Source organism: Pseudomonas sp. TWRC1-2 (assembly GCF_049896685.1).
Classification (GTDB): domain Bacteria; phylum Pseudomonadota; class Gammaproteobacteria; order Pseudomonadales; family Pseudomonadaceae; genus Aquipseudomonas.
Genome location: NZ_JAFCUU010000005.1, coordinates 402,086 through 458,327, shown reverse-complemented (window position 1 = coordinate 458,327; position 56,242 = coordinate 402,086). Strand labels below are relative to the sequence as shown.

50 protein-coding genes and 2 tRNA genes (2 of these 52 cut by a window edge) are annotated in these 56,242 nt (G+C 60.0%); 18 read left to right on the top strand and 34 right to left on the bottom strand.

The genetic code is table 11. The features are described 5' to 3' along the window. Positions 1 to 388: the start of a phosphatase PAP2 family protein gene (locus tag ACP7B3_RS17415; RefSeq protein WP_119738193.1), read on the bottom strand. Its footprint begins 416 nt before the window's first position; 388 of the gene's 804 nt are visible here — the first part of the coding sequence; its start codon is at positions 386 to 388; its stop codon lies beyond the left edge, outside the window. A gap of 125 nt (positions 389 to 513) precedes the next feature. Here ACP7B3_RS17415 and hslO point away from each other — a divergent pair, with 125 nt between their 5' ends. Together hslO and ACP7B3_RS17405 are read left to right on the top strand one after the other, a co-directional pair. Further along, a complete protein-coding gene (gene hslO / locus ACP7B3_RS17410) occupies positions 514 to 1,416 on the top strand; it encodes an Hsp33 family molecular chaperone HslO (protein WP_145159804.1) in 903 nt (300 codons plus the stop codon). A gap of 179 nt (positions 1,417 to 1,595) precedes the next feature. Continuing rightward, complete coding sequence (locus ACP7B3_RS17405) at positions 1,596 to 3,137, top strand: phosphoenolpyruvate carboxykinase (RefSeq protein ID WP_145159806.1); 1,542 nt, start codon at positions 1,596 to 1,598, stop codon at positions 3,135 to 3,137. Positions 3,138 to 3,191: 54 nt separating this feature from the next. Here the strand turns inward: ACP7B3_RS17405 and ACP7B3_RS17400 are convergent, their stop codons facing one another. The 6 genes from ACP7B3_RS17400 to ACP7B3_RS17375 all read right to left on the bottom strand — a co-directional run bounded on the left by ACP7B3_RS17400 (position 3,192) and on the right by ACP7B3_RS17375 (position 6,977). After that, positions 3,192 to 4,055 carry a DMT family transporter gene (locus ACP7B3_RS17400; RefSeq protein WP_426179850.1) on the bottom strand — a complete coding sequence of 288 codons (864 nt, stop codon included), beginning with the start codon at positions 4,053 to 4,055 and terminating at the stop codon, positions 3,192 to 3,194. A gap of 160 nt (positions 4,056 to 4,215) precedes the next feature. Then, positions 4,216 to 4,572: a DUF1493 family protein gene (locus ACP7B3_RS17395; protein WP_145159808.1), complete on the bottom strand. Its 357-nt coding sequence runs from the start codon at positions 4,570 to 4,572 to the stop codon at positions 4,216 to 4,218. A 277-nt stretch (positions 4,573 to 4,849) separates the two neighbouring features. After that, a complete protein-coding gene (locus tag ACP7B3_RS17390) occupies positions 4,850 to 5,320 on the bottom strand; it encodes a hypothetical protein (protein ID WP_426179848.1) in 471 nt (156 codons plus the stop codon). Positions 5,321 to 5,608: 288 nt separating this feature from the next. Beyond that, entirely contained in the window at positions 5,609 to 5,932 is a 324-nt protein-coding gene (locus ACP7B3_RS17385; protein WP_426179846.1) for a hypothetical protein, read from the bottom strand. Positions 5,933 to 6,213: 281 nt separating this feature from the next. After that, positions 6,214 to 6,807 (bottom strand): putative adenosine monophosphate-protein transferase Fic, encoded by a 594-nt coding sequence (locus tag ACP7B3_RS17380; protein ID WP_145159814.1) that lies wholly within the window; start codon positions 6,805 to 6,807, stop codon positions 6,214 to 6,216. Beyond that, entirely contained in the window at positions 6,807 to 6,977 is a 171-nt protein-coding gene (locus tag ACP7B3_RS17375) for a YhfG family protein (protein ID WP_096236773.1), read from the bottom strand. The genes ACP7B3_RS17380 and ACP7B3_RS17375 overlap by 1 nt, the downstream gene beginning before the upstream one ends. 260 nt (positions 6,978 to 7,237) lie before the next feature. Between ACP7B3_RS17375 and ACP7B3_RS17370 the strand changes: the two genes are divergently transcribed. After that, positions 7,238 to 9,175: a RecQ family ATP-dependent DNA helicase gene (locus ACP7B3_RS17370; RefSeq protein WP_426179844.1), complete on the top strand. Its 1,938-nt coding sequence runs from the start codon at positions 7,238 to 7,240 to the stop codon at positions 9,173 to 9,175. 21 nt (positions 9,176 to 9,196) lie between these two features. Further along, positions 9,197 to 9,628: an acyl-CoA thioesterase gene (locus tag ACP7B3_RS17365; RefSeq protein ID WP_426179842.1), complete on the top strand. Its 432-nt coding sequence runs from the start codon at positions 9,197 to 9,199 to the stop codon at positions 9,626 to 9,628. Between the two features lie 148 nt (positions 9,629 to 9,776). On the opposite strand, the gene ACP7B3_RS17360 is transcribed toward ACP7B3_RS17365, so the two are convergent. From ACP7B3_RS17360 to ACP7B3_RS17345, 4 genes are all read right to left on the bottom strand, one after another. Beyond that, entirely contained in the window at positions 9,777 to 10,256 is a 480-nt protein-coding gene (locus ACP7B3_RS17360) for a glycine zipper domain-containing protein (protein ID WP_145159820.1), read from the bottom strand. 372 nt (positions 10,257 to 10,628) lie between these two features. Further along, positions 10,629 to 12,977, bottom strand: a complete 2,349-nt coding sequence (locus ACP7B3_RS17355) for an FdhF/YdeP family oxidoreductase (RefSeq protein WP_124416183.1) — start codon at positions 12,975 to 12,977, stop codon at positions 10,629 to 10,631. After that, entirely contained in the window at positions 12,974 to 13,813 is an 840-nt protein-coding gene (gene fdhD, locus ACP7B3_RS17350) for a formate dehydrogenase accessory sulfurtransferase FdhD (protein ID WP_404486352.1), read from the bottom strand. Before fdhD ends, ACP7B3_RS17355 begins: the two co-directional genes overlap by 4 nt. A gap of 97 nt (positions 13,814 to 13,910) precedes the next feature. Continuing rightward, entirely contained in the window at positions 13,911 to 14,798 is an 888-nt protein-coding gene (locus ACP7B3_RS17345) for a LysR family transcriptional regulator (protein WP_145159824.1), read from the bottom strand. 131 nt (positions 14,799 to 14,929) lie between these two features. Between ACP7B3_RS17345 and lysM the strand changes: the two genes are divergently transcribed. Then, positions 14,930 to 15,370 (top strand): peptidoglycan-binding protein LysM, encoded by a 441-nt coding sequence (lysM, locus tag ACP7B3_RS17340; protein WP_242198684.1) that lies wholly within the window; start codon positions 14,930 to 14,932, stop codon positions 15,368 to 15,370. A gap of 139 nt (positions 15,371 to 15,509) precedes the next feature. On the opposite strand, the gene yrfG is transcribed toward lysM, so the two are convergent. Continuing rightward, complete coding sequence (gene yrfG, locus ACP7B3_RS17335; RefSeq protein WP_426179838.1) at positions 15,510 to 16,172, bottom strand: GMP/IMP nucleotidase; 663 nt, start codon at positions 16,170 to 16,172, stop codon at positions 15,510 to 15,512. 87 nt (positions 16,173 to 16,259) lie between these two features. On the opposite strand from yrfG, the gene nudE reads away from it, so the two are divergent. Further along, a complete protein-coding gene (nudE, locus tag ACP7B3_RS17330) occupies positions 16,260 to 16,826 on the top strand; it encodes an ADP compounds hydrolase NudE (protein WP_106577427.1) in 567 nt (188 codons plus the stop codon). Beyond that, the gene (gene cysQ / locus ACP7B3_RS17325) at positions 16,823 to 17,659 is read left to right on the top strand and encodes a 3'(2'),5'-bisphosphate nucleotidase CysQ (RefSeq protein WP_426179836.1); all 837 of its coding nucleotides are present in this window, start codon (positions 16,823 to 16,825) and stop codon (positions 17,657 to 17,659) included. The genes nudE and cysQ overlap by 4 nt, the downstream gene beginning before the upstream one ends. Positions 17,660 to 18,007: 348 nt before the next feature. On the opposite strand, the gene ACP7B3_RS17320 is transcribed toward cysQ, so the two are convergent. From ACP7B3_RS17320 to rfbB, 4 genes are all read right to left on the bottom strand, one after another. Further along, positions 18,008 to 18,463: a YiiD C-terminal domain-containing protein gene (locus tag ACP7B3_RS17320; protein ID WP_145159832.1), complete on the bottom strand. Its 456-nt coding sequence runs from the start codon at positions 18,461 to 18,463 to the stop codon at positions 18,008 to 18,010. 26 nt (positions 18,464 to 18,489) lie between these two features. After that, the gene (locus ACP7B3_RS17315) at positions 18,490 to 19,875 is read right to left on the bottom strand and encodes a sigma-54-dependent transcriptional regulator (RefSeq protein ID WP_179678388.1); all 1,386 of its coding nucleotides are present in this window, start codon (positions 19,873 to 19,875) and stop codon (positions 18,490 to 18,492) included. Then, a complete protein-coding gene (locus tag ACP7B3_RS17310) occupies positions 19,872 to 21,680 on the bottom strand; it encodes a sensor histidine kinase (protein WP_426179833.1) in 1,809 nt (602 codons plus the stop codon). The genes ACP7B3_RS17315 and ACP7B3_RS17310 overlap by 4 nt, the downstream gene beginning before the upstream one ends. 61 nt (positions 21,681 to 21,741) lie before the next feature. Continuing rightward, entirely contained in the window at positions 21,742 to 22,824 is a 1,083-nt protein-coding gene (rfbB, locus tag ACP7B3_RS17305; RefSeq protein ID WP_145159837.1) for a dTDP-glucose 4,6-dehydratase, read from the bottom strand. A 151-nt stretch (positions 22,825 to 22,975) separates the two neighbouring features. Between rfbB and ACP7B3_RS17300 the strand changes: the two genes are divergently transcribed. The 3 genes from ACP7B3_RS17300 (at position 22,976) to ACP7B3_RS17290 (ending at position 27,553) form a co-directional block, all read left to right on the top strand. Continuing rightward, a complete protein-coding gene (locus ACP7B3_RS17300; protein WP_426179831.1) occupies positions 22,976 to 25,879 on the top strand; it encodes an aminotransferase in 2,904 nt (967 codons plus the stop codon). Between the two features lie 120 nt (positions 25,880 to 25,999). Then, positions 26,000 to 27,106, top strand: a complete 1,107-nt coding sequence (aguA, locus tag ACP7B3_RS17295; protein ID WP_145159841.1) for an agmatine deiminase — start codon at positions 26,000 to 26,002, stop codon at positions 27,104 to 27,106. A gap of 234 nt (positions 27,107 to 27,340) precedes the next feature. After that, a complete protein-coding gene (locus ACP7B3_RS17290) occupies positions 27,341 to 27,553 on the top strand; it encodes a hypothetical protein (protein WP_145159843.1) in 213 nt (70 codons plus the stop codon). A gap of 82 nt (positions 27,554 to 27,635) precedes the next feature. Here the strand turns inward: ACP7B3_RS17290 and ACP7B3_RS17285 are convergent, their stop codons facing one another. Beyond that, the gene (locus ACP7B3_RS17285; protein WP_426179828.1) at positions 27,636 to 29,723 is read right to left on the bottom strand and encodes a TonB-dependent receptor; all 2,088 of its coding nucleotides are present in this window, start codon (positions 29,721 to 29,723) and stop codon (positions 27,636 to 27,638) included. Positions 29,724 to 30,133: 410 nt separating this feature from the next. Between ACP7B3_RS17285 and ACP7B3_RS17280 the strand changes: the two genes are divergently transcribed. Then, a complete protein-coding gene (locus tag ACP7B3_RS17280) occupies positions 30,134 to 31,450 on the top strand; it encodes an OprD family porin (RefSeq protein WP_106577437.1) in 1,317 nt (438 codons plus the stop codon). A 73-nt stretch (positions 31,451 to 31,523) separates the two neighbouring features. On the opposite strand, the gene ACP7B3_RS17275 is transcribed toward ACP7B3_RS17280, so the two are convergent. Beyond that, positions 31,524 to 33,653, bottom strand: a complete 2,130-nt coding sequence (locus tag ACP7B3_RS17275; RefSeq protein ID WP_426179825.1) for a M48 family metallopeptidase — start codon at positions 33,651 to 33,653, stop codon at positions 31,524 to 31,526. Positions 33,654 to 33,855: 202 nt separating this feature from the next. Between ACP7B3_RS17275 and ACP7B3_RS17270 the strand changes: the two genes are divergently transcribed. Continuing rightward, positions 33,856 to 33,978: a hypothetical protein gene (locus tag ACP7B3_RS17270; RefSeq protein ID WP_426179824.1), complete on the top strand. Its 123-nt coding sequence runs from the start codon at positions 33,856 to 33,858 to the stop codon at positions 33,976 to 33,978. A 222-nt stretch (positions 33,979 to 34,200) separates the two neighbouring features. Here ACP7B3_RS17270 and ACP7B3_RS17265 read toward each other — a convergent pair whose 3' ends face one another. The 3 genes from ACP7B3_RS17265 to ACP7B3_RS17255 all read right to left on the bottom strand — a co-directional run bounded on the left by ACP7B3_RS17265 (position 34,201) and on the right by ACP7B3_RS17255 (position 35,392). After that, positions 34,201 to 34,764, bottom strand: a complete 564-nt coding sequence (locus ACP7B3_RS17265) for an acyltransferase family protein (RefSeq protein ID WP_145159849.1) — start codon at positions 34,762 to 34,764, stop codon at positions 34,201 to 34,203. A gap of 191 nt (positions 34,765 to 34,955) precedes the next feature. Further along, positions 34,956 to 35,031 (bottom strand) — tRNA-Thr (locus ACP7B3_RS17260). Between the two features lie 127 nt (positions 35,032 to 35,158). Next, entirely contained in the window at positions 35,159 to 35,392 is a 234-nt protein-coding gene (locus ACP7B3_RS17255; protein ID WP_426179822.1) for a DUF2790 domain-containing protein, read from the bottom strand. Positions 35,393 to 35,959: 567 nt separating this feature from the next. Here ACP7B3_RS17255 and ACP7B3_RS17250 point away from each other — a divergent pair. Together ACP7B3_RS17250 and bcsQ are read left to right on the top strand one after the other, a co-directional pair. Continuing rightward, the gene (locus tag ACP7B3_RS17250; protein WP_426179820.1) at positions 35,960 to 36,694 is read left to right on the top strand and encodes a cellulose synthase operon protein YhjQ/BcsQ; all 735 of its coding nucleotides are present in this window, start codon (positions 35,960 to 35,962) and stop codon (positions 36,692 to 36,694) included. Positions 36,695 to 36,879: 185 nt separating this feature from the next. Then, entirely contained in the window at positions 36,880 to 37,785 is a 906-nt protein-coding gene (bcsQ, locus tag ACP7B3_RS17245) for a cellulose biosynthesis protein BcsQ (protein WP_242198717.1), read from the top strand. Positions 37,786 to 38,024: 239 nt separating this feature from the next. On the opposite strand, the gene ACP7B3_RS17240 is transcribed toward bcsQ, so the two are convergent. The 5 genes from ACP7B3_RS17240 to ACP7B3_RS17220 form a co-directional block, all read right to left on the bottom strand. Then, positions 38,025 to 39,212, bottom strand: a complete 1,188-nt coding sequence (locus ACP7B3_RS17240; protein WP_426179817.1) for a methyltransferase — start codon at positions 39,210 to 39,212, stop codon at positions 38,025 to 38,027. Further along, the gene (locus tag ACP7B3_RS17235; protein ID WP_106577455.1) at positions 39,193 to 39,882 is read right to left on the bottom strand and encodes an ABC transporter permease; all 690 of its coding nucleotides are present in this window, start codon (positions 39,880 to 39,882) and stop codon (positions 39,193 to 39,195) included. The genes ACP7B3_RS17240 and ACP7B3_RS17235 overlap by 20 nt, the downstream gene beginning before the upstream one ends. Continuing rightward, on the bottom strand, positions 39,882 to 40,574 hold the full coding sequence (locus ACP7B3_RS17230) for an ABC transporter permease (RefSeq protein WP_119738133.1): 693 nt from the start codon (positions 40,572 to 40,574) through the stop codon (positions 39,882 to 39,884). The genes ACP7B3_RS17235 and ACP7B3_RS17230 overlap by 1 nt, the downstream gene beginning before the upstream one ends. A gap of 73 nt (positions 40,575 to 40,647) precedes the next feature. Then, positions 40,648 to 41,400, bottom strand: a complete 753-nt coding sequence (locus tag ACP7B3_RS17225) for an ABC transporter substrate-binding protein (protein ID WP_426179814.1) — start codon at positions 41,398 to 41,400, stop codon at positions 40,648 to 40,650. Positions 41,401 to 41,413: 13 nt separating this feature from the next. Continuing rightward, the gene (locus ACP7B3_RS17220; protein ID WP_106577457.1) at positions 41,414 to 42,187 is read right to left on the bottom strand and encodes an ABC transporter ATP-binding protein; all 774 of its coding nucleotides are present in this window, start codon (positions 42,185 to 42,187) and stop codon (positions 41,414 to 41,416) included. A gap of 554 nt (positions 42,188 to 42,741) precedes the next feature. Here ACP7B3_RS17220 and gabP point away from each other — a divergent pair. Beyond that, positions 42,742 to 44,133, top strand: a complete 1,392-nt coding sequence (gene gabP, locus ACP7B3_RS17215; RefSeq protein WP_145159859.1) for a GABA permease — start codon at positions 42,742 to 42,744, stop codon at positions 44,131 to 44,133. A gap of 140 nt (positions 44,134 to 44,273) precedes the next feature. Here the strand turns inward: gabP and ACP7B3_RS17210 are convergent, their stop codons facing one another. Beyond that, the gene (locus ACP7B3_RS17210; protein ID WP_426179811.1) at positions 44,274 to 44,687 is read right to left on the bottom strand and encodes a hypothetical protein; all 414 of its coding nucleotides are present in this window, start codon (positions 44,685 to 44,687) and stop codon (positions 44,274 to 44,276) included. 72 nt (positions 44,688 to 44,759) lie between these two features. Then, positions 44,760 to 45,668 (bottom strand): alpha/beta fold hydrolase, encoded by a 909-nt coding sequence (locus ACP7B3_RS17205; protein WP_426179809.1) that lies wholly within the window; start codon positions 45,666 to 45,668, stop codon positions 44,760 to 44,762. 171 nt (positions 45,669 to 45,839) lie between these two features. Here ACP7B3_RS17205 and ACP7B3_RS17200 point away from each other — a divergent pair, with 171 nt between their 5' ends. Together ACP7B3_RS17200 and ACP7B3_RS17195 are read left to right on the top strand one after the other, a co-directional pair. Beyond that, positions 45,840 to 46,805, top strand: coding sequence for an arsenic resistance protein (locus tag ACP7B3_RS17200; protein WP_426179807.1), 966 nt, complete (start codon positions 45,840 to 45,842; stop codon positions 46,803 to 46,805). An 88-nt stretch (positions 46,806 to 46,893) separates the two neighbouring features. Next, positions 46,894 to 48,501, top strand: a complete 1,608-nt coding sequence (locus tag ACP7B3_RS17195; protein ID WP_426179805.1) for an ArnT family glycosyltransferase — start codon at positions 46,894 to 46,896, stop codon at positions 48,499 to 48,501. A gap of 146 nt (positions 48,502 to 48,647) precedes the next feature. Here ACP7B3_RS17195 and ACP7B3_RS17190 read toward each other — a convergent pair. The 4 genes from ACP7B3_RS17190 to ACP7B3_RS17175 all read right to left on the bottom strand — a co-directional run bounded on the left by ACP7B3_RS17190 (position 48,648) and on the right by ACP7B3_RS17175 (position 52,376). Continuing rightward, positions 48,648 to 48,723 (bottom strand) — tRNA-Phe (locus tag ACP7B3_RS17190). Positions 48,724 to 48,826: 103 nt separating this feature from the next. Beyond that, positions 48,827 to 49,099 (bottom strand): oxidative damage protection protein, encoded by a 273-nt coding sequence (locus ACP7B3_RS17185; RefSeq protein WP_106577463.1) that lies wholly within the window; start codon positions 49,097 to 49,099, stop codon positions 48,827 to 48,829. Further along, positions 49,096 to 50,163 (bottom strand): A/G-specific adenine glycosylase, encoded by a 1,068-nt coding sequence (gene mutY / locus ACP7B3_RS17180; protein ID WP_106577464.1) that lies wholly within the window; start codon positions 50,161 to 50,163, stop codon positions 49,096 to 49,098. The genes ACP7B3_RS17185 and mutY overlap by 4 nt, the downstream gene beginning before the upstream one ends. Then, positions 50,160 to 52,376: an AsmA family protein gene (locus ACP7B3_RS17175; RefSeq protein WP_426179802.1), complete on the bottom strand. Its 2,217-nt coding sequence runs from the start codon at positions 52,374 to 52,376 to the stop codon at positions 50,160 to 50,162. The genes mutY and ACP7B3_RS17175 overlap by 4 nt, the downstream gene beginning before the upstream one ends. Positions 52,377 to 52,702: 326 nt before the next feature. Here ACP7B3_RS17175 and ACP7B3_RS17170 point away from each other — a divergent pair, with 326 nt between their 5' ends. Continuing rightward, on the top strand, positions 52,703 to 54,364 hold the full coding sequence (locus ACP7B3_RS17170) for an OFA family MFS transporter (protein ID WP_145159872.1): 1,662 nt from the start codon (positions 52,703 to 52,705) through the stop codon (positions 54,362 to 54,364). A 60-nt stretch (positions 54,365 to 54,424) separates the two neighbouring features. Here ACP7B3_RS17170 and ACP7B3_RS17165 read toward each other — a convergent pair whose 3' ends face one another. Together ACP7B3_RS17165 and ACP7B3_RS17160 are read right to left on the bottom strand one after the other, a co-directional pair. Further along, positions 54,425 to 55,762 carry an HdeD family acid-resistance protein gene (locus ACP7B3_RS17165; protein WP_426179800.1) on the bottom strand — a complete coding sequence of 446 codons (1,338 nt, stop codon included), beginning with the start codon at positions 55,760 to 55,762 and terminating at the stop codon, positions 54,425 to 54,427. A gap of 38 nt (positions 55,763 to 55,800) precedes the next feature. After that, positions 55,801 to 56,242: the 3' end of an MASE1 domain-containing protein gene (locus ACP7B3_RS17160; protein ID WP_145159876.1), read on the bottom strand. 815 nt of this gene lie beyond the right edge of the window; 442 of the gene's 1,257 nt are visible here — the last part of the coding sequence; the start codon falls outside the window, past its right edge — the gene reads right to left on this strand; it ends in the stop codon at positions 55,801 to 55,803.

The following is a 56,242-nucleotide window of genomic DNA, read 5'->3' as shown; positions in this document are numbered from 1 at the left end:
TGCTGTGCTGCCAGCCCATCTGCGCCGCGAGTTTGGAAAACAGCATGCGGATGAACAGCAACAGCAGCAGAATCCCGAAAAAGCCGAAAAATGCCTGGCGCACTTCAATCGCCTTGAACACCCAATCTCCGCGAATCAGCAACGTCAGCAAAATCACGCCGACCACCGCGTCAAATGGTCGCAGACTGGCCACGGCCCACACATGCAGCCAGGTCGAATGACTCGCCAGCGGGTCATTGAGCAGGTGAAACAGCCATTCGTCGAAAATTACACACAGCATCTGGCCCGTGGGCCACAGCCAAAAACACAGCAGTCCGATAGCGAGTAGATTGCACAGTGCCCATCGCCGGAGGTTCCACTTGGCTTGGAACAAACCCGGATTGTTCATAAACTGTTCCTCTTCGCTCTATTTAGCTCTCCGTTTCCAGGAGAAAGCCGCACCAAGATGGTGCTAAAGCGTTTAATTTTATAAACCTTGTAATCATTTTGTCATCAATTCAGATACCCAGACCTATGACTGATCTACCGGATACCGACTTCACCCAACGCTTCATCTTCGACGAGAACGACGCCCGCGGCGAACTGGTCTCGCTGGAGCGCAGCTATGCCGAAGTCCTCGCCAAGCATCCCTATCCGGAGCCGGTTGCGCAGCTGCTTGGTGAGCTGATGGCGGCGGCATCGCTGCTGGTGGGCACCATGAAGTTCGACGGTTTGCTGATTTTGCAGGCGCGTTCCGAAGGCCCGGTGCCGATGCTGATGATCGAGTGCTCCAGCGAGCGCGAAATTCGCGGCCTGGCCCGTTACGACGCCGACCTGATCGCGCCGGACGCCACGCTGTCTGACCTGATGGCCAACGGCGTACTGGCAATCACCGTCGACCCGACGGAAGGCCAGCGCTACCAGGGCATCGTCGATCTCGACGGCGAAACCCTGTCGGACTGCTTCACCAACTATTTCGTGATGTCTCAGCAGGTGGGTACCAAGTTCTGGCTGAATGCCGACGGCAAGCGCGCCCGTGGCCTGCTGCTACAACAATTGCCGGCCGACCGCATCAAGGACGACGATGAGCGCACCGACAGCTGGCGCAAGCTGACCGCCCTGGCTGGCACTCTGACCGCTGAAGAGCTGCTGGGCCTGGACAACGAAACCATTCTGCATCGCCTGTACCACGAAGAGGCCGTGCGCCTGTTCGACCAGCAGGGCCTGCGCTTCCGTTGCAGCTGCTCGCGCGAGCGTTCGGCGAATGCCTTGGTCAGCCTGGGCCTGGAAGATGCGCAGAATCTGGTGGTGGAACACGGTGGCAATATCGAGATCGACTGCCAGTTCTGCAATCAGCGTTACCTGTTCGATGCCGCCGATGTAGCCCAATTATTCGCCGGCGCAGGCATCGACACCCCTTCCGACACCCGCCACTAAAACGTTTAAGCACAGGTAAATCACCTGACAAATGCCGGATTAGCGCAGTTCTGACGGGAGGGCCCTACTCTTTTTGGGCTTTTCTGGCATAATCCGGCCCACTTTTTTCGCGGTAGTAGTGCGCAACTTTCTACTACAAAACGTTTGGAGCACTCGGCCATAGGCCGACGGGGAACCTCATGACGCAAGCCAATAACGCCGTATACACCGATCTGAGTGTTGACGATCTGGTCAAAGAAGCCCTGCAGCGCGGTGAAGGCGTGCTTGCCGATACCGGCGCGCTGGTCGTAGAAACCGGTCACCGTACCGGCCGTTCTCCGGTCGACCGCTTCATCGTTGAAGAGCCTACCACCCAGGACGCCATTGCCTGGGGCCCGATCAACCGCAAGTTCCCAGCCGACAAGTTCGATGCGCTGTGGGCTCGCGTCGAGGCGTTCAACAACGCGCAAGAGCATTTCGTTTCCCACGTTCACGTAGGGGCTGCAGAAGACCACTACCTGCCCGTGAAAATGACCACCCAGACTGCCTGGCAGAACCTGTTCGGTCGTTGCCTGTTCATCAACCCGGCTCAGTACAACCCGGCCGGCCGTGATGAGTGGCAAGTGCTTAACGTGGCCAATTTCGAATGTGTGCCAGAGCGTGACGGCACTAACTCCGACGGTTGCGTGATCCTCAACTTCGCCCAGAAAAAAGTCCTGATCGCCGGCATGCGTTACGCCGGTGAAATGAAAAAAGCCATGTTCTCGGTGCAGAACTTCCTGCTGCCGGCTGCTGACGTGCTGCCAATGCACTGCGCCGCCAACATCGGCGAAGAAGGCGACGTGACCCTGTTCTTCGGTCTGTCGGGCACCGGTAAAACCACCCTGTCCGCCGACGAAAGCCGTTACCTGATCGGTGACGACGAGCACGGCTGGGGCGAAGGCGTGGTGTTCAACATCGAAGGCGGTTGCTATGCCAAGTGCATCGACCTCTCCGAGAAGAACGAGCCGGTTATCTGGAAAGCCATTAAGCACGGCACCGTGCTCGAAAACGTGGTGATCGACGATGCCAAGCACGCCGACTACACCAACGTCAGCCTGACCCAGAACAGCCGTGCCGCCTACCCGCTGGAGCACGTTGCCAAGCGTTCCGAGAAGAACCTGGGCGGTGAGCCAAACGCGGTGATCTTCCTGACCTGCGACCTGACCGGCGTACTGCCGCCCGTGTCGATCCTCAGCGAAGAACAAGCGGCTTACCACTTCCTGTCCGGCTACACCGCGCTGGTGGGCTCGACCGAAATGGGTTCGGGCAGCGGCATCAAGTCGACCTTCTCCACCTGCTTCGGCGCGCCGTTCTTCCCGCGCCCGGCCGGCGAGTACGCAGAGCTGCTGATCAAGCGCGTGCGCGGCTTCGGCTCCAAGGTCTACCTGGTCAACACCGGCTGGACCGGCGGCGGCTACGGCGTCGGCAAACGCTTCAACATCCCGACCACTCGCGGCGTGATCGCAGCGATCCAGAGCGGCGCGTTGATCGGCGCTGAGACCGAACACCTGGACACCATCAACCTCGACGTGCCATTGGCCGTACCGGGCGTTGAGACTGGCCTGTTGAACCCACGTAACACCTGGGCTGACAAGGCTGCCTACGACGAAGCGGCGAAAGCGCTGGCGGGTCTGTTCATCGAGAACTTCAAGAAGTTTGAAGTGAGCGATGCGATCAAGGCGGCCGGGCCTAAGTTGTAAGGTTCAAGCTGTTAAAAGCCGCCCCTAGTGGGCGGCTTTTTTATGCGCGAAAGGTTAGTCGGCGATGTGCAAAACCACTGCGCCGGCCAGCACTAATGCAACGCCCAACACTTGCACCGTCGACAACCGTTCCTTGAAAAACACAAATCCCAGCACCGCCGCAATCCCACCCGACAATGTACTGATCACCGTCACCACTGAAACCGACCCCGCCATCGCCCCCCACGAAAACGCGGAGAAACCCCCGAGGTTCATCAAGCTCGCACCGGTCAATGTCGCGCAGTTTTTCAGCGGTGGAATCTTCAGTCCATCCTTGATCTTCAGCACCATCACCACCAACACGCACAGGCCTACCAGGTAACCCAGCCACAACATGGTGATCGGTCCCAGTGCCGGCAGCGTGTAGCGACCTTGCAGCCAGAAGCTGGTGCCGTACAGCAAGGCGGCGAGCATGGCGTAGGCAATGGACGGGCGTGGGTGGTTGTGCGGGACGCCGTTGTCCTTGTGGATGCTGGACAGGATCACGCCGACCACGCACACGCCGATGCAGCCCAGTTGGACCAGGCTGATGTGTTCGCCGCTGGCCCAGGACAGCAGCGTCGTGACCACGCCGTACGACGTCACCAGCGGCGCGACGATGGCCGCTTTGCCCAAGGCGAACGCCTTGGACAGCGCGAGGGCGCCCGAGACGGTGAGCAGCGCGGCCGCGATGCCCAGGAGCCAGACGCTCAACGGGGCATTCAGGGATTTGAACAGGTAGGCCGGGAAGATGACCAGCAGCAAGGTCATGATCAGGAAACCGAGGGCTTGGCCGAAGTACACCGCGCGTTTAACGCCGACAGCCCGGGCATTGAGACCCACAAGAAAGTCCGTGCCACCCCAGAGCAGGGCGGCCAGCAGGCCCATTAATACGTCCATGTACGGTCCTTGGTATGTAGGCAATTCGCCAGGTTAGCGCATCGCCAATGTGGGAGCGGGCTTGCTCGCGAATGCGGTGGATCAGTGAGCGATACTCTACCTGACACACCGTATTCGCGAGCAAGCCCGCTCCCACATTTGAGCCTCAGTGTTGTTCAGATCAACTGAGGTTTTCCAGGGTCTGGGTGTCCCAGCTATGCGTTTTGATGGCCAGGTAGAGCATGCCAATGGTCAGCGGCACTTTATCGCCTCGGCCTTTGGCGCGGCGTTTGAGGAACACATCGAACACCGGCGGTTGGAAGTAACGGTAGGCATCGTAGTCGCCCAGATCGACTGCAAAATCCTGCTCCAGCGCTTCCATGAATTGCTTGGCCTCGGCGCGGTCGCAGCCAAGGTCGAAGTTGAGCGAGGTTTCAAGGCGAAGGGTCTTGTGCTTCGGCAGGCCGATTTCTTCGTGCAGCAATTGCAGGAGCTGCTGCATGACGGGGTCTTCGGGGAAGTTGGGGGCGAGGTTCATGGTGGGAGCACGCAGAAGTGGGTGAGGGGGATGGTTGCGTTGTCGGCGGAATTTGTTTCGGGTGATGAAGAGTAGCAACCCTAACAAGAATATGAAGACCGGTAGGAATGGCATTCTGAGGATCACCGCTATGTAGGGTAGCAGGAACGTCAAAGTGAGACCTGTGGTGAGACAGGTGATGGCGAAGCGCTTTCTAAGCGTGGGGTCGGTGATCTGGTAATGCACCACCATATAGATAAGGAGAAAAATCGCGGATTGAAGGTAAAGGTCCATGTGATCAAGACTCGTCTGAGTAGACATGCATTGAGAGTGTTGACCGCTGAGGCCCGATTCCTCCTCTCACATTTGCGTCCAATCCTATGATGATGTCACCTGCGTGATACCTGCGAAGCTTGCCGGAAATCGTATCGCCAACTAAGCCAGCCGTTACCGTTGATATAGCTATCCCCGGGGCTTTAATCGCACCGGAAATTATTTGTTTGATGAACACGTTCTGATCGTTTAACCGGTCGGCCTGGCTCCGTCTCAGCGGCTGGGAAATCGCGACTGCTATCTCGCATGGTAAATCTCGGGCCAACATTTTCTCATACAAGCTGCGTATCTGATCGCGCACTTGTCGCGCAGCTGTTTTTGCTTCAAGCAGGCACAGGTTAGCCAAGGCATGCCGACTTTCACGCACAACAGTGAAGCGAATCACTATGAAGGTGACGCCATAGTGGCCGATGTGTTGAGTCCTTTCGATGTTCACGGGTTTTCGCCTGGACAGTTGAGAAGGCGCTAGTTTCGGTCATGGGAAGGGGCGTTATGTAGAGGGGTTAGCAGGTGTTTTAAGTAGTTTGGGAATAGGGCTACGTGGTGTTCGCCTGTTTCTCACAGAGGTTTCCGGCATTTACGGTTTGACAGTGTTTTTTTCAGCTACATCTATCAAATGTGGGAGCTGGGCTTGGCCGCTATGGGGGGGGCAGGCGCTGAAATATAGCCTGATTTACCGCTATCGCCGCGGTGCCACGATTCGACAAGCCAGCTCCTACAGGGTTTAGCTCAGTGGCTGGCTTGGGTGTGGTAGCTCATCGACCGTCGGTTGCAGTTGCACATGTTGCGATGCTTCCAGCAGATCACAGCCATCCTGCACCAGCAGGTAAAGAGCATTGATGATGTGGGAGATGTCTTTGAGGTCGGCGTGTTCGTAGGTAAGGCAGGTGAAGGTTTCCAGTAAGTCGGTGGCAGCGCGGATGCGCTGGTGTGCGGCGGACTGGATGTCTTCGGCGGTGGCTTCAGTGTCGATGACGAGAGGGTGGGTGTTGGTGAAATTGGTGCGCAGAAGGCGATAGCGATTTTCGGACGGATTTATAGCGTTCATTTATTTGAATCTCTGTGTAGTTAGAGGACCGCCATCATCGTGACCAAGCGATGGGTGGCGGACTGTGTCCAGGTTGGTCAACCGGCAGAGATTCACCCGGCACGCCCGAAGGCGTCCCAAACACAGCCGCCATGAAGCGTGTGGGCACAGGAGTGCCTACGACATCTGAAGGTGCGTATGTGAACTCTGTATCGGGTGACCAAACCCGATCGCTGATTGTGCAGCGAGGGGCGAACTATAGGTGGGTGGGGTGGGATGGTGCAATACAGGCAAGAGGCTGTTTAGCGAGGTACGCTGATACACCGCTCAAAAATCGCCTCAAGCCCCCGATAATCACACGCCACCGCATCAATGTTCGCCGGTATCCACGCCGCTTGTTTCACCAGCCACCAATTCACTGAAAAACCGGCATTCACAATGATCTGTTCGAACAAAATCCGCTGCGCGCGGCCATTGCCTTCACGAAAGGGGTGGATGACGTTGAGGTCGCCATAAGCCTCGGCAATCAGCGGCACCAGTTCAGCCTGGGTCGCGCCTACATACCAATTGCCTTGTTCCATATGCCGAATGATTTTCGCCGCTTCCGGCGGAATGCGTTCCGGCGTGCAGAACAGGGTATCGCCTTTCTGGATGTTGACGCTGCGCAGCTCCCCGGCCCAGTCGTAGATATCGCCGAACAGGGTGCGGTGGATGTGTTGCAGTCGTTCGAGGCCGTAAGGCGGAGGATAGAGTGGGAGGCTGCCTACAGCAATTTCGGATAGTTCGCGCTCGGCTTGATGCAGGAGTATTTCATCGCGCAAATCGAGGCGGTTGCGCAGGACACCGCTATCGGGGTAGCAGTACGGATCCTGGCCCACCCCGTATTTGTCGAGCATCAGTGCGGAGTTTTGCGGTACTTGGCGAGGACGGCTTCGCGGGTCGGCAGGGGTTTGTCGACATCGGCCGGTTGGGTGTCGAACCCTTCCAGGCGCAGGCTTGCCAAGTAATTGGAACGACGGATCTTGTGGTAATGATCCTGTTTTTGCTCAAACGTCGGTTCGCTCATTGCAGCGTACTCCTGGGTCGCAAGGGTTGATTGTAGCGCAATGCGTCAAAGGGTAGGCGGGATAAAACCACATCAAACTGGATCGTCCCTACGCGCAGCACGAGGAGCGAGCTGTTGGGTAAAACCTCGCACTTCGGCCCAAGGCCATCCTCCAGGCTGTGTATCATCCTGTCTCTTTTTTCCTTGTGACCTTTCTCGATTCGCTGAGCGCGCTGGTCTATGTTTTGGGCTCGTTTCAGCGGTCAATGGAGTGACAGCTTATGCACAACACCCTCCAACAGGTCTTTGGTTATCCACAGTTTCGTTCGGGCCAGGAAGAGGCGGTCAGCGCCGTACTGGCCGGTCGTTCGGCCGCTGCTATTTTCCCCACCGGCTCGGGCAAGTCGTTGTGTTATCAGCTGTCGGCGGTGCTGTTGCCGCACCTGACGCTTGTGGTGTCGCCGTTGTTGGCGTTGATGCAGGACCAGCTGGGTTTCCTGCAACGCCATGGCATTTGCGCCGGCAGTATTGATTCGGCGCAGAGCCGCGAGGACGCCAATGATGTGATGGCCCGGGCGCGTTCGGGCGAGCTGAAAATTCTGATGATTTCCGTGGAGCGCCTGAAGAACGAGCGCTTCCGTAACTTTCTGCAAAGCGTGCAGATTTCGTTGCTGGTGGTGGACGAGGCGCACTGTATTTCCGAGTGGGGCCACAACTTCCGTCCGGACTATTTGAAGCTGCCGGACTACCAGCGTCAGTTCAATATCCCACAAGCGCTGCTGCTGACGGCTACAGCCACGCCCAAGGTGATTGCAGACATGCAGGCGAAGTTCGCCATTGCGCCGGACGATGTCATCACCACAGGCTTCTACCGGCCCAATCTCAACCTGCTGGTAGAGCCGGTGAGCGGGCATGACAAACGTCGGCGCCTGGTCGAATGGATGAGCGAGCGAGCCAATCAGCCAAGTATCGTCTACGTCACCTTGCAGAAAACTGCTGAGCAGATCGCCGAACATCTGAACCGCAACGGCATTCAGGCCGAGGCTTATCACGCCGGTTTGCCCCACGACAAACGCGAGGGTATCCAGCAGCGTTTTATGGGTGGGTGCTCCAATTGCATCGTCGCCACCATCGCATTCGGCATGGGCATCGATAAAAGTGACATCCGCAATGTGGTGCACTTTGACCTGCCTAAATCCATTGAGAACTACAGCCAGGAAATCGGCCGTGCAGGGCGTGACGGGCAGCCGTCCGATTGCCTGGTGCTGGCCAACCGCGACAGCCTCAATGTGCTGGAAAACTTCGTGTACGGCGACACGCCGGAGCAGGCGGGCATTCTCCGTGTGCTGGAGGAGTTGCAGGCGGCGCGCGGCGAGGGGCAGTGGGAGTTCTTGTTGAGGTCGCTGTCGGACCACAGCAACATCCGCGAGCTGCCACTGAAGACGCTGCTGGTGCAGTTGGAGCTCAAGGGCGTGATTGCGCCGCGTTATGCGTTTTACGCCGAGTACCGCTTCAAGTACCTGATCGAACCCGAGGCCTTGCTGGCGCGTTTCTCCGGCGAGCGACAGCAGTTTGTCGCGGCGATCATTCAGGTATGCAGTCGCGCCAGAACCTGGGCGACCGTGGATTTCGACGCGCTGTACCAACAGCACAATGCCGAGCGCAGCCGGGTGGTGAAAGCGCTGGATTACTTCCAGGAGCAGGGTCTGATCGAGCTGGAAAGCAAGCAGATGACGGAGGTTTACAGCTTGCTGCGCACCGAGTTCGACCCACAGGCGTTGAGCGAGGAGTTATACACAGGCTTCAAGCAGCACGAGGTGACGGAGGTGGCGCGGATCCATGCCATGCTCGATCTGTTTGCCACCGAAGAATGCCTGGGCCAGCGTTTGGCCCACTACTTTGGCGATGAAAATGCGCCGCTGCGCTGCGGGCATTGCTCGGTATGCCATGGCCAAGTGGCGCATTTACCGCCGCCGCCGAGTTTGCCAGCGCTTGTGGATAAAAACTTCATGGCGCTGTGCGGTGATTTTATCCACAGGCATCATGAGCACACCGGGCAGCTGCCGGGCGCGGAGCGGCTGACACGATTCCTCGGTGGTATCAGCGTGCCGCTGTTTACCAAGTTGAAGGCGCGGGGTATTCCGGGCTTCGCTGCGCTGGAGGCCTATCCCTACGCCGAGGTGCGTGAATGGGCCCAAGCCCATCTGAACGACCTGTAAATCCACTCATGAGAGCTGCACATGTCTGATTCGATGCCGCAACGCGCTGACTACCGTCACTTCCAACCGATCATCACGCGTTGGCACGATAACGATGTGTATGGTCACGTGAACAATGTCACCTACTACAGCTTCTTCGACACGGCGGTGAATACTTACCTGATTGAAGAGGGTGGGTTGGATATTCACGACGGTGAAGTGGTGGGGTTTGTGGTGAGTTCGGCGTGCGATTACTTTGCGTCGATCGCGTTTCCCGATCGCATAGAGATTGGCCTGCGCGTGGGCAAGTTGGGTAACAGCTCGGTGCAGTATGAGTTGGCGGTGTTCAAGTCAGGCGAAGACGATGCCTGTGCGGCGGGGCGCTTTGTGCATGTCTTTGTGGACCGCGCGTCGAACCAGCCGGTGACGATTCCGGGGCGATTGCGCGAGGCGTTGCAGCGACTGGTGGCGTGACGCAGCCATTGTGACTAATGAAGCTCAAATGTGGCAGCTGGCTTGCCTGCGATAGCGGTGGTTCAGGTTTAGTTGTGCTTCCTGACCCAACTCTATCGCGGGCAAGCCCGGCTCCCACAGGAGTTTCCGTGTGCCTTGGACCGTTGGCTTAACGGTGACGGTAGTGATGCTTGTTCTTGCGATGCCCGTACGCATGGCCACGGCCACGATGGTCATCACGGTCATAACGACGGTTATCCCGCCCACGATAGCGACGGTCGTCGTCATCGCTCTTGTTGCCCATGTAGTTGCCCAGCGCGCCACCCGCACCGCCGCCTGCGGCTGCGCCGATCAGGCTGCCGGTGTTGCCGCCCATGCTGCGGCCCACCACGTTGCCGCCTGCCGCGCCGAGTGCGCCGCCAATGGCTGCTTCACCCCGGCTGCGCTTGTCAGCGCCGACTGCACTGCCGCCCGCGCCGCCCAGCGCTGCGCCGATGGCCGAACCGGTGTTACCGCCGACCTGCTGGCCAACAACCGAACCTAGAACCCCGCCCAATGCGCCGCCCACACCGGCTTCGGTGGTGCCACCGGCCATGGCTGCGCCACTGACCAGGCCAAGGGACAACAAGAGAATCGAGGAAAACTTCATAGAGAGACCTCAAGAGGATGACGGCGCGATCCTGAGGTTGTATCGGGATGCTGACAATCGAAAACCGACCAGTGGTACAGGTTGTATACAATTCTCTAAGTTGCTGTTTTGTATGGGGAACTTAAGTGGTTTTTGCGAGTCTTTAACTACTTCGGAACGGCCGCTTTTATGCAAAAGCGGCCTTTTTTGTGCCTTGGATTTTTCGTAGTCGTGGCGAACGGCTTGTTGTGGCGAGCGGGCTTGCCCCGCGTTGGGCTGCGAAGCGGCCCCTAATAATGTCACCGCATTCTTTCAGTCAGAACGCAGTGCCTGGATCAGGGGCTGCTACGCAGCCCAACGCGGGGCAAGCCCGCTCGCCACAACGGGTCTCGGTCAGGCCGAGCGCGCCATGATCAAGCCGGTCGCACTCGCTGCTTCCAGACGGATCGCCACAAACTTCGATGTCGGCGTATGGCTGCCATCACCGGTGCTCTCCAGCGGCACCAGCGGGTTCACTTCCGGGTAGTAAGCGGCTGCCTGCCCCGCCGGAATATCAAACGCCAGCAACGTAAAGCCCTTCACTCGGCGTTCACGGCCATCTTCCCACAGCGAAACGATGTCGGCTTTCTGCCCGGGCTTGAAGCCCAGGCGGATGATGTCGGCTTCATTCACGAACAACACGTCACGCTGACCTTTCACGCCACGGTAGCGGTCGTCCAGGCCGTAAATGGTGGTGTTGTACTGATCGTGAGAGCGCATCGACTGCATGATCAGGTCCGGCACCCGGCCCGTGGCGTGGGTGCGTTCGTGGATCAAGTCTTTGGGCAGCACGTTCGGGCGGAAATTGGCGCGGCCCGAGGGCGTGTTCCAGCGGCGTGCGCCGGCGGAGTTGCCCAGGTAGAAACCGCCCGGGTGTTTGATGCGCTCGTTGAAGTCCTTGAAGCCTGGGATGGTGTCGGCGATCAGGTCGCGGATGCGCCCGTAGTCGGCGACCAGCCAGTTCCAGTCCACCGGTTTGCTGCCCAGGGTTGCGGCAGCAATGCCGGCAAGAATCGCAGGCTCGGATTTCATCAGCTTCGACAGTGGCTGCAGTTGGCCGTTGGAGCCGTGAACCATACTGAACGAGTCTTCCACCGTGACCGCTTGCGGGCCGTCGGCCTGGATATCGATGTCGGTACGGCCCAGGCACGGCAGGATCAGCGCGTCTTTACCGTGCATCAAATGGCTGCGGTTGAGCTTGGTGCTGATCTGTACGGTCAGGTCGCAGCTGCGCAGCGCTTCAAAGGTGCGCGGGCTGTCGGGCGTGGCTTGGGCGAAGTTACCGCCCAGGCCGATAAACACTTTGGAGCGGCCTTCGAGCATCGCGTGGATGGCTTCCACGACGTTATGCCCATTGTGGCGCGGCACCTGGAACTGGAAGCGCCGTTCCAGGGAATCGAGGAATGCCACGGGTGGGCGTTCGTTGATGCCCATGGTGCGGTCGCCCTGCACGTTGCTGTGGCCGCGCACCGGGCACAGGCCGGCGCCTGGGCGGCCGATGTTGCCGCGCAGCAGCATCAGGTTGGCGATTTCCTGGATGGTCGGCACCGAGTGGCGATGCTGGGTGATGCCCATCGCCCAGCACATGATCACGTTCTTGCCTTTGGCGTACATGCGCGCCGCTTGCTCGATCTCCACCAGGGTCAGGCCGGACTGCTCGACGATCTCATCCCACGAGGTGTCATCGATCTGGCCCAGGTACTCCAGCACGTTGGTGGTGTGCTCGTTGAGGAAGTCGTGATCGAACACGGCTTCTTTGCCTTCGGCCTGGGCCTGGCGTTCCCACAGCAGCAGGAACTTGGCCATGCCGCGCAGGATGGCCATGTCGCCGCCCAGTGCCGGGCGGAAGTAGGCGGTGTTGGTCGGCTTGTCGCCGTTGGTGAGCATTTCCAGCGGGTGTTGCGGGTGCTGGAAGCGTTCCAGGCCGCGCTCTTTCAGCGGGTTGATGCACACCACCTGAGCGCCGCGTTTAACTGCCTCACGCAACGGTTCGAGCATGCGCGGGTGGTTGGTGCCGGGGTTCTGGCCCCATACGAAAATCGCATCGGCGTGTTCGAAGTCGTCAAAGGTCACCGTGCCTTTGCCAACCCCCACGCTTTGCGCCAGGGCCACGCCGCTGGCTTCGTGGCACATGTTCGAGCAGTCCGGGAAGTTGTTGGTGCCATAGGCGCGCACAAACAGCTGATACAGGTACGCCGCTTCGTTGCTGGCGCGGCCCGAGGTGTAGAACTCGGCCATGTCCGGGCTCGGCAGTGCGTTGAGGTGCTTGCCGACCAGGTCGAACGCCGCTTCCCAGCTGATGGGTGTGTAGCGGTCAGTTTCGGCGTCATAGCGCATCGGCTCGGTCAGGCGGCCTTGGTATTCCAGCCAATAATCGCTTTGCTCCAGCAGTGCGGTGACGCTGTGCTTGGCAAAAAATGCGGCATCCACGCGGCGTTTGGTGGCTTCCCAGTTGACCGCCTTGGCGCCGTTTTCGCAGAACTTGACCATGCCGCTTTCCGGCGAGTCGCCCCAGGCGCAGCCCGGGCAGTCGAAACCGCCGTTCTGGTTGGTCTTGAGCATCATGCGCAGGTTTTTCAGCGCGTTGTCGCTGGTCAACCAGGCCTGCGCCACGCTGATCAGCGCGCCCCAGCCGCCAGCCGGGCCTTTGTAGGGCTTGTAGCGCGGAGTCGGGGTTTGGTCGGCTTGGTGGTGCTGGCTCATGACTGGTTCTCCATCGCAGGGCTGTAGACCCGCGGCGCACTTTTCTGCGGCAGGTGGATGAGATTGAGGTTGTGTCGGCGGGCCCATTGCAAGGCGAGGCCGGTGGGCGACGACAGGCTGACCAAGGTCTGGATGCCCGCACGCAGAACTTTCTGAATTAATTCGAGGCTGCAGCGACTGGTGACAATCGCCAGGCCTCCGTCGGTCGGAATCTTTTGGCGGATCAGGGCGCCGATCAGCTTATCCAAGGCGTTATGCCGGCCGATGTCTTCGCGGCCCATCAGCAATTCGCCCTGATTATTCATAAATACCGCCGCATGCACTGCGCCGCTGTACTGGCCCAACGGCTGGAACGCGCTGATGCGCTGGCGCAGTCCGTCGAGCCATTCGGCAGGTGGCAAGGGCGCGCCGGGCAGCACTTGAAGGTCTGGCAGGGCTTGCTCCACCGCCTCGACACCGCACAAACCGCAGCCACTGGTGCCTGCCAATTGGCGGCGCTGCTGCTTGAGGTTCCAGAAGGCACGGCTTGAAATTTGCACCTGAGCATACTGGGCGGAGCCCGAACCGCTGAGTTTCAAGTCATATATGTCGCTAACGTCGGCGATAATGCCGCTGCCGATGCTGAAGCCGACGATAAAATCTTCCAGGTCCGTTGGCGTCACCAACATGACCGCCTGGCTGATGTCGTTATAGGCAATCGCCAACGCCACTTCTTCCGCCAACGCTGTGCTGGCGACTTCTGTGTGTTCAAGGTTGCAAAACTGGTAGCTCTGGCTGGAGGCGGGCGCGGGCGTTTCGAGGGCGGGGGCCGCGCAGAGTGGGCGCTTGGCGTTCATGTGGCAGTACCACCGGCGGATTGATCAGTGTTTAGACTAGGCGCGACAAAGGGTCGCGTCTAATCGCCAGTACTGATCTATCGATAGATGGCGTCGATCAAGGCTCTTGCTGCGATTTTTGAAACAGCGCGAAACAGGCTTCCGCCAATGCCGAACGCGGTGCGCTGCGACGCATGATCAGCCCCAGGCGAGCCAATGTGTGAGCGTCTTCAATGGGTTGCAGGCGCAGGTGCTCAGTCAGTGCATCCAGGCCGCCGTCCAGTGGCATCACCGCGCAGCACAGGCCGCCGTGCACGGCTTGTAACAATTGATGCACCGCATCGGTTTGCAGCAGCGGTTGCGGGTGGAGCCCGCGACTGTGGAAGTTGTGGTCGATGGACTGACGGAAATGCATGCCGCTGGTGAGCATGCCCAGCGGGAGTTCGATCAGCGCTTCCCAGCTCAACGGCTTGTCGCCGAAGCTGAAAAAACGTTGGTCGTAGAGCAGGCCCATGCGGGTTTCGCCCAAGGCCAGCGAGTCGAAGCGCTCGTTATCCAGGCGCTCCAGGTAGGACACGCCGAGGTCCAGACGGTTGCTCGCCAGCTGTTCGAGGATTTGCTCGGAGCTCAATGCCGACAGTTCAAAGCGCAGGCTCGGATGTTCTTTGTGCAATTGCTGCATCAAGGCCAAGGGATCGAAGCTCGACAACGGCACCACACCCAGGCGCAAGGTGCCGACCAAATTGCCGCGACAGGCCGCCGCTTCGGCCTGCAAGCCGTCATAGGCTGCCAGCACCGTGCGCGCCCACGCCAGCACGCGTTCGCCCGGCGCGGTAAAGCCTTCAAAGCGCTGGCCGCGATTGACCAGCGGCAAGTCCAGCTCTTCTTCCAGGTTACGCAAGCGCATCGACAGGGTCGGCTGGGTGATATGGCAGCGCGCGGCCGCCTGGCCGAAGTGGCGCGTCTCGTCGAGGGCGATGAGGAATTTCAACTGTTTGATGTCCATCTTCGCTCCGGGCTTATTCCAATGGCGGGGGATTCTAGCGCGTTTGGGTCTTTGGTCGGCCTGGAACCCAAGACAGCAGGACTGGTCTAGTCTTGGGCATCTGGAACTTAAAAACCCAAGGAGAGCGCACCATGAGTATTTTTAGCTTTGTTAAGGAAGCAGGCGAGAAGCTTATTGACCTGTTGACGCCGGGTAACGCCAACGCAAGTGATGAGTTGAAGAAACACATCAGCGATGTCGGGCTCGGAAACCCGAATATCACCGCAACCGTTGATGGCGACAAGGTCACCGTGAAGGGTGAAGTTGCCACTCAGGAAGAGAAAGAAAAAATCATCCTGGCTGCAGGCAACATCGCAGGTGTTGGCAGTGTAGAAGACCAGATCACCGTGACCGGCCCGGCTGTGACAGCTGCCCGTTTCGTCGTCGTGAAAAAGGGCGATACGCTGAGCGCGATTTCCCTGGCGGTGTACGGCAACGCCAACCAGTACAACAAGATCTTTGAGGCCAACAAGCCATTGCTCAAAGATGTGAACAAAATTTACCCAGGGCAGACACTGCGCATTCCTGAGTAATACGCGGGCCCAACGGTGGGAGCGGGTTTGTGTGGGAGCTGGCTTGCCTGCGATAGCATCACCTCGGTGTCATTGATAAACCGAGGTGCCGATATCGCGGGCAAGCCCGGCGCCCACACAAGCCCGCTCCCACTTTTGATTAGAGCCCGGCGATCAAATCCCGGTACTCCCCCACCGCCGCAAACTCTGCCGTGTCCTTTGGCCCCTTCTTGCTGTCCGGTTCTTTCACTGCCAGCAGATGCCCCACGCCAAAATCGCGCGCGCTGCGCAGGATCGGCAAGGTGTCATCGATAAACAGGCTGCGGGCCGGGTCGAAGTGGATGTCGGCGTGCAGGGCTGCCCAGAATTGTGGGTCTTCCTTGGGAAAACCATAGTCATGGGAGCTGATCAACCGCTCGAAATACGGCGCCAGTTCAATGCGTTCCAACTTCAAAGACAGCGAATCACGATGCGCGTTGGTGATCAGAATCACGCGCTTGCCGGCCTGTTTGATCGCCGCCAGAAAGGTATCCGCGTCCGGGCGCAGGGCAATCAGGTGGGCCGTTTCCAACTTGAGTTCGCGCACCGGAATATTCAGCTCCGTGCTCCAGAAATCCAGGCAATACCATTGCAACTGTCCCGCGTTACGCTCGAACAGTGGCTGCAATTCCATATCGGCCATGGCCCGGCTCACGCCGTGCAGCTCGGCGTAGCGCTGGGGCAAGTGCTCCATCCAGAAATGGTTGTCGAAATGCAGGTCGAGTAAGGTGCCGTCCATGTCCAGCAGGACGGTGTCGATGGCGCGCCAGGGCAAAGAGGGCATGGGGTGTTCTCATGTAAGTAAAGATATCCGACACAGACAATCGGAAAAGCCACGGTATAGTAACCCGATCACGCCAAGGAGCCGCTTATGCGCCAGAAACCCACCGTCCTCGCCCGCGAAATAGTCGCCAGTAGCCGTTTGTTCCGCGTGGAGGAAGTGCAATTGCGCTTTTCCAATGGCGTTGAACGGACCTACGAGCGCCTGGTAGGCCGCGGTGCCGGCTACGGCGCGGTGATGATCGTGGCGATGATTGACGACGATCATGCGTTGCTGGTGGAAGAGTACTGCGGCGGCACCGATGAATATGAGGTGTCGTTGCCCAAGGGGTTGATCGAACCCGGCGAAGACGTACTGGCGGCGGCCAACCGTGAACTCAAGGAAGAGGCCGGTTATGGCGCGCGTCAGTTGGAACACATTACCGAGTTGTCGTTGTCGCCCGGCTACATGAGCCAGAAAATCCAGGTGGTGTTGGCCACCGATCTGTACGAAGAGCGCCTGGAGGGCGATGAGCCTGAGCCGATGCGGGTTGATCGGGTTAACCTGCGCGAGCTGTCGCAGCTTGCGCAAAATGAGCAGTTCAGCGAGGGGCGCGCCCTGGCGGCACTGTATCTGGTACGAGACCTGTTGACCCAGCGTGGAGCGTTTATCGCATGAGCGAACTGTTTTTAGGCCACCCGTTTATTGCCCCTGTGATTGAGCTGGCCCGTCAGGCCGGTGAAGTGATCCTGCCGTATTGGCGCGCCGACGTGGCGGTCACCTCCAAGTCGGATGACTCGCCGGTGACGGCAGCGGACCTGGCCGCTCACCATCTGATTCTCGCCGGCCTTACCGCGCTCGACCCGAGCACTCCGGTGCTGTCCGAAGAAGACGCGGATATCGACCAGAGTGTGCGTGCGGGCTGGCAGCGCTGGTGGCTGGTTGACCCGCTGGATGGCACCAAGGAATTTATCTCTGGCAGCGAAGAGTTCACCGTCAATATCGCCTTGATCGAACAAGGCCGCGTGGTGTTTGGCGTGGTATCGATGCCGACCAGTGGCCGTTGCTACTTCGGTGGCGCGGGGCTGGGGGCGTGGCGTTCTGATGTGAACGAAGCACCCAAGCAGATTCAGGTACGCCAGACGCCGGCAGCGGGTGAAGCCTTCACCGTGGTTGCCAGCCGTCGCCACAGCAGCCCTGAGCAGGAGCGCCTGCTGCACGGCTTGAGCGAAGGCTTGGGAGCGTTGAAGCTGGCGAATATCGGCAGTTCGCTGAAATTCTGCCTGTTGGCCGAAGGCAGTGCCGATTGCTACCCACGTTTGGCGCCGACGTCGCAGTGGGACACCGCAGCGGCCCAGGGCGTGTTGGAAGGCGCGGGCGGCGAGGTGTTGGAGTTGAGTGGTGAGCCGTTCAGCTATCCGGCGCGTGAGTCGTTGTTGAACCCGTTCTTTTTGGCGCTGCCGGCCAAGGCCGCATGGCGGGAACGCCTGCTGACCCTGGCGAGATCTTGAGCCTGGCGTAGATTCAGTGTAGGAGCTGGCTTGCCTGCGATTTCAATAGATCAGCCACTAACGCTGTGACTGCCAGACCGCTATCGCAGCGTATCTACTTAAAACTTCCGATAACCGCAAAATAGGTAGCAGGCGACCTTTCGTGGCGAGCGGGCTTGCCCCGCGTTGGGCTGCGAAGCGGCCCCAATAAGGACACCGCGCTCTGCTGATAGACCGCAGTTTCAGGTTTTAGGGCTGCTTCGCAGCCCAACGCGGGGCAAGCCCGCTCGCCACGGAGGGTGGTGTCGCCATTCGAGATTGTGTAGATACCGTGGTAATCCAGCTCTTATATTTTTTGGGGTGTGGCGGTTAACGGTGCAAGACGTACTGGCCAGTAAACGCCACCGCGCGCTCCTCACTCCCCTCATTCACAATCCACGTCTCCAGCGTCAGCCGCGCGCGACCATAACGGTTATACGTCGCCACAAAACGCTTCCACACCTTCTCCTCCGGCGGCCGGCACACCACCGTCGCATCCCGTGTGACGGGCAGCGGGTAGCTGATCTGCCCTTCCTGAATCACGATATGCCCGTCTTCCACGCCTTCTTCACGCAGTTGCAGGTGCAGCCAGCCCCAGCCCGCCAGCACGGCGCCGCAATACAGGCTGCCGCCAAACATGGTGCTCTTGTGGTTGATATTGGCTTGCAAGGGCAGGTGCAGCTGCAATTGGCCGTGTTGCCAGTCGAGCACCTTGAGGCCCATTTCTCGGGTAAGCGGGATGTCGTGGTGCAGGATGGATTCCAGGTAACGGCTGTCGCGGCTCATGGCGGCCTCTTGGTGAGTGGGCGGGGTCATTCGTCGTCGGCGCTGTGGCTGGCGCTGTCGGCGAAGTTCAGGCCGTGCTTGCGCAGTTTGTCGTGCAGGGTTTTGCGCGGTATGCCCAAGGCTTCGGCGAGGCTGCGCACCGAACTGTGAGGGCGGGTCAGTTCAGCGGCGATCAGGCTTTTTTCGAACTGCTCGACTTGTTCGCTCAGACCGCCCGGCGTGGAGGTCAGGATGCCAGCGGCAGGGTTGTCCGCCGTGGCGTCCAGTGCCAGCTCAAGCCCCAGGGCAAAGCGTTCTGCCGCATTCTGCAGTTCGCGCACATTGCCGGGCCAGCTATGGCGCAGCAGCAGCGCGCGCTGGCCCGGTTGCAGTTCGTTAAGCGGCAGGCCGTGACGGCTGCTGGCCTCGTCGGCAAAGTGTTGAAACAGCATCAAGGCATCCTCGCCGCGCTCGCGCAACGGTGGAATGCGCAGCGGTGCGACATTGAGGCGGTAATACAAGTCGGCGCGAAAGCGGCCCTGATCGGCAGCCTGGCGCAGGTCTTCCTTGGTGGCAGCGATGATGCGGATATCCAGCGGGATCAGTTGATTGCCCCCCAGGCGTTCCACCACGCGCTCCTGCAGCAGGCGCAACAGCTTGACCTGCACGTCCAGGCTCATGCTTTCGATTTCATCGAGAAACAGCGTGCCGCCGTTGGCGAATTCGAATTTGCCGATACGGCGTTTCTGCGCGCCGGTAAATGCCCCCGGCTCATGGCCGAACAGCTCGCTCTCGACCACCGATTCCGCCAGGGCGCCGGCGTTGATCGCCACAAATGGTCCGCTGCGTCGGCTGGACAGGTCGTGCAGCGCGCGCGCCACCACCTCTTTGCCGGCGCCGGTTTCGCCGAGGATCAGCACGTCGGCGCGGGTCGCGGCCAGGGCGCCGATCTGCTCGCGCAGGCGCAGCATTTGTGGCGAATGCCCGACCAAGCGCGTGCTCAATTGCTGACGGTCACTGAGGGCCAGGCGCAGGCTGCGGTTGTCCAGCACCAGGCGGCGCAGGGCCAGGGCGCGGCGCACGCTGTCGAGCAGGGCATCGCTGGCGAAGGGTTTTTCAAGAAAGTCATAGGCGCCGGCCCGCATGGCTTGCACCGCCAGCGGCACGTCGCCGTGGCCGGTGATCAACAGTACTGGCAGTTCCGGGTCTTGGCCGTGCAGTTCGGCGAGCAGCTCCAGGCCGTCCATGCCGGGCATGCGGATGTCGCTGACCACCACGCCCGGCCAGTCCCGCGACAGGCGCGCAGTGAGGCCGGTGGCTTCGCCCAGGGTCAGGACGTTCAGCCCGGCCAGGTCCAGGGTCTGGCACAGGGCCTGACGCAGGTGTGGATCGTCGTCGATCAACACCACCTGAATCTGGTTATCGATACTCATACACTGCGGTCCTCGGACGGTTGCAGACTGACGCCCGGCGAGCCGGCACGCAATTTCAAGGTTAACAGCGCGCCGCCTTCCCTGTGGTTGGCAAACAGCAATTCGCCACCAAAGGCACGCATCAACGTGTCACAAATTGCCAGCCCCAACCCAAGGCCCTGAGTACGCGTCTTGGTGGTATAGAACGGCTCGCTGGCGCGGCCCAGGGCTTCCATGCAAAAACCTGGACCGTTGTCGCGAATGTACAGGTTGACGCCCTGTTCGGTGGTTTGGGCACTCAACCAGAGTTTGCGCGGCGGGCCTTTTTCGGTGAGGGCGTCGAGGGCGTTGGCCAGCAAGTTGCCAAGTACCTGGCGCAGACGGGTTTCGCCGGCTTGTACCCACAGGGTTGCTTCTGGCAAATCACGGATCAGCTCGACTTCCATCGAGCGTCGCCGCTTGGCCAGCAACGCCAATGCATCGTCCAGCGCCGGTTGCAGGGCCACGCTTTCCGGTGCGTGGCGGTCGCGACGGGCGAACGCGCGCAGATGCGCGATGATCGAGGCCATGCGCCCGGTCAGTTCGCTGATCAGTTTGAGATTGCCGCGAGCGTCATTGGTGCGCTCGTGGTCGAGCAGGATCTCGGCGTTTTCTGCATAACTGCGAATCGCCGCGAGCGGTTGATTGAGTTCGTGGCTGATGCTCGCCGACATGGTCCCCAACGCTGACAGTTTGCCGGCTTGCACCAGGTCGTCCTGGGCGCGAACCAGCTCCTGCTGGGCGTGTTCGCGCTCAAGCACTTCCTGTTTCAGGCGCCGGTTGAGGCCTTCAAGGTCGCTGGTGCGCTCGATCACGCGGGCTTCCAGTTCGCGGCGCGCCTTGGCTTCAAACGCGATGCGTTCCAGATAATGGCGACGGCGCTGCATCATCAAGCCCAGCAGCAGCATCAGTACCAGCAACGTGGCGCCGCCGACCGCTACCACCGTGCGCACCGGGCGATTGATCAGCGAGCGCGGCGCCAGAATTTCCACTGTCCAGCCGGTTTCGGCAATGGCCGAGGATTGGCGCAGCCACGCCGTCGTACTCAAGGCCAGCGGCTGTGGGTCGCGCGTTGGGTAGGGCTGGATCGCGATGATGGCTTGGCGCTCTTCGGCAGTCAGCGGCCGTGTCGCACGGAATCGCCATTGCGGGCGCGAGGTAAGGATCACCACGCCGTTGTGGTCCGTCACCAGCAGTTGTTCCGGGGTTTTGCCCCACAGGCTTTCGGTATGGTCCAGGTCGACCTTGACCACCAGCACACCGATGATTTTGTCGCCATCGCGCACGGCGGCGGCGAAGAAGTAGCCGCGTTTGGCCGACGTGGTGCCCAGGCCGAAAAACCGGCCCAGACGCCCGGCCATGGCTTCGCTGAAATAGGGGCGAAACGAGAAATTGCGCCCGACAAAGCTGTCCTGCTTGTCCCAGTTGGAGGCGGCGAGCGTTTTGCCGGTGGTGTCCATCAGGTACATCACTTCCACCCCGGCCTGGGCGGCGACGTTCTTGAGCAACAGGTTGGCGTTGACCAGGTTGGTGCTGACATCGGGCGCATCCAGCGCGGTGCGCAGGGCCGGCAAGTCACCCAGAATCTGGGGCAGCACTTCATAGCGGTGCAGGGTGCCGAGCAGGTTGGCGACGTAGAGGTCGAGGGTCTGGCGGTTTTGACTGGCCAGTTCGCTGCCGTAATAACGCTCGGCCAGGTGTTCCAGCGGCCACAGCAGCGGTGCCAGGCACAACGCCAACAGGGCGAGGCTGCGCCAGCGGGGTCTTCGCGGAAGGGGTGGAGTCATGGGAATCATGCGCCTGTGGGGACAGGCGCATTATGCCTAGCTGTGGTGCGTGATGCTGTTGTTATGCGATCAGGTCTTTTGGCTCGGTGTTACCCAGGCGCTCACCTTGATAGCTGCCGTCCTGGACGCGGCGGCACCAGTCGAGGTTGTCGAGGTACCACTGCACCGTTTTGCGCAGGCCGGTTTCGAAGGTTTCTTCGGGCACCCAACCCAGTTCGTGCTCGATCTTGCTGGCATCGATCGCGTAGCGCTGATCGTGGCCCGGGCGATCCTTGACGAAAGTGATCAGGTCGGTGAATTTTTCGACGCCCGCCGGGCGATTGGGTGCCAGTTCTTCGAGCAAGCCACAAATGCCGCGTACCACGTCGATATTCTTCTGCTCGTTGTGACCGCCGATGTTGTAGGTCTCGCCCACCACACCTTCGGTAACCACTTTGAACAGCGCGCGAGCGTGATCTTCGACGAACAGCCAGTCGCGCACTTGCAAGCCATCACCGTAGACCGGCAGTGGCTTGCCGGCGAGGGCGTTGAGGATGACCAGCGGGATCAGCTTTTCGGGAAAGTGGAACGGCCCGTAGTTGTTCGAGCAGTTGGTCAGCAGCACCGGCAGGCCGTAAGTGCGCTGCCACGCGCGGACCAGGTGGTCGGACGCCGCCTTGCTGGCCGAGTACGGCGAGCTGGGCGCGTAAGGCGTGGTTTCAGTGAACAGGTCGTCCACGCCGTGCAGGTCGCCATAAACCTCATCGGTGGAGATGTGGTGAAAGCGAAACGCGCTCTTGGCCGGCTCTTCCAGCGTTTGCCAGTAAGCGCGAGTGGCTTCCAGCAGGCTGTAGGTGCCGACAATGTTGGTCTGGATAAAATCCGACGGGCCATCAATGGAGCGGTCTACGTGCGACTCGGCCGCCAGGTGCATGATTGCCTGAGGCTCAAAGCGCGCAATCACGGCGCTGACCGCGGCCTGGTCGATGATATCGGCCTGCACGAACTCATAGCGGCTATTGGACGCAATGCTGGTCAGCGATTCCAGGTTGCCGGCGTAGGTGAGTTTGTCCAGGTTGAGCACTTCGTGCTCGGTGTTTTGAATCAGGTGACGAACCAGGGCGGAACCGATAAAACCGGCACCGCCGGTGATGAGAATACGCATGTCGAGGGCCTTTTCCTTAGACGAAGACTTGGCGAAGTTGGCATAGCTTGAGTTGTGAATCGGGACGGCGCAAGCCCGGTATGCGTGAGGGGTTGATTAACGGCCCCGAACAATGGCGATATAGGCGCCTGAAAAAGCAGAGGTCACCACAATGTTGCTCGCCACATTGATCCATCGTGCCAGTTTGCCTTGCCCACAAATAAGCGCCGATCAAGCCGCGCAATTGCTCGAGCAACATTACGGTTTGACGGGCGCATTGCAGTCGCTGGGCAGCCAACAAGACCTCAATTACCGAGTTGACAGCGAGCGTGGCCGCTTTGTTCTGAAGATCTGCCGGGGCGACTACGCCGCCGTTGAACTGCAGGCCCAGCACGCCGCCCTCAATGACCTGCAAGCGCACGTGCGCGTGCCCAAGGTGAACCGCGCACTGACCGGGGAAGACCTGCTGACCGTCACCGTGGGCGGGCAAACCGTGCACCTGCGGTTGCTTGACTATATTGACGGCCAGCCCCTGACGCATCTGCCGCACCTGGGCCGTGACGTAATCGCAGGCTTCGGTGAGTTGTGTGGACAGGTCAGCCGCGCACTTGAGCATTTCGAGCACCCGGGCCTGGACCGCACGTTGCAATGGGACCCGCGCCACGCCCATGCACTGATCACGCACCTGCTGGCCAACCTGGATAACCTGCCGCACCGCGACGCCATCGAGCGCGCGGCCAACCACGTACACACGCGTCTTCAGCCTTTGGCCGATCACCTGCCGTGGCAAGCCGTGCACCTGGACATCACCGATGACAACGTCGTCTGGCAGCGCGACGCCCAGCGCCATTGGCAGGTCCAGGGCGTAATTGATTTCGGCGACCTGGTGCACACCTGGCGCATTGCCGACCTGTCGGTGACCTGCGCGGCGCTGTTGCACCATGCCGATGGAGACCCCTTTGCCATCCTGCCGGCGATCCAGGCCTGCCACGCGGTGACGCCATTGCAGCGCGAGGAATTACAGGCGTTATGGCCGCTGATTGTGGCGCGCGCGGCGGTGCTGGTGCTCAGCAGCGAACAGCAGCAACGCCTTGATCCTGACAACACTTACCTGCTGAAAAATGCCGAGCACGAGTGGGAAATTTTTCATGTGGCGACCTCGGTGCCGTTTGCGCTGATGGAGGCGGCGATCCTGAGCTGTGTCGCAGAAGCGTTGCCGCCGATGGCCGACCAAGACTTCGCACCGTTGCTGCCGGGCCTTGTGGGACGTGAGTTTGCGCTGATCGACCTGGGTGTACTCAGCCCGCATTTTGAGGCCGGCAATTGGGAGTTGCCCGGCATAGACCGCCGGTTGCTGGATGAAGCGGCGACCGTGCATGGGCTGGCGGCCAGCCGGTATGGGCAATACCGGTTGTCGCGAACGCGCGCCGACAGTGCCGTCGAGCCGCAGACTTTCCCGCTTCACGTGGAATTGCATCTGCCTCACGGCACCGTATTGGAAGCGCCCTTTGGCGGTACGTTGCGCCAAGACGACGACGGTCTGCTGTGCTTGCAAGACGCTCAACTGAGCCTGCGTGTCGGCGGCGTGAAAACCGCATTGAAACCGGGCTCGGTGCTGGTGAAGGGGCAACTGCTCGGTGAGGTGCACGCCCCGCTCACCGTACAGTTATGCCGTGCCGAGCTCGAGCCGCCGTTGTTCTGCACGCCTTCCAGGGCGCCGGCGTGGCAAGCCCTCTGCCCGTCGCCGGCCGCGTTGCTGGGGCTGGCCTGTGATGCCGAGCCGGAACTGGACACCGAAGCTCTGCTGGCACGTCGGGATGCCAGTTTCGCTCGCTCGCAGAAGCACTATTACGTCGACCCGCCGCGCATCGAGCGCGGCTGGCGCAACCACCTGATCGACATGCAGGGCCGTTCCTATCTGGACATGCTCAACAACGTCGCCGTGCTGGGCCATGGCCACCCGCGCATGGCGGCGGTGGCGGCGCGGCAATGGTCGCTGCTCAATACCAATTCGCGCTTTCACTATGCGGCGATTGCCGAGTTTTCCGAGCGTTTGCTGGCATTGGCGCCAGAGGGCATGGACCGGGTGTTTCTGGTCAACAGCGGCACCGAGGCCAATGACCTGGCGATTCGCCTGGCCTGGGCCTACAGCGGCGGGCGCGACATGCTCAGCGTGCTGGAGGCGTACCACGGCTGGTCGGTGGCGGCGGATGCGGTGTCGACCTCGATTGCCGACAACCCGCAGGCGTTGAGCAGCCGCCCGGACTGGGTGCACCCGGTGACCGCGCCGAACACCTATCGCGGCGAGTTCCGTGGGCAGGACAGTACGCCGGATTACGTGCGAAGCGTGGAGCACAACCTGGCGAAAATCGCCGCGAGTAAACGCCAGTTGGCAGGGTTCATATGCGAGCCGGTCTACGGCAATGCGGGGGGCATTTCCCTGCCGCCGGGTTATTTGCAGCAGGTGTACGCGCGGGTGCGCGCCCAGGGCGGCGTGTGCATCGCCGATGAGGTGCAGGTGGGTTATGGGCGCATGGGCCATTTTTTCTGGGGTTTTGAAGAGCAGGGCGTGGTGCCGGACATCATCACCATGGCCAAGGGCATGGGGAACGGCCAACCGTTGGGCGCGGTGATCACCCGGCGCGAAATTGCCGAGGCGCTGGAGGCCGAAGGGTATTTCTTCTCGTCGTCGGGGGGCAGCCCAGTCAGCTGTCAGATCGGGATGGCCGTGCTGGACGTGATGCAGGAAGAAAAGCTGTGGGAAAACGCCCAGGTGGTGGGCGGGCATTTCAAGGCGCGCTTGGAGCAGTTGATCGATCGTCACCCGCTGGTCGGCGCTGTTCATGGCTCCGGCTTCTATCTGGGGCTGGAGTTGGTGCGTGACCGCCTTACCCTGGAACCGGCCACCGAAGAAACGGCGTTGCTGTGTGACCGGTTACGGGAGCTGGGGATTTTCATGCAACCTACGGGTGACTACCTCAATATCCTCAAGATCAAGCCGCCGATGGTCACGTCCAAACGCAGCGTGGACTTCTTCGTCGACATGCTGTCGAAGGTGCTGGATGAACAATTGTAATAGTCGATTGTTATCGGTTATCTGCTGTATTGCTTTCTGTTTATCGTCTTTTTTCCCTTTTAAAGCCGATTTTTATCCGTTATAAAGTCGGTCTTCACCCCATTCGGAGCCCTGAACGCCATGACCACCCTGCACAGCACACCTCGCGCCGATGGCTTCTACATGCCCGCCGAATGGGCTCCACAGACTCAAACCTGGATGATCTGGCCTGAGCGCCCGGACAACTGGCGCCTGGGCGGTAAGCCTGCGCAGGCCGCGCACGTGGCTGTGGCCAAGGCCATCGCGCGCTTTGAGCCGGTGACGGTGGGTGTGTCGGCCGGGCAATACGAAAACGCGCGCGCACGGTTGGACGTGCCGAATATTCGCGTGGTGGAAATGTCCAGCGATGACGCTTGGGTGCGCGACACCGGCCCGACCTTCGTGATCAACAACAGCGGCGAAGTGCGCGGCGTGAACTGGGATTTCAATGCTTGGGGCGGTTTCGACGGCGGCCTCTATGCGCCGTGGAACCGTGACTCGCAGGTGGGCGGCAAGATTCTCGAGATCGAACGTGCGCCGCGCTACCGCACCGAAGGCTTCGTGCTGGAAGGTGGCTCGATCCATGTGGACGGCGAAGGCACGTTGATCACCACCGAAGAATGCCTGTTGAACCGCAATCGCAACCCGCACCTGGATCGCGCGGCCATCGAAGCGGTGCTCAGCGCCAATCTGGCTGTGGATAAGATCATCTGGTTGCCGGACGGTCTGTTCAATGACGAAACCGATGGCCATGTGGATAACTTCTGCTGCTATGTGCGCCCGGGCGAAGTGCTGCTGGCGTGGACCGACGACCCGCAAGACCCGAACTACGCGCGCTGCCACGCTGCCATGGATGTGCTGCAAAGCAGCACTGACGCCCAAGGGCGCGCATTCATAGTGCATAAAATGCCGATCCCGGGGCCGCTGTATGCCACTGAAGAAGAGTGCGCGGGCGTCGACCCGGTGGACGGTAGCCAGGAACGTAACCCGAGCGTGCGGTTGGCCGGTTCCTACGTGAACTTCCTGATCGTCAACGGCGGCATCATCGCGCCAAGCTTCGACGACCCGTTGGACAGTCAGGCCAAGCAGATTCTGCAGAACCTGTTCCCGCAGCACGAAGTGGTGATGGTGCCGGGGCGCGAACTGTTACTGGGTGGCGGCAATATCCATTGCCTGACCCAACAACAGCCGGCGCCGCACAAAAACTGAGTGCAGTTGTAACAGCGTCTGAGCAACAGCGCGGCAGTACCCGTTCATAGCGCTAATAGCAAGCCCGCGGCCCTGCACGGCCGCGGGCTTTTTTGTATCCGAATGCCTATAAATACGGGACATTGGCATAGCTCTTGTATCGGTGTGGTCACAGTGACTTGAGGCGATGACTGCGCAGTTCTGTCACAAACCTTGAGTAAGTTAGCCGCTCACGCAGTAGGAGAGAGCGCTGAAATGAATGCCGATATCAACCTGATCTACACGCGTCCGTTCCACCCCACGCGGGTCAACGGTGATGCGATCCATGCGTTGGCGCTCTGGTTGAAGGCAAACAGCTCGCGGCGGGTCAGGCACGCTGACTTGCGCCGTGTGATGAGTGAACGTTACCCGGCGGGGCTGTTCAGTGAGGATGAAGTGCGCGCGTTGTGTGAATTGTTGAAAAACTGAAGGCACTGAGATCAGCGATGGCAGCGGGCTCGCCTGCGATGGCATCGCAGCCAAGCCTGCTCGCACATCAGGGTGTCAGTTTTTAGAAACTGTAGGTGCCCGTTACAACCAGGCTACGTGGCTCGCCCGGCTGGATCTGCGCCGCACTGGTGGCCGAAGCGTAATAGTGTTTGTCGGCAATATTGTTCAGCGCCGCGCGTAGGTCCCATTGCTTCTGGCGGAACCCGGCCAATGCGTCCCACCGCCCATAACCTGGCAGCGCCACGGTGTTGAGGTTGTCGGCGTAACGGTCACCTACCAGGGTCAGACCGGTTTCGGCATACCAGCCCATCTCGGGTTTCCAGGTGATAAACAGGCTGGCATTGCGCTTGGCCACATCGCTGATGCGCTTGCCTTCAAAGCCATTGTTGTCCTTCTCGACTTTGGCATCCTGCAGGCCGATGCCACCACGCACATACCAATTGCCGACGAGCTTGCCGGCGGCCGTCAGTTCCACACCGCGCGAGCGTTGCATGCCGGTGAGCAGGGTGATGGTACGGTCGAGCGGGTCGCTGGTGCGGCGGTTATAAAGCTCAAGCTCGTACACGGCGAGGGTGGTGCTCAGGCGGTCGTCGAGCCAATCGCTCTTCACGCCGATTTCCTTCTGTTTGGTCAGTTCGGGGCTCAGGTCGTTGACGCTGCCAGCGGCGTTGGGCGTGATACCGATCAGGCCACCGCCCGCAGGGGAGAAGGTTTTGCTCCACGAGGCATAAAACGAGTGATGTTCCAGTGGCGTCCATACCAGGCCGACGCGCGGGCTGGTGCTGCGGCTATCGACAGCTTGGCGGGTGTTGAGCACCTTGCTGGTGGTGTCCACTTCGAAATGGTCATACCGCAGGCCTGCCAGCAGTTGCCATTGATCGTTGAGGCGCAGTTGGTCTTGGACGTACACGGCGCGACTTTCGACTTCCGTGTGGTTGTAACTTGAAAGCGTCATCGGCCCGTTGTGGCTCAAGTGGCGGTTGGGCTGGTTGAGATCCAGGCTCGGCACGGCTTGGCCGCCACGGTTGACGGCGGTGGCGGTATACAGCTTCGGGTCGCGGCGCTGGCTGCCCAGCTCCAGGCCGGTGAGCAGGCGGTGCTCCAGGCCGAAGGTGTCGAAAGCGCCTTCCAGCTCGAGGTTGTTGAAAACGTTGCGGGTGGTCAAATCCTGCTGCCAGCGCTGGCGCGTGACCCTGTTGGTTTTCGGGTCGTAGCCGGTCTGGTAGGTGTTGTCGAAATCGCTGTCGAGCTTGAACACGCCCAAGGTGTGGCGCAGTTGCCAGTTGGCGTTGAGTTCATAGGCGAGCCTGGAGCGCAGGGACTGAGACTTGTCGTCGATGTAATCGCGGCTATCAAAATAGGTGGCGCTACGGCTCACGTCTGCCGGGCGCCCGTTGACCCCAGGAATACCGCGGTCCGGCGTGCGGTTGTAGCGGCTGTATTCGTATTGCACCAACCAATTGAGGTCGGGCGTCAGTTGCCAGCTCATCGACGGCGCAAACAGCTGGCGATTGCCACTGACGCCGTCGCGGAAACTGTTGTTGTCCTGGTTGCCCATGTTCAGGCGCAGGCTGATGTCGTCTGTGGGGTCGGTGCTGAGGTCGGCATACAGGCTGCGCAAATCATCGCTGCCGCCCTGGGCTTCGATGCTGGAGGTGTGACCCGCGGTGGGCAATTTGCTCACGCGGTTGACGATCCCGCCCTGACCGCCGCGCCCGTACAGCACGGCTGCCGGGCCTTTGAGCACCTCAATGCGTTCGATGTTATGCAGGTCGCGCACGTACTGGCTGTCGTCGCGAATGCCGTCCAGGTAGAAGTCGTTGCTTGCGTCGAAACCACGAATGCGCAGGCTGTCAAAGCGCGTGTCGGCGCCGCTGCTCACGTTGGGAATTCCGCTTAACGCCTGGCCCAGATCGTTGGTGCCGTAGGCGCGCAGGGTTTCGGTTTTTACCGAATCGATGGCCTGCGGCACATAACGCACCGATGTGGCAGTGCGGGTGGCGGTGTGGGTCTCTTTGACGCGTGGGTCGTCTTCGTCAACTTCGGTGCTGATCGAGGTTTCCGGCAAAATCGTGGCGGCGCAGGCAAAACCAGCAGACAGCAGAGCAGAAAGCCCAAGGGTGATGGGCGTCAGGCGAGAGACAGGCATGAAGGAATCTATCCAAAAAGTTCGGGAAGGAATGTGCGCGTTAATGGTAATGCTTTGCATTTGCGCGCGTTATGCATTCCCAAAAATGTAGGCTTTGGAAAGTGTTACTCAATGTGTTTTTTTTGCGATTCTGAGTGATTTTCTGTCTTTCATGCAGGCGCTGTAGGCCGTTGCTTAGAATTATTTCGCCTAAATACAGACGATTCACGAAATTGACACATAGTTCAACGCGCGCATAGGATTGCGCCCAACGCCTGTGGCTAACCGCCATGACTTATCCAATAAAAAAAGGCCCGCGGCAGATCAGTCGTCCGCGGGCTTTGTTTTTTCCGGAAAAAGTCGACACCAGAAAAGCGACACGGAGCCTGGTGTCACAGCGCGTACTCAACCAGTAATAAGGAATATAAGAAATGTTGAAGCAACGGATGGGTCTGATCGCTCTGGGGATTTTGAGCGCTACTCAGGCAATGGCAAACGACCAGGAGCAATCCAAGGGTTTTGTTGACGACAGCCACCTGAACATCGCAGCACGTAACGCCTACATCAGCCGTGACTACAAAAACGGCAAGCAAGACAAAGCCGAGTGGGGCCAGGGCTTCATCGGTAAGTTCGAATCCGGCTTCACCCAAGGCACCGTCGGTGTGGGTGTGGACGTGATCGGCCAATACGCCATTCGCCTGGATGGTGGCCGAGGCCGCGCTGGCGCGGGCGGTATCGACTTCTTTAAAGAAGGCGCAGCCACCACGCGCGCGGATGGCACCACTCGCAACGGCGCACCGGCCGACGATTTGGCCAAGGGCGGCGCAGCCGTCAAATTCCGGGTTTCCAACACTGTGCTGAAGTATGGTGATCAGTTCCCGGCAGTCCCTGTTCTGCAGTACGACAACTCCCGCCTGTTGTCGGAAACCTACACGGGTACCTCGATCGTTTCCAAAGAGATCGCCGGCCTGCAACTGGACGCTGGTCACTTCACCAAGGAAGCGCGCAAGAGCGCCGAAGGCACCGACAGCGGTCGCCTGAAAAGCATTGATTACATCGGTGGTAGCTACAAATTCACCGAAAGCCTGTCGGCCGCGCTGTACGCCTCCGACATGCAAGACGTGCTGAAGAAGCAATACGTCAACGTCAACTACGTACTGGCCCTGCCAGAGAAGCAATCGTTGACCTTTGACTTCAACGGCTACAAAACCAAGCTGGACAAGAGCTTCGCCCTGGAAAACCAAGGTGACGCCGACGCTCGCGACAACAAAATCTGGAGCCTGGGCGCGACCTGGGCGGTTGGCCCGCACAGCTTCACCGTTGCTCACCAGCGCAGCACCGGCGACACCGGTTATCTGTACGGCGGCTACCGCAACGCTGGCGGCATCGGCGATGGCGGTAACACCATCTTGCTGGCCAACTCCTACTGGTCCGACTTCAACGGTAAGGACGAGCGCTCCTGGCAAGCAGGCTACGGCCTGGACTTCAGCGCCTTCGGCGTGCCTGGCCTGACCTACAACATTGCTTACGTGCGCGGCACCAACATTGACGACGGTTCCAACCGCGGCAGTGGCACCGAGCGTGAAATCTTCAACCAGTTCAAATACGTCGTTCAAAGCGGCCCAGCCAAAGACCTGAGCCTGCGCGCTCGTGCGTCCTGGTTGCGCGTCTCCAGCAACGCCAGCAACTACAACGTAGGCGGTAACGAAATCCGTCTGTTCGCCGACTACCCGATCAACGTTTTCTAATTGATTTGGCGTCGCGCCTGATTTCAGGCGATAAAAAACCCCGACTGGTTCGGGGTTTTTTTATGCCTGCACTTCAGTCTTGGCGGCTGTGCAAAATTTTGCGGGCGAGGGAGGCATTCAGGTAGTTGAGCATCATTGCCAACCCTTCGTAGGGCTCGATTTTCTGGTTATCGATGCACAGTTGCGCCATCTGCAGCAGCACTTGGCGTTTCTTCTTGTTAACCCTTGCTCCGGGTACGCCGAACGCGGTTTTACGTCGCTCGGGTAATGGCGCTTCGGGCGTCAGTTCTACCGTGACCCACACGCCTTGGGAAAATTGCAGGCTGACATCGGCGATGTGTTCGATGGGCAAGGGGTGCGTCAGGTTGGCGAACACAAAATGCTCCGGCGTCAGACGCAGCGCGGTTTGCGGTGCGCGCTTGAAGCGGCGGATGCCCATCCATAAAAAGATCAGCGCGATGCTGCCGATCGCCGCGCCGGCGCCCACGGCCGACAGCGGGGTGCCTTTAAATTTTTCCGGGGAAAGCCAGGGCCGACTCATGATGGCCAACCCCAGCAACACAAACGGCACTGCCAACACCGCCATCAGCGTGCCGCGCCACCGGCCGCCTTCATGCAGCGAGCATTCGCCTGTGGTGGACGTGACCATGCTTTCCAACAGCTCGGTTTGCTCAGTGTTTTCGGCCTCTGCCAGCGCATTCAGATCGCGGGAAAGTTGTACTCGCACGCTAAGCGGCGCGCTGAAACACGCATCGATCTGCGCATTCGCAGCGTCTACATCCACCGCACGCGTGGCGCGGTGCACGGCGTCTTCCACGTGCACTTGTAAGGCTTGCAAGCGTTCGCCATTTGATGGGTGAGAGTCGGTCGGGTGCGGTTGATGAATGTCCAGCGCTTCGGGCGGCAGCTGCAAGGGTGTGTCGCGCAATGCGGTCAGCACCGCGCCGGGCAAGTCATCCTCTGTGGCCGTGTCACAGAGCATCAGCAAAGCCTGCTCGATGTGGGCATGCAGTACCGAGATTCGCAACAACGCCGAGGCCGCCGCTGCATTGCCCACTAACCGGGCGCCGGCAGCGTCCGCCAGTAACTCGCGTTCTCGGCTCCAGTGATTCACTGCGTGATCGAACCGCTGCATGAAAAACAGCCCGAACATGAACGAAGGGCGCATGAGCCAACCCTGGATCAGGTCGCTGGCCTGCATGGTTTCCAGCAGTGCCCGCAGGCTGCGGTCGACGCCGTCGTAGATCGGCAGAAAATGCAGGCTGTACTCGGTGTCTTCGCCCACAAAGTGCGCCAGCTCGTGGCCGATCACCGCGCCGATTTCTTCGCGGTTCAGCAGGCCCAGGTGCAGCAACGGCACATGCAGGGTGCGCCCGCTCAATCGCGTTTCGGCGGGCATTACACTGGCTTCGCTGGAGGTCACGTAAAAGCCTTGGGCCAGGCTCACCACAATATGATCCGGCGCCAATGCACCCAGTTGGCCGGCCAGTTCGCGTACGTGGCGCCATAATCCAGGTGCCTGCTGCGGTGTAACGACCTGCCCGAACATCTGCAACGGTTCGGGCTTGAACATCCCCAGCATGTTGCGCAGTTGTTTAAGCAGCGACCAGATTGAATACACACTGAAGGCGGCCAACACACCCAGTGTTGCCATCAACTTGACTTCGCCGCTGCCCAGGCGTCCCACATGCCACATCGCCAGGCCTTCATAAATCAGCACCAACGCCAACGTCGCGGCCATTGCCACCACATGGCACACCAGCCCGTAGGGCAACAGCCGGCTGCCCAGGGAGAACACCTGCAGCAATTTCTCCCGCGACTGCTGCGCGCGTTGCCCTGCCCACTGGGTGCCGGCCAGCGCGGCCAGGCCGATGCACGCCGCGAGCAACCCCAGGCCGATCACCCACGGTGCCAGTTCGCGCAGGGCGCGGTTTACGCGATGAGCAGTCGGCAGCTCGGCTTCAACGTTATCCAGGCGTGAGAGCGCCAGTTGCACGCTGATTTTCTCTTTGCCCAGGTCGACCAGCGCCGCTGGATTTCGCGCCGCCAGCGCCTGCAACTGCTGTTTGGCAGCGTTCACCTTGGCGCTGTAAACGATGATGTCCGTGGTTGCCTCGGCAGCGCGCTCGCGCTCCCAGCCACCGAGGGCGGCGAGCAATAGCGGGAAAATGACGAGCAGGCAGATCAGTTTCAGGGCGTTCATGGGAGTCCGTTCACGACGCAGAGGTGTCGGTTATACCGAAAAAAGCGTCAGGCGAGATACATGAAGGTATTACCTCATGCATCTGTTACACCGCATCACTAATGAAGTACTCCAGCCCACCTTTATCCCTATCAGGCGCACGCCTAAATTAGCCCCACTTGCCCGCCCATCACCTCGACGGCCGGCTAACGGAGCCACTGCCATGCCCTTTGTCAGCCTGCGCATCACCCGCGATAGCGCCCCGGCCACCACATTCACATCCTATTGCCCAGCATGGCAGGGCGACTCCAACACCTTCACCGCCTTTACCATCACCAAGGGGTGACGCCTGGGGAGGTTAATACGGGCGGATTTGTTGCAGTTATTGGTGAGACTCCCCTATCGAGTGAGAGCTATCACGTTCGTTGACTTAACGACTGCGTGGCGCTTTTCGCGCCTGCCTCAAAATCGGGCTCTCAGGCTCTGTCGCTGAGTTCGCGGCCGAGTGTCGGCCGTGTCGAGACCGCCAGGCAACACGCCGCGAGGTTCATCACGGCATGAAACTGCTCTACGCCATTGTTGCAGCGCTTTCCTGGTGTCGGGACTTTCGATGCACATAGTTCAGTGCAGGTTTCTCGATAAACAGCCACGACAAGGTGGCCAGCACGATCACAACTGCCGCAGTTGCCAGCATTGAAGCGTAGAAGCTCAGTGCCGTCGTATTGATCATGAGTTGCTGCACGGGGAAGGCGTAGAGATACATCCCATATGAAATATCGAATCGAGATTTAATGATTCGGTCTTTGCACAACGTCCCAAGTGACAGCACCAGAAGACTTACCCCGATACTTGCAAGCACCATAACCAACGGTGTGTTCAGGGAGACCAGAATAAGTGCTGCCGACAGAATGCCGATCAATAGTTTCGCTTTCGCGCTGCTGAATGCAGCTCGATAGAAATACAGCGAAGACCCTACGAAGAATGCAATCCCAACGGTTGAGTACACCAGTAGCTTCGGCGCCATCGGGTGTGCTGACGTGCTGCATAGGTAGGTGGTTATGCAAAAGGCAAGTGCGATGATCAGCGGCACGGTTGCCCTGCGCAATACCAGTAGCGCCAACGCGAGCAGCACGTAGCAGCCAAACTCAATTTTCAGCCGGACCAAAAGCTATTGATAGGGGATGAGGCCTCAGCCAAGGGCGCAAATGAGCGCAGAGACGAACGACATCACAGTCGATGTGGCCAGCTGTGTGTAGCGAGGGCGCTGATGCTTACGCCAGAAACAACAAAGCCCTCACATTGCTGTGAGGGCTTCGTCTTATATGGTGCCGGCACCAGGAGTCGAACCCGGGACCTACTGATTACAAGTCAGTTGCTCTACCAACTGAGCTATACCGGCGTGTTAGGGCGACGATTATAGCGATTGGCAAGCATCTGTAAACCCCTGAATTCTGACTATTTTTGCAGAGGCGAAGGTTTTTTTGTGATCACTGCTTTTTCGTCGTCTGCGGGGCCTCGAATCAGCCTCAATTTCCGTCCCCGCAAGTGTCGGTAAATTTCATGTACTCCAACACCTGTGTCCGGCCTTTCGAATCCAGGTAGTTCATTTGTGCATTCACTACGGCGCAGCCTGAGCGGGCGTCTTCGGTGGTTGACAGTACGCGCTGGATGTCCGGCTTTTGGCTTGCGTCGGCATGGGCGCCGAAGGTCAAGGCAAGCAGGCCTAAGGCGACGCAGTGTTTCCAGTTGTGCGGGGTCATGGTGCTGTCCTCTGGGGCGTCAATGGTGGGCTGAGGTCATTGAATGCCTTGCAGGTATCTGGGCTGTGTCTCGCAGCTTTGGTTTTGTCTCGTTATGTGTTGGCCTGACGTTTATGTACTCGCTGATACGAAAGAGGTTTGAGAGCGTTTGACATGAAATAAAAAATGATCAAAAAACACACAAATAATTTTTAGTTATTTGATTTAAAAAGAAATATGTAGATATTGGCTTAAAGCCATAAAAATGGCGCCATGCCGCTCATCTGAAAAAAATTTGTTACAAACACCAAAATACTGACACCATCAGTGTGATATCACACAATGCGCGCCTTAATTGATCGGCGATTAGAACGGGAGGAGCAGTCAGTGGGGCGTGCAGATCACATTTCAAAACTTTACACCGCGCTGGCTGAACCCTCTTTGCGCGAGCCCTCGGTGGCCGAGCCTTTACAGCGTTTGCTGGATCATTTGAACCAAGGGAAGGCCGCTTCTGTTCCCCCACCCCAAGTAGTAGAAAGCCCGGGCGGCGAGGTGTATTCGCACGCCTCGGCGCCCAAGGTGGTGGTTGTGGTTTCTGCTACCGGCGGCGTGGGGCGCAGCACGTTGGCCGCCGCGCTTGCCAGCGGTTTGCAGCGTCAGGGGCATCCAGCGCTGGCGCTGGACCTGGACCCGCAAGACGCGCTGCGTCATCACTTGTGCCCGGGGTTTGATCTGCCTGGCCTTGGGGCGACCAGCTTGCTCAATCAAACCTGGCAAGCCTTGCCCAAAAGAGGGTTTGCCGGGTGCCGGCTGGTCAGCTTTGGTGAAACCGACGCCGTGCAGCAACAAAGCCTGAATCGTTGGCTGGGGCAGGATCTCGAATTTCTCGGCAAGCGTTTGGCCGGCCTCGGGCTCAATTGCCAGGACACGGTGGTCATCGACGTCCCTGCGGGCAACACGGTGTATCTCGGCCAGGCAATGTCGGTGGCGGATGCGGTGCTGGTGGTGGTTCAGCCGGACGCGGCTTCGTTTCGCCGATTGGCCAAGATGGACGAAGTACTCGCGCCCTACCTTGCAAGTGAATCGCCGCCTCAACGGTTTTACGTGATCAATCAGGTGGACGGCGGTCACGCGTTCAGCCAGGACATGGCGGGCGTTTTCAAATTGCGCCTGGGTGATGCCGTGTTGGGCACGGTTCAACGCGATCCCTCGTTCAGCGAGGCGCAGGCTTACGGGCGAGACCCGCTCGACCCCGTGCTTGATAGCGCCGGATGCCAAGACGTGAATGCGCTGTGTCGGGCGTTGAGCGCGAGAATGCGCTAAAGGCGAACGGCCATTTATTTGACTATTTACCGTTTGTCTAAAAAACACCCAGTCAAAACATCAAAATAATGACACTTCGCCACACCTGTCACAGAATGCGTCACTAAGACGCCAATAATAAGACCTGCGGTAAGTGCCTGCTTGCCGAACTTCACGTCTTTACGATGCGTCGTGAGGAGTAGGCCATGAGCCTGAGTGAAGAGCTTTTGACGTTGTTCGGCAAAAACGTCACCCACGATGCCCAAGGCATCAATGCGCGCATGCACTTTTTCGGCAGCGTGCCTGCTGACCCATCCCCCCACGCACACGCTCACGCCGTTGATCTGGCAGCACTGCGCCCGAAAATCGTCGCGCTGGTGTCGATGAATGGGGGTGTCGGCCGAAGCACCTTGGCCACAGCCCTGAGCAGCGGCCTGCAGCGTCATGGCGAATCAGTAGTGGCGCTGGACCTGGACCCGCAGAACGCCTTGCACCATCACTTTGGCGTCAGTGCGGCGCTTCCCGGTATCGGCCGCACCAGCCTGGAGCATGGGCAGTGGAGCCCGTTGCAACAGCTCGGTTTCGCCGGTTGCCAAGTGCTTACCTTTGGCGATATCGATGTTCAGCAGCAGGAAAATCTCGAGCGCTGGCTCAAACACGAGCCGACCTGGCTGGCTCAACGTCTCCTATCGCTGGGCCTGAGCGAGCGGCAAACGGTGATCATCGATACGCCAGCTGGCAACAACGTCTACTTTCATCAAGCGCTGAACGTTGCCGACGTGGTGTTGGTGATTGTGCAGGCGGATGCCGCGTGCCTTGGCACGCTCGATCACTTGGATGTATTGCTTGCGCCGCACCTTGCCGGTGAACGCCCGCCTGCCGTGCATGTGGTGGTCAATCAGGTGGATGAGAGCAATGCTTTCAGCCTGGACATGGTTGAGGCTTTCAAACAGCACCTCGGCAAGGCTCCGCTGGAGGTTCACCGTGACATGGCGATCAACGAGGCGCTGGCGTTTGCTGCCGACCCGTTGGATAACGTTGCGAAACACCTGGCCAGCGACGATATCAACGAAATTTGCCAGCTGTTGAAGGCGCCCAAAAGAACGGCTTAAGCGTGGTTTATACGCGTTACGCCAGATGCTTATGCACAATCGGTTGGTCGTGCGTGTCACGAAACAGCCATTTTGTGGAGCCGTTCTCAACACGCTGCAACTGCCTGTTTTGCGTGCACTTTATAATGTGAACAAAAAATGACCAGCTTGGCTTTTGGCCTGTAGCGCTGATAGTTACAGCGCTCGTAAAGAATTCATCAACAGACTTATCCACAGGGCGCGTGTAGGAAATTTGCCCCTTAATCGCGCTCAGCCACCACCATCAAATTGCGCGGGGTCAGCGTGGCGTCGCAGAAGCTGCCTATCTCAACGTTGTAGCCCTGTTCGATCAGAAAAAGTGCCCGGTCCAGCACCAGCCACATTTCCAATGGGCGCCGAAACAACCCACGTACCAGCTCCAGGTTTCTGACCTCGGCCAGCCGGCGCCAGCCCTGCGCTTCCAGCGCCTGCCAATCCTGTTCACCTGTGGATAAGCCCTTGAGGCTCGCCAGCGCTTGGCAATAGTCTGCGAAAGGTTGATCCAGCCAGCGGGTGGGCAGGGAAGGCGTGGGCAAATAGTCGTCGCTGCCACGCAATTGCCGCTGTAACTGATCGAAGCCCAAGCGTCGGGCCATGGAGATATCCCGTTGCTGGCGTACGCGGTTGCCGGCAGTCACGGTTTCGCTCAACGGCAGGCCCAGGTCATCAATCGACAGCCGCAATTGCGACGCGCGTGCGGTGCCGGATACGGCTTGATAGCTGTCGGCGTTGATGCGGTTGTAACAGCAGGGCGCCAGTGCCAGTTGCTTGCAACCGGCCGCGCTGGCCAGTTGCAGCAGGCGCACGTGCAGGTCGCCGCAGGCATGCAGGGCGACGGGTGTGTGTTCGGGGCTGAGTGCTACCTGGGCCATTACGTCTTGCAGGCGATGAGTGACGGGCAAGTGGTGGTGATCGCTTAATGCCTGGCCGGAGGCGATCAGCGCCGGGTCGTATTCCAGGCATGTCAACTGCTGGCCGGGTTGCAGCAGGCGGCGGCCAAGATGGCCTTTGCCGGCGCACCAGTCCAGCCAATGGCCGGGCGTGTGGGTGAAATTGAGTGCGGCGCCGAAGGCTTCGATCTGTTGCCACTTGCGACCCGGTACGTCGACATTCAGTCGATGACGCGCCGGCCCTAGCGCCTGTGTCGGTAACCTGTCCACAGCACTGAGCTGCAGCGCCTGTTCGGCCAGCTGTGGAAAAGGCGCGGGCGCCGGCAGGGCGTGAGGCCAGTTGTGACAGCTTTCGGCATCGGCCAAAGTGCGCTGGCGTAACCACTGGCCAAGCTCGGGATACTCGCGTTCCCAGGGTAATTGCAGGTGCGTAAAGGGCCGTGGTCGCCACAGCCCTTGGTGCTCGATCAGGAACGCATCCAGCGCCGCGAAGCGCGCCTCAACGTCCCTGGCAAGCATCGACGCGCAACCAGCGTTCGAGCAGTTTGAAGCCGCGTACCAGGATGTAGGAAATCAGCAGGTAGAACACGCCGGCGGTGAAGAACATCTCAACTGTCAGGTAGTTGCGCGCAATGATGGTCCTGGCCATGCCGGTCAGTTCCAGCAAGGTCACCGTGCTCGCGAGCGAGCTGGCCTTGAGCATCAAAATGACTTCGTTGCTGTAGGCCGGCAGGCCGATACGGGCCGCACGCGGCAGGATGATATAGAACAGCGTTTTCGGCTTGGACATGCCCAGCGCGCGAGCTGCTTCGATTTCGCCCGGCGGGATAGCCTGGATGGCGCCGCGCAGGATTTCGGCGATATAAGCCGCCGTGTGCAGGGTCATGGTGGCCGTGGCACACCAGAAAGGGTCGCGCAGATACGTCCACATGAAGCTTGCGCGCACGGCGTCGAATTGGGCCAGGCCGTAATAGACCAGGAACAACTGCACCAGCAACGGGGTGCCGCGAAAAAAGAAGATATACGCGTAGGGCAGCGAGCGCACATACCAGCGCTTGGATGAGCGAGCGATGCCCAGCGGGATCGCCAGGATCAGCCCGAGAATCACGGCAATGCCAACCAGTTCCAGGGTCAGAATGGCGCCCTGGATAAACTTCGGCAGCCACTTATAGATGACTTCCCATTCCATTACGTCGTCCTCACGAAGCCGCGGGCGGCGCGTTTTTCCAGCACGTGCATAGCGACCATCGACAGCGACGTCAGGCCCAGATAAATGAACGCGGCGACCAGATAGAAGGTGAACGGCTGTTTGGTGACGGTGACCGCGATCTGGGCGTGGCGCATGATTTCTTCCAGGCCGATAACCGTGACCAGCGCGGTGTCTTTCATCAGGATCAGGAACAAATTGCCCAGGCCCGGCAGGGCGATGCGCCACATCTGCGGCATGATCAGGCGGGTGAAGATGCGAAACTTCGACAGGCCCAATGCCACGCCGGCTTCGCGATGGCCCTTGGGAATAGCGATGATCGCGCCACGTAACACCTCGGTGGCGTAGGCCCCGAAACACAGGCCCAAGGCGATCACGCCGGCCGCGAAAGCGCTGAGCGACAGGTCGGGAATATCGAGCATTTCACCCAGGCTGCGCATCGCGTTGATCGTGCCGAAATAAATCAGCAACACCCACAACAGTTCCGGCACGCCGCGAACGATGGTCGAGTAAACGCCGCCAAGCCATTGCAACGGCTTGTAGGGCGATGTCTTGGCCAAGGCCCCGGCCAGGCCCAGCACCAGCCCCAGGCATAAAGCCGTGAGCGCCAGTTTGACGGTCATCAGCGCGCCGGCGGCGAGCGCCGGGCCGAATCCGTAGAGATCGAAATTCATGGTGTTTTCATATCGCGGCAGGCATTGCTAAAAGCCGACGCGCTCAAGCAGCGCGTCGGGCAGGCCGTTCAGATCATTCGATGCTGAACGGGAAGTACTTGTCGTTGATCTTTTTGTAGGTGCCGTCTGCCTTGATCTCTGCCAAAGCCTTGTTCAGGCGCTCGCGCAACGGGTCGCCCTTGCGTACAGCGATACCGATCTTGTCGCTTTCTACAATGGGGTCGCCCTTGAATTCATAGGCCGAACCGTCTTTGCTCTTGAGCCATTCGTACTGCACGTATTTGTCGGCGAGGATGCCGTCCAGGCGGCCGGACGTCAGGTCGAGGTAGGCGTTTTCCTGGGTGTCATAAAGCTTGGCCTCGGTGTCCGGCAGCTTGTCTTCCAGGTAAGTACCGGCCAGCGTCGCGCGCTGTGCACCGATGACCTTGCCCTTCAGGTAGGCCGCGTCGGTCTTGAAGTCCGCAGTCGCTTTAGGCGCGATGAATTGCAGCTTGTTGGAGTAGTACGGGTCGGTGAAGTCGACGGCCTGCTTGCGCTCATCGGTGATCGACAGCGAGGACACCAGGAAGTCGAACTTCTTGGCGTTCAGGGCCGGGATGATGCCGTCCCAGTCGGACACATACACTTCGCACTTCTCGACTTTCATCTTCGCGCACAGGGCGTCGCCGATGTCTTTGTCGAAGCCGACGACGTTGCCGCTGGCGTCTTTATTGTTGAAGGGCGGGTAGGCCGCTTCGATCCCCATCTTCAAGGTTTCTGCCATGGCCGTGGCGCTGAACGCCATCGAAACGGCCGCGGCCAGAAGGAATTTTTTATAGTTCTGCATGCATGTTGCTCCGTTAGCGGTTGCTGGACATGAATTGTTTGCAGCGCGCCGAAAGCGGGTTTTCAAATACCTGCTGTGGCGATCCTTGCTCTTCGACCAGGCCCTGGTGCAGGAACACCACTTCACTGGACACCTGACGGGCAAAGCCCATTTCATGGGTGACCAACAGCATGGTGCGGCCTTCTTCGGCCAGCGCGCGGATCACATTAAGTACTTCCTGGACCATTTCCGGGTCAAGCGCCGATGTCGGCTCGTCGAACAGGATGACCTTGGGCTGCATGGCCAGGGTGCGTGCAATGGCCGCCCGTTGCTGCTGGCCACCGGACAGTTGCGCAGGGTAGGCGTGGCGCTTGTCGGCGATGCCGACCTTGGCCAGCAAGGCTTCGGCCACTTCCGTGGCTTCGGCTTTGCTTTGGCCGAGCACACGGCGGGGCGCCTCGATGATGTTGTCGAGGATGCTCATGTGCGGCCACAGATTAAAGTTTTGAAACACAAAACCGATTTCGCTGCGCAGGCGGTTGATCTGTTTGCCGTCGGCGGCCATCAGCTCGCCGTTTTTCGCGGCCTTGAGCTTGAGTTCTTCGCCGGCGACCAGGATCTGTCCCTGGTGCGGGTTTTCCAGCAGGTTGATGCAGCGCAGGAAGGTGGACTTGCCGGAACCGGAGGAACCCAGGATCGAGATCACGTCGCCGTCGCGGGCGGTCAGCGAGATACCTTTAAGTACCTCAAGCTCACCATAGCGTTTATGCAAGTTGCGGATTTCAAGCGCGGGCGCGGCCTCGGCCATGTGCGGTCCTCATTGTGTTCATTGCATTCCTGCTGTTGGGCCGCCTTCCTGGCGAGGCGCCAAGCTAGCATAGCGTTCGGATGGCAGCCAACAGCGCTGCGGACGGTTAACGGGTGGCCTGCGGCAGGGTGTCGCATCGGCGCAGCAGCGTGTCGCGCCATCAACAACCTACAGACGTTTGAACCCGAGAAATCCACAGGCTTTGCGTAAAAAAGGGCGCGATGGTGCCAGCTTTGGCCGGGTGTTGGAAGGGTTAACCGGGCAAACGGTCCACATCAGCCCTTTTGTGGGGCGTCACGCACTTTTTGTGTGTGTTTTTGGTGCGCATGACCGTCTGGATTGTGGGTCGCACGGTAACGCTATAGCGGAATGCCATTGTTCTCAATGACTTGCGGCGCACGTTGAATTGTCCTACAGCCCGCGTCAATCGTGGCTCTGTAACATTTTGGCGCAAATCTTGCGTAAAAAATAAAGAACGCCCCGTTGGTTTCTTTTCACGAGAAAGATCGCAGGCCGGGCGGACCGTTTTCGCAATTCCTCGTAAAGGTGTGTCAATGAGTAGTACGCAAAGCTCCAATGACCTCGAACAGGGGCTCAAACCGCGTCACGTCACCATGCTGTCGATTGCCGGCGTCATTGGTGCCGGTTTGTTTGTTGGCTCCGGCCACGCGATTGCTGCCGCCGGCCCGGCCGTACTGCTGGCTTACGCCGCTGCGGGTACGTTGGTGGTATTGGTGATGCGCATGCTTGCCGAGATGGCGGTAGCCTCACCGGATACCGGTTCGTTCTCCACCTACGCCGACCGCGCGATTGGCCATTGGGCCGGTTTCACCATTGGCTGGTTGTACTGGTGGTTCTGGGTGCTGGTGATTCCGTTGGAAGCCAACGCTGCTGCGACCATCCTTAATGCATGGTTCCCCGATGTGGCGATCTGGGCATTTACCCTGATCATCACGTTGCTGCTCACGGCAACCAACCTGTTCAGCGTGAAAAACTACGGTGAATTCGAGTTCTGGTTTGCGTTGATCAAAGTCGTGGCGATTGTGGGCTTTGTGATCCTCGGCCTGGCGGCGATTTTCGGCTTCCTGCCGACCAGTCAGGTCAGCGGCGTGTCCCACCTGTTCGACACCCAGGGCTTTATGCCTAATGGCATGGGCGCGGTATTGGCGGCCATCCTGACCACCATGTTCTCGTTCATGGGCACCGAGATTGTCACCATCGCTGCGGCCGAATCGAAGAACCCTGGCCAGCAAATCACCAAGGCCACCAACTCGGTGATCTGGCGGATTGGTTTGTTCTACCTGCTGTCGATCTTCATTGTTGTGTCGCTGGTGCCATGGAACGATCCGACCCTGGCGGCCGTAGGTTCCTACCAGACTGTGCTGGAACGCATGGGCATTCCGAACGCCAAGCTGATCGTCGACCTGGTGGTATTGGTTGCCGTGACCAGCTGCCTGAATTCGGCGTTGTACACCGCCTCGCGCATGCTGTTCTCCCTGGGTCGTCGCGGTGATGCACCGGCGATGTCCAAGCGCACCAACAAAAGCGGCACGCCTTACTGCGCGGTGCTGTTGTCCACTGGCGCGGCGTTCCTGGCAGTGTTCGCCAACTACGTCGCTCCGGCGGCGGTGTTCGAGTTCCTGTTGGCAAGCTCCGGCGCCATCGCGTTGCTGGTGTACCTGGTGATCGCGGTGTCGCAACTGCGCATGCGCCAGAAGCGCACGGCTGCGGGCGAGAAGATTGTGTTCAAGATGTGGCTGTTCCCTGGCCTGACCTACGCGGTAATGGTGTTCATCGTCGGTACGCTGACCATCATGCTGTTCCAGGAAGCGCACCGGGTCGAGATTATTGCGACCGGGATTTTGAGCTTGCTGGTGGTGCTGGCAGGGTTGTTTGTGGCGAGCCGTCGCAAGGCGCAGAAGGTAGGCGCTGCCGTACTCAATTGATGTAATGAAATGCGCTGCGCAATGCACCGCAATTCAAATGTGGGAGCGGGCTTGCCTGCGATTACGGTAGATCAGCCAGCACATCTGGCGACTGATCCACCGCTTTCGCGGGCAAGCCCGCTCCCACATTTGGTGTTGCGTCAGTCTGCTGAGTTGGCGAGCGCTTGGGAGGCCGCCACGTAATCGGCCTGAAACTGCGGCGATTCGATCCACGCCAGCGCTGCCGCTTCATCATCACTGTCCGTCGCCCACTGCCGGTACTCGATCAGTGCCGCGAGAATGAAGTCAGTGGCCTCTTCTTCGCCTTCCTGCTCCAGCACCAGCGCCAGCAACGGGTGCGCCAGGAATGCTGCACACAGTGCCTGCTGGCTGGTTTCGCCCGCGGTGCGCATCTCCATAAACAACTCGGTCAAATCTACCGACTCAAGGTCAATGCGGCTGTCATCGCCGGCGAACGCATCCGGCTTGGTCGCAACGCTGCGTTGGGTACGGTTTTGCTTGGCCTTGGCCTTTGCCCGGTGGGCACGTTTTTGCTGCTTGTTCGGCGAGGCCATGGGCTCAACGTCCTTGGGTACTGGGTCTGGGTGGGTATTGAAGCGCAGGTTGGGGGTAAATCCCAAGGGATTCTAAACGCGCTGACCGGGAGCGCCTTGCATCAACTCACCGCGTTGCAGCCACGCCAGTGCAATCGGCCACAGCCGGTCCTGATATTCACTGCGGAAAAAGGCGAAATGCCCGACGGCGTTTTCGCCAATATCTTCAGGGGCTATGCGCAGATGCGTGCGCTCGCTGTGTTCGAAATAGCCCAGTAGCCGCTCAATTGCCGCCACCGTGCCAAACGGGTCGTCGGTGATGCTGATCGCCAGCAATTGTGCCTTCACGCGGGCAAATGGCAGCTCATTCAGTGCGCGCCCGCTGGGGCGCGTCTCGTACCGGTGGGTTGGCGTGCCCCAGTCGTGCACCACGCCGGCCGGTGTGTCTTCCAGCCAGCCCAGGCGTTTGCCGGGGAAGTAGCCATACAGCGCGGTCACCAGCGGCATCACGACATGCCACTTGGCAAACATGCGCCAGCGCCCGCTGGCCTCATAGTCGCGCCAGTACGCAAACTGCGCGCCGACTGTGACGATGCGTCGGATCACCGCGCCGGAGGCGCCAAGCCCCGCCGCACAGCCTCCAAAGCTGTGACCGACCACCTCAATCGGCTGCCCTGGAAACTCCCGTTGCGCGCGCTGCAGCATCGCCTCGAAATCCAGCACGCCCCAATCCGACCACGACGCCTTGAAGCCGCGCAGCGAGCCACTGCGGGACTCGCCTATGCCTCGGTAGTCGTACGTGATGACGTCCAAGCCATTGGCGAACAGGTAGTCGGCGAAGCGTGAGTAGTGGCGGCAGCGTACGGAGGTGGCGGCGTTGATGATGACAACCGGGCGTGTCGGGTCGGTTCTGATATGGCGCCAGGTGAAGCCGCCGATGGGGTAGCCGTCGTTGGCGGGCTCACGGAATGCTTCCGGGGCTGGTCGAGTGGGCAGGTTCATAGGTCGGCTTGATCCTTGCGCTTTTGGTGTGGGCTGTAGGGCCACGCGCTTTTATAAGAAACCGAAATTAACAAATTTAGCGCGGCAGGGGCGTAACAAATATCGCGATGCTCGACCTCGCCCCCCCTGAGTGCTTAGGCTTGCGATCTGTTCATCAGCCAAAGTCAGTCCATGACCCGCGACACCCTCGAACACAATCAGATCCTCCTCTACTTCGTGGCCGTCCTGCTGGCGGCGGCATTCGGCGTGCTTGCGCCGCTGTCAGCCCACGGTCTTGGCGTGCTGGTGACGCCCGCCATCGCGGTGCTGATGTATGCGATGTTCCTGCAAATCCCGTTTCTGGAGCTGCGCCAGGGTTTGGGCAACAAGCGCTTTATCTCGGCGCTGTTATTGGCCAATTTCATCCTGGTGCCCTTGCTGGTGTGGGTGTTGACCCGTGGCCTGGTGGGGCGCCCGGCGCTGTTGGTGGGTGCATTGCTGGTGCTGCTGACGCCGTGCATCGACTACGTGGTGGTGTTTACCCACATCGGTAAAGGCGATTCGCGGCTGATGCTGGCGGCAACGCCGGTGCTGTTGCTGCTGCAACTGGTGCTGTTGCCGGTGTACCTGGGTTTCATGCTGGGCGCGCAATCCGCTGTCGTGGTGGCGGTAGAGCCGTTCGTGGAGGCGTTTGTGCTGTTGATTGTGCTGCCGATGATGCTGGCGGTGCTGACGACATTCCTGGCGCGGCGCTCCAGCGTGATCAATGTGTGGAGCGACGCCTGGGCCTGGCTGCCGGTGCCCGCGATGGCGCTGGTGCTGTTTGTGGTCATCAGCTCGCAGATCACCTCGGTGGTGCGCGATATCGGTTTGCTGTTGCCGCTGATGCCGGTGTACGTGGGCTTCTTGTTGCTGGCGCCGTTGATGGGCGCGTTGGCTGCACGGTTGTTGGCGTTGCCTGCTGTGACCGCGCGGGCGATCACGTTCAGTGCCTCGACCCGCAATTCTCTGGTGGTCTTGCCCCTTGCGCTGGCTTTGCCGGAAGACGTGCGCGGGCTGGCTGCAACGGCGGTGATTCTGCAAACCCTCGTTGAGCTGATGGGCGAGCTAGTCTACATCCGGCTGATTCCGGCACTGGTGTGGCGCGCTGGTCGATAAATCCATAAATGTTTGGGTTTGTTCAGGCGCTATTCAGGAGCTGAGTCGGCACCATGGAGTCGGCGCAGCCTACCTGAAAGGACATTCGATGGATCACCGCAGCCGTTTTCGCCTGGAGTCCCTGGGCCTGTTTCTGATCGCTTTACTGCTGTTCACCTTGGGCATCTGGGATGAGCAACCCCAAGGGTTTGACGGGCGTTGGGCACTGTTTCTGCAAGAAATGTTTCGCCATGGCGCGAGTCTTTTTCCGACTACCTACGGTCAGCCTTACCCGGACTACCCGGGGACCGCGACCTTTTTCAGCTTCGTGTTTGCCCGCTTGTTCGGGGCGCCCAATCACCTGGCGAATGTCCTGCCGACGGCGCTTGCCTCGGCGGGCATGATCGCGCTGATCTATCGCTTGCTGGCGCCATTGAGCCGACCTTGGGCGTGGCTGACGGTATTGCTGACGCTGCTCACCACCCAATTGCTCGATAAGTCGCGCTCGGTGTGCCTGGACCTGATGATCGCGTTGCTGTGTGTGGGCAGTTTCTACCTGCTGCACAGCGGCGAGCGCATGGGTTCGCGGGTGCGGCAGCTTGCCGTGTTCCCGTTATTCATTCTGGCGTTCGCGATTCGTGGGCCGCTTGGGTTGATCGAGGTGTGTGGCGTGGTGTGCGTGTACTGGGCGCTCGGCCGGCCGGGGCAGCGCGTCAAGCAGGTGCTGATTCACGGTTTTGTGGCGCTGGCGCTCTTGGTTGCCTGCTGGTGGGTGTTGATGAAGCTGGCGCGGTTCAGCGGGGGCGACGCCTTTGCCGATGAGGTGTTCAGGATGCAGGTCAGCGGGCGACTCGATGAGAGTGGCGAGCCGTTTTACTTCTACTTCAAGCTCAGTTTGTACCGCTACTTCCCGGTGGTGCCGCTGGCGCTGGCCACGATGATTGCGCTGCGTCATCGCTGGTCTGAGCGCTGGGTCAATGAGGATATTCAGCTAGTGGTACGGCTTGGCGCCTGTGGCTTGATGATTTTGCTTGGGCTTTCGCTGCCGCACTTCAAGCGCGCTTATTACATTTTGCCGATGGTGCCGATGTTCGCCGCTGTCGCCGCCTATGGGCTGCTTCAGGCGCAACATTGGCTGATCGGCGTGCGCCGCTGCTACGAAGGGCTTGTCGCGGCGCTACCGGCGTTGTGCGTGGTTGTGCTGTTTGTGTGTCGGCACGCCTGGCAAAAGCACGGCTACTGGCCGGACGTTTCGTTACCGCTGATGATTGGCGCGCTGCTGGTGTTGCAACTGGCGGCGCTGATGGCCTGGCGTCGTCCATTGCGGTTGGTGTGGCTTAGCGTGGTCGCACTGGCGGCGCAGTGGCTGCTGCTGGTGGTGGTGATAGACCCCGCCAAGGATCTGCAATTTGATACGCGCAAGTTTGTCAGCCAGGTTGAAGCGCTGCGTGAGTCCGATCCAGGCCCCTTGGTGTTCGTCAATCTGGGGCGCGATACCTGGGCGGTGCGCTACATGATGAACCTGGATCACGATGAGCAGCCGCTGTTCGTCGCTGATAATCAGCTTGAACAATTAACCACGTTGCCACGGCCATCCTGGGTGATTGTGCCGCGCAAGGAGGCAGCGCTGTTGAAAGGGACGTCGATGGAGCAGCAGGCGCCAAGCTTTGAAGGGCGGCTGAACGATAATCCGCTGATGGTGTTTTTGCTGAAGTAGGCGGGCGGCTTACTGCCGTTGCATGGGCTCGGGGCGATAGTGGATCGCCCTGGGTGGAACGCATAAATTCCAGACAACAAAAAACCCGCACTTGGCGGGTTTTTTGTGTGTTTCAGATGACGTTTGCACCACCTGAAACTAATTAGTGGTGCCCAGAGACGGAATCGAACCGCCGACACGGGGATTTTCAATCCCCTGCTCTACCGACTGAGCTATCTGGGCAACGGGGCGCATTAAACGGGTTTTTCAGGGGGTCGTCAAGCAAGTTTTCAAAAAATATTTAATTATTACCGTCGCTTACGTGCCGACCCCGGTTTTTGATCAATTATTGAGCAGGCGGCACGTAGCCGTCGGCCTTGGCGTAATCCTCGCCAGAAAAGAACTTGTCCATCTCGCCCTGCAGGTATTTGCGGTCTTCGGCGTTCATCATGTTCAGGCGTTTTTCGTTGATCAGCAGGGTCTGGTGTTTTTGCCAGTCAGCCCAGGCTTTGGCGGAGACATTGTCGAAGATGTCCTGGCCTTTGGCGCCGGGGAACGGTGCGCGCTCCAGGGCAGGCAATTCTTCGTGGTACTTGCGGCACATGATGGTGCGGGTCATGACGGAACTCCTGCGTTCAATACGTCGGCCGCGCGCTTCAGCAGTTTTTTCACTGGGGCGGCAAGGCCCAGGCGCGGCGGGGTGGCGAGGTTATACCAGAGCCAGTCGGCCTCGGCCACGTGATGGGCGGATTCCTCGACCTGGACCAGCCAGGGTTCGATGGCCAGCTGGAAGTGGCTGAAGGTGTGGATCAGCCCCGGCAGTTCATGCGGCGTGCCCAGCGCGAGCGCGTGCTGGTTGGCCAAGTGTTCCAGGTCCTGGAGGTCGTCGAGCTCCGGCAAGCTCCACAAACCGCCCCACAGGCCCGTGGATGGGCGGCGATAAAGCAGAATCGCGCCCTCGGCGTTGGCCAGCATCGGCATCAGCGTGCGCTTTTGCGGGATGGTTTTGCGCGGCTTGGGGATTGGGTAGCGCGTCTCCAGACCGAGCATGTGCGCCTCGCAGCCCTTTTCCAGCGGGCACAGCAGGCAACTGGGTTTGCTGCGGGTGCAGAGCGTGGCGCCCATGTCCATCATCGCCTGGGTGTAGGCGTTGACGCGATCGTGCGGCGTAAAGCGCTCTGCGGTAGCCCAGAGCTGCTTGGCGACCTTGGGCTCGCCGGGGTAGCCCTCTTGCGCGGTAAAGCGCGCCAATACGCGTTTGACGTTGCCGTCGAGGATGGGCGCCCGCAGGCCCATGCTCAGGCTGGCGATCGCACCCGCAGTGGATAACCCGATGCCGGGCAGTTCAGTGAGCTTTTCGACGTCCTTGGGAAACTCGCCACCGTATTGGGCGACGACGATCTTGGCGGTCTTCTGCAGGTTGCGTGCGCGGGTGTAGTAACCCAGGCCGGTCCACAGGTGCAGCACTTCGTCTTCCGGCGCGGCGGCCAGGGCTTCGACCGTCGGCAGGGAAGCCATGAACCGGTCGAAGTAATTGAGCACGGTGCTGACCTGGGTCTGTTGCAGCATGATCTCCGAGACCCACACCCGGTAAGGCGTAATGCCCTGTTGCCAGGGCAGGTCATGGCGACCGTGGCGGTCGTACCAGTCCAGCACTGCCTGTGAAAACTGCTCGTTTCTCATCGTTTGAACAGGCCTTTAAGGGCGTCTTTCAACTGCGGGTTGACCTTGTCGAGTTTCTCTTCGAGCTTCTCGCTGAGTTTGTTGCCGGCGGCTTTAACCGCAACCTGAGTCAAGCCGTCCTTGTCCAGGCGGCAGGCTTTGGCGCCCAGTTCCAGCGGGCCACGGCAGCGCAGCGGCACTTCAATCCCCCGGAAGTTGGAGCCGACCTGGCAGGCCGGGTCCGGCACGTCGCGTGTATCGCCTTCAACGATGATGCCGACGCGATAATCCATGCCCAGCACGCGCAGGTCGATGTCACCGTTGCCGTTGACCGTCAGGCCCGGGATACGCACTTTCAGGTCCGGGTTGCTGGCCACGCCGTTGCGCAAGGTCAGGTTGCCGCGCAGTTCCTGGAACGGCGTGTCCTTGCCTTGTGGCGTGGTGGTCAAGGTCTTGCGGTTGAGCAATGCGATGCCGGTGCACAGCTGCTGTTCAATGTTGGCGTTGAGCAGCGCGCCGTTATTGATCACAAAGCTGGCGGTGCCGTTAAGGCTGTCGATCAGCGCCTTCTGGCTGTTGCCACGGCCGTTGAGGTTGCTGTCGAGGGTGATCTGGCCTTTTACCGGCGGGTTTTGCCCCTGAGCTTGCAGGATGCGCTCAACCGGCACTTGCTTGATGTGGGTTTGCAGCGCGAGCACCGGGATGTCCTGGCGCACATCGAGTGTGCCGTTGGCCTGGAAGGTGCCGTTGTAGAGACCGCCGCTGAGGGTCTCAAGCTTGAGCTGGCCATCGACGCCGGAGGCTTTGAGTGCAGCGTTCTGGATCGGCAGCTTGCTCAGGGTCAGTTGGCCGAAGGCCAGGTCGGCGTCCACGTCCAGCGTGCGCAGGCGCGTGAGTGGCAACAGCTTGTCGGTGCTCCACGCGCCTTTGGTCGGTGCGTCCGGCAGCGGTGTGGTGCCACCGGCGGCCATGGCGCCGGCCTCGCTGTTCTGCACTTCGGCCTGGCGTGCGGCCGCTGCACCTTTGGCGGTTTCGGACTTGGCCGGCAGGTAGTTGTCGGCGTTGAAAGTATCGCCTTTGAGTTGCAGGCGCAGGGATTGCTTGGCGAAATCCTCTACAGCGATGCGGCCGGTGAAGGTGCTGCTGTCGAGTTTCAGGTTCAAGTCTTCCAGTGCCACGCTGGTAGGCGTGCCTTTGAGGCGGCTGACCAGTTCAACTTTGCTGAGGCTGCCCGCCGCCATCGGCGGCAACGGATGGCCAACGCTGTCGAGGAACTTGGCCAGGTCAAACTGGGCAATGGACAGGGCGCCGCTGAGCTGTGGGGTTTTGTTCAGGTCATTGACCTTCAGTTCGCCCAAGGCGCGCAGCTGGTTGGCGGAGAGTTTCAGGTTGGTCCATTCGGCAATGTTGGCCGCCAAGTCCACCAGCAGTTGGCCTTGGGTGGAGAACGTTACGGTCTTGCCCTGCAGTGGCTCGCCGGTGGCTTCGCCGCTCAGCTTCATGTCTTCGAACTGATAGCGCTGGAGCGCACGCTGGATGCGCAGGTTGCCGTTCAACTCGGTCTTGACGCGCATCAGCGGCTGGTTGCTGCCCAGGAATGCCGTGAGTTTGAGCGGAATGCTTGCGCCTTCGTGCACGGCACCGGCGCTCAACTGGATGCTTTCGGCGCTGTACTGTTTGCCGGTCTGCTCATCGTTGTATTCAACGCGGGCGTTGTTGATGGTCAGGCTGTCGATGTCCAGGCGGATCGGTTTCGGCGGTTTTTCCGGTTCAGGTTCGGCCGGCGTTTCCGCGGGGGCAGGCACCGGCGCATTGGCCGGTTTCTCGGTCACGTTCTTGCCGATGTCCTCCCAGTTGCCGTGGCCTTGCTTGTCGCGGTTGAGGCGCAGGTTCAGGCCTTCGACACGCACATCGCTCATCTGCACTTCACGGCGCAGCAGCGGCAGCACGCGCACCGACAGGCCGAGCATCTGCAGGTCGGCAAACGGCTGAGTCGGGTTGGTCATGGTCGCGACGCTGGCTTCGTGCAATTCCAGGCCCAGCCAGGGGAACAGGCTCCAACCGATGTCGCCATTGAGCGTCAGCTCGATGTGGGCCTTGTCGCGGGCAATCTGGCGGATCTCGTCTTTGTAATCGTTGGGATCGAAGAGGTGGGTCAGGGCAAAGCCCAGGGCCACAATGATCAGCAACAGCCCGAGAAGTACCAGACCCAGGATTTTGCCGAACGCTTTCATGGGCGAGTCCTTGTATGTCGATTTCAAAATTTAGCCGCAGAGTATAACGCCCGACGGCCTGCGTCAGTTCATGCATCGTTACATTGTATCTAGACGCAGCAAAATCGGATTTTGCCGCCCAACAGAGCAGGTTGCGTGAAAAAGGTGATATCAGTTTGGTTTTTCTGTCATCCACTGGTGCTAATCTGCGCGGGTTCGTCTGTCGTCTGCGACACAGCGTCGCGCTTAAAAGGAGCTTTACTCAACAACAACGGCTAACGCTCTGCGTGCAAGGCCGAGGGAGAGAGCGCCTGACGGACACATACTAATAACTGGGGGAAACACCAATGAGCACAAGCACTGCGGCTGGTAGTACTGCCGCACAGCCTGCGTTCCTGTCCAAGGAGCGCATTATCGCCAAGCCAGGGTTCAACCGCTGGCTGGTTCCACCGGCCGCCCTGGCCATCCACCTCTGCATCGGCATGGCCTACGGGTTCTCGGTGTTTTGGCTGCCGCTGTCCAAAGCGCTGGGTATCACGGCACCGGTCGCCTGCGCGCCGGACATGAGCTTCATCACGCAAGTCTTCTCGTCCCAGTGCGACTGGCCCATCTCCATGCTGGGCTGGATCTACACGCTGTTCTTCATCTTCCTGGGTTGCTCCGCAGCGATCTGGGGCGGCTGGCTGGAACATGCCGGGCCACGTAAGGCCGGCGTTGTATCGGCCTTGTGCTGGTGTGGCGGTCTGTTGATCTCGGCGTTGGGCATCTATACCCACCAGATCTGGCTGATGTGGATCGGCTCCGGCGTGATCGGCGGTATCGGTCTGGGCCTGGGCTATATCTCGCCCGTGTCGACCCTGATCAAGTGGTTCCCGGACAAACGCGGCATGGCCACCGGCATGGCGATCATGGGCTTTGGCGGCGGCGCAATGGTCGGTGCACCCTTGGCCGCAGCGCTGATGGGCCACTTCGCTTCGCCAACAAGCGTGGGCGTGTGGCAGAGCTTCGTGGTCATGGCCGTGATCTACTTCGTGTTCATGATTGGCGGCGCGCTGTCGTACCGCGTTCCGCCAACCGGCTGGAAGCCTGAGGGCTGGACCGCGCCGGCGAAAAAAGCCAGCAATGCGATGATCACCCACCGTCACGTTCACGTGAACGTGGCGTGGAAAACCCCGCAATTCCGCCTGGTGTGGCTGGTGCTGTGCCTGAACGTGTCTGCCGGTATCGGCATTCTCGGCATGGCGTCGCCGCTGCTGCAGGAAGTGTTCGGTGGCAAGTTGCTGGGTGTTGATGTGCCGTTCGGCCAGCTGGATGCCGGGCAATTGGCGTCCATCGCGGCCATCGCCGCAGGCTTCACCGGCTTGTTGAGCCTGTTCAACATCGGTGGGCGGTTCTTCTGGGCGTCGTTCTCCGACTACCTGGGCCGTAAAAATACCTACTTCGTGTTCTTCGCCCTGGGCTTTGCCCTCTACGCGCTGATCCCGAACCTGGGGCACCTGGGCAACGTGGCGCTGTTCGTGGCGGCGTTCTGCATCATCCTGTCGATGTACGGCGGCGGTTTTGCCACCGTTCCGGCCTACCTGGCCGACCTGTTCGGCACCCAGATGGTCGGCGCGATCCACGGTCGCCTGTTGACCGCTTGGGCGGCGGCGGGCGTGTTGGGCCCGGTGCTGGTCAACTACCTGCGTGAGTATCAGCTGAGCATCGGCGTTGAACGTGCCGCAGCGTATGACATCACCTTGTATATCCTCGCCGGCCTGCTGGTGCTGGGCTTCATCTGCAACCTGCTGGTGCGCCCGGTGGCCGACAAGTACTTCATGACCGACGCGGAACTGGCTGCCGAACAGGCGCTGGGCCATGACAAAGGCGCCACTGCCTCTACGTCGCTGGAGTGGAAGGCTTCTTCCGCCAGCGTGCCATTGGCTATCGTGGCGTGGCTGGTAGTGGGCATTCCGTTGGCGTGGGGTGTGTGGGTGACCCTGCAGAAGACCGCGGTATTGTTCCACTGATAAACCGTTGCGCAGTGCCCGCTCATGCAAGGTGAGCGGGCCTCGGGCAGCCAGAGCGGGCTAATCCTGCTTCTTGTCAGGCAAGGCTCTGGTTGATTGACCGCGCCATGGGATGCGTTGAAACCATGGCCGCGGCACCGGATGCACGATTACCCGCAAGGCTCGGGCGTAATCCATGACCAGGCCGGGTGTCCAGGCCATGGTCATGGCGCGCTTGCGTACTTGCGCGGCAATCCACAGCTCCGGCATGAGCAGGGTCTGCAACACCGAGCGCCAGCGCCGCGACCGTTCCGCCAATACCCCATCCATCGAGGCTTCCAAGGCAAATGCCACGCTGCTCGAGCAGTTGCGGTAGGTCAGGTTGTAAGTGGCCTGTTGGCGATAGTTATTGGAAAACTCAATCAACGCCTTGCGGCTGTACCGGTGAAAAATGATCTTGCGGTCCGAATCGCACCAGTTGGCCACTTCGGTGGCGTAGTCCGGCTGGAAAGTGCCGGGCACGTCATTGTTGCGGGTGGCCTTGAGAATGCGGAAAAACTCTGACGGTGAGCGATCGATGTCTGCAACCGGATACAGGCTCAGGTACACCGACGGTGACAGTTCAAGGGCAGCGTGCCCGGTTGAAATCACGCCTTGTGCGTCCACGGCCGCGATGTAGCGATTGATGATCGGGCGGGGAATGGTGGTTGCGCTGGCGGTGCCTTCCGGCGTCCATATATGCACCACCAGTGGATCGGTGCAGGCAAGCTCCGGCTCAGGCTGCGGCGGCGGTTCCTGCGGCGGAAGCTTCTTGAAATCCGATAGCAGATCCCTGGGCGCAAGCAGCTCGAACGTCGAGGTGCCATGGCGCAATCGCCTGACGCGACGCGCAATGCGTACCGTGTTCAGGCCGCTGACGATCATCAGCGCGCCCAGAAAAAAAGACACGGTGGCACTGTTGGCGATGGGGTAGGGGCTGACCAGCAACCCGGCGAATACCACTTGGGCGCCGCCGCTGATCAACGATGATCGCCAGCGCGGGAACCTGACGACCCAGGCCGAGGTGATGGTCAGCAGGCCGATCACAAAGTAGGTAAAGCCAAAAATGATCGCCAGCAGCAGGTTGCTGTAGACCTTGTCGGCAAGAATCAATACCGCGACAAAAAAGCAAATCCCGCCCTTGAAATACAGCACGGCGCGCTGGGTACCCACGCCGCTGGCGGCCACGCTCAGGGTGACAATGCTTTCCAGCAGCAACAGCAAGCCGAACGCGCGCAGCGGAAAGTACAACTCGCCATCCAGGCCGTCGATCATCACGCCAACGCCCATCACGCCCCATACGATACCGATCAGGCCGAGAAACCAGAATTTGGATCGGACGAATTCAACGCCGAACAGCAGTAAAGCAATCTGAATCATGAAGGTACTCGTACAGGTAGACGCTGATCGGCAAACGTTCAGGAATAGCGACTGCTTTGCCAGTTGCCGACAAATACTTGGCCCCTGGCATCGCGCATGGCGCCGGGGCTTTGGTCGTAAAGGGTCAGCCAGTCACCGTTGCCTTTGTCGATGCGAAAGGCCAGCGATGAGGCGTGGGTACGGGTGTCCGGCGACCAGTGCTGTTTGAGTTTTTCGCGGTCATCGGGGTGCACGCGCGCCAGCACCTGCTCAATGGTGCCCAGGGGCCGGGTGCCGATATCCAGCAGCGAATCGAGGTTGTCGTCCCAGAGGATATCGCCTGTTTCGGGATGCAACTGGTACATCACGCCGTCGCCCCCCAGCCGTCCGGTTTGCGGGTCGTAGGGCCTGGCCGATTGCGTCATCAGGCGTATCACCACCACCAGCAGGGCGGTAATGGACAAGTAGCTTTGCGCAAGCAGCAAAGGCTCGCCTTCGAGC

Coding starts and splice junctions, on each gene's coding strand:
- hslO (WP_145159804.1), top strand. CDS start 514: ATGACTGATCTACCGGATACCGACTTCACCCAACGCTTCATCTTCGAC.
- ACP7B3_RS17405 (WP_145159806.1), top strand. CDS start 1,596: ATGACGCAAGCCAATAACGCCGTATACACCGATCTGAGTGTTGACGAT.
- ACP7B3_RS17400 (WP_426179850.1), bottom strand. CDS start 4,055: ATGGACGTATTAATGGGCCTGCTGGCCGCCCTGCTCTGGGGTGGCACG.
- ACP7B3_RS17395 (WP_145159808.1), bottom strand. CDS start 4,572: ATGAACCTCGCCCCCAACTTCCCCGAAGACCCCGTCATGCAGCAGCTC.
- ACP7B3_RS17385 (WP_426179846.1), bottom strand. CDS start 5,932: ATGAACGCTATAAATCCGTCCGAAAATCGCTATCGCCTTCTGCGCACC.
- ACP7B3_RS17380 (WP_145159814.1), bottom strand. CDS start 6,807: ATGCTCGACAAATACGGGGTGGGCCAGGATCCGTACTGCTACCCCGAT.
- ACP7B3_RS17375 (WP_096236773.1), bottom strand. CDS start 6,977: ATGAGCGAACCGACGTTTGAGCAAAAACAGGATCATTACCACAAGATC.
- ACP7B3_RS17370 (WP_426179844.1), top strand. CDS start 7,238: ATGCACAACACCCTCCAACAGGTCTTTGGTTATCCACAGTTTCGTTCG.
- ACP7B3_RS17365 (WP_426179842.1), top strand. CDS start 9,197: ATGTCTGATTCGATGCCGCAACGCGCTGACTACCGTCACTTCCAACCG.
- ACP7B3_RS17360 (WP_145159820.1), bottom strand. CDS start 10,256: ATGAAGTTTTCCTCGATTCTCTTGTTGTCCCTTGGCCTGGTCAGTGGC.
- ACP7B3_RS17355 (WP_124416183.1), bottom strand. CDS start 12,977: ATGAGCCAGCACCACCAAGCCGACCAAACCCCGACTCCGCGCTACAAG.
- fdhD (WP_404486352.1), bottom strand. CDS start 13,813: ATGAACGCCAAGCGCCCACTCTGCGCGGCCCCCGCCCTCGAAACGCCC.
- ACP7B3_RS17345 (WP_145159824.1), bottom strand. CDS start 14,798: ATGGACATCAAACAGTTGAAATTCCTCATCGCCCTCGACGAGACGCGC.
- lysM (WP_242198684.1), top strand. CDS start 14,930: ATGAGTATTTTTAGCTTTGTTAAGGAAGCAGGCGAGAAGCTTATTGAC.
- yrfG (WP_426179838.1), bottom strand. CDS start 16,172: ATGCCCTCTTTGCCCTGGCGCGCCATCGACACCGTCCTGCTGGACATG.
- nudE (WP_106577427.1), top strand. CDS start 16,260: ATGCGCCAGAAACCCACCGTCCTCGCCCGCGAAATAGTCGCCAGTAGC.
- cysQ (WP_426179836.1), top strand. CDS start 16,823: ATGAGCGAACTGTTTTTAGGCCACCCGTTTATTGCCCCTGTGATTGAG.
- ACP7B3_RS17320 (WP_145159832.1), bottom strand. CDS start 18,463: ATGAGCCGCGACAGCCGTTACCTGGAATCCATCCTGCACCACGACATC.
- ACP7B3_RS17315 (WP_179678388.1), bottom strand. CDS start 19,875: ATGAGTATCGATAACCAGATTCAGGTGGTGTTGATCGACGACGATCCA.
- ACP7B3_RS17310 (WP_426179833.1), bottom strand. CDS start 21,680: ATGACTCCACCCCTTCCGCGAAGACCCCGCTGGCGCAGCCTCGCCCTG.
- rfbB (WP_145159837.1), bottom strand. CDS start 22,824: ATGCGTATTCTCATCACCGGCGGTGCCGGTTTTATCGGTTCCGCCCTG.
- ACP7B3_RS17300 (WP_426179831.1), top strand. CDS start 22,976: ATGTTGCTCGCCACATTGATCCATCGTGCCAGTTTGCCTTGCCCACAA.
- aguA (WP_145159841.1), top strand. CDS start 26,000: ATGACCACCCTGCACAGCACACCTCGCGCCGATGGCTTCTACATGCCC.
- ACP7B3_RS17290 (WP_145159843.1), top strand. CDS start 27,341: ATGAATGCCGATATCAACCTGATCTACACGCGTCCGTTCCACCCCACG.
- ACP7B3_RS17285 (WP_426179828.1), bottom strand. CDS start 29,723: ATGCCTGTCTCTCGCCTGACGCCCATCACCCTTGGGCTTTCTGCTCTG.
- ACP7B3_RS17280 (WP_106577437.1), top strand. CDS start 30,134: ATGTTGAAGCAACGGATGGGTCTGATCGCTCTGGGGATTTTGAGCGCT.
- ACP7B3_RS17275 (WP_426179825.1), bottom strand. CDS start 33,653: ATGAACGCCCTGAAACTGATCTGCCTGCTCGTCATTTTCCCGCTATTG.
- ACP7B3_RS17270 (WP_426179824.1), top strand. CDS start 33,856: ATGCCCTTTGTCAGCCTGCGCATCACCCGCGATAGCGCCCCGGCCACC.
- ACP7B3_RS17255 (WP_426179822.1), bottom strand. CDS start 35,392: ATGACCCCGCACAACTGGAAACACTGCGTCGCCTTAGGCCTGCTTGCC.
- bcsQ (WP_242198717.1), top strand. CDS start 36,880: ATGAGCCTGAGTGAAGAGCTTTTGACGTTGTTCGGCAAAAACGTCACC.
- ACP7B3_RS17240 (WP_426179817.1), bottom strand. CDS start 39,212: ATGCTTGCCAGGGACGTTGAGGCGCGCTTCGCGGCGCTGGATGCGTTC.
- ACP7B3_RS17235 (WP_106577455.1), bottom strand. CDS start 39,882: ATGGAATGGGAAGTCATCTATAAGTGGCTGCCGAAGTTTATCCAGGGC.
- ACP7B3_RS17230 (WP_119738133.1), bottom strand. CDS start 40,574: ATGAATTTCGATCTCTACGGATTCGGCCCGGCGCTCGCCGCCGGCGCG.
- ACP7B3_RS17225 (WP_426179814.1), bottom strand. CDS start 41,400: ATGCAGAACTATAAAAAATTCCTTCTGGCCGCGGCCGTTTCGATGGCG.
- ACP7B3_RS17220 (WP_106577457.1), bottom strand. CDS start 42,187: ATGGCCGAGGCCGCGCCCGCGCTTGAAATCCGCAACTTGCATAAACGC.
- gabP (WP_145159859.1), top strand. CDS start 42,742: ATGAGTAGTACGCAAAGCTCCAATGACCTCGAACAGGGGCTCAAACCG.
- ACP7B3_RS17210 (WP_426179811.1), bottom strand. CDS start 44,687: ATGGCCTCGCCGAACAAGCAGCAAAAACGTGCCCACCGGGCAAAGGCC.
- ACP7B3_RS17205 (WP_426179809.1), bottom strand. CDS start 45,668: ATGAACCTGCCCACTCGACCAGCCCCGGAAGCATTCCGTGAGCCCGCC.
- ACP7B3_RS17200 (WP_426179807.1), top strand. CDS start 45,840: ATGACCCGCGACACCCTCGAACACAATCAGATCCTCCTCTACTTCGTG.
- ACP7B3_RS17195 (WP_426179805.1), top strand. CDS start 46,894: ATGGATCACCGCAGCCGTTTTCGCCTGGAGTCCCTGGGCCTGTTTCTG.
- ACP7B3_RS17185 (WP_106577463.1), bottom strand. CDS start 49,099: ATGACCCGCACCATCATGTGCCGCAAGTACCACGAAGAATTGCCTGCC.
- mutY (WP_106577464.1), bottom strand. CDS start 50,163: ATGAGAAACGAGCAGTTTTCACAGGCAGTGCTGGACTGGTACGACCGC.
- ACP7B3_RS17175 (WP_426179802.1), bottom strand. CDS start 52,376: ATGAAAGCGTTCGGCAAAATCCTGGGTCTGGTACTTCTCGGGCTGTTG.
- ACP7B3_RS17170 (WP_145159872.1), top strand. CDS start 52,703: ATGAGCACAAGCACTGCGGCTGGTAGTACTGCCGCACAGCCTGCGTTC.
- ACP7B3_RS17165 (WP_426179800.1), bottom strand. CDS start 55,762: ATGATTCAGATTGCTTTACTGCTGTTCGGCGTTGAATTCGTCCGATCC.